This is a genomic window from Pricia antarctica (assembly GCF_900101815.1).
GTDB lineage: Bacteria > Bacteroidota > Bacteroidia > Flavobacteriales > Flavobacteriaceae > Pricia > Pricia antarctica.
The window spans coordinates 519,043-565,305 of record NZ_FNAO01000002.1; the positions used below are offsets into that span (position 1 = coordinate 519,043).

The 46,263-nt window shown below is 43.9% G+C and carries 42 protein-coding genes and 1 tRNA gene (1 of these 43 only partly in view); 31 read left to right on the forward strand and 12 right to left on the reverse strand.

Going from position 1 to position 46,263, the window contains the following annotated elements:
- Window positions 1–4,044 carry the 3' portion of a translocation/assembly module TamB domain-containing protein gene (locus BLT07_RS05000; protein ID WP_175455262.1) on the forward strand. Its footprint begins 1,092 nt before the window's first position, so 4,044 of the gene's 5,136 nt are visible here — the last part of the coding sequence; its start codon lies off the left edge, out of view; the stop codon is at window positions 4,042–4,044.
- Window positions 4,045–4,087: 43 nt separating this feature from the next.
- Window positions 4,088–6,409, forward strand: a complete 2,322-nt coding sequence (gene tamL / locus BLT07_RS05005) for a translocation and assembly module lipoprotein TamL (protein ID WP_217633292.1) — start codon at window positions 4,088–4,090, stop codon at window positions 6,407–6,409.
- A 50-nt stretch (window positions 6,410–6,459) separates the two neighbouring features.
- Here tamL and BLT07_RS05010 read toward each other — a convergent pair whose 3' ends face one another.
- A complete protein-coding gene (locus BLT07_RS05010; protein WP_091866376.1) occupies window positions 6,460–7,530 on the reverse strand; it encodes a phosphotransferase enzyme family protein in 1,071 nt (356 codons plus the stop codon).
- On the reverse strand, window positions 7,527–8,411 hold the full coding sequence (locus BLT07_RS05015; RefSeq protein WP_091866378.1) for a nucleotidyltransferase family protein: 885 nt from the start codon (window positions 8,409–8,411) through the stop codon (window positions 7,527–7,529). The genes BLT07_RS05010 and BLT07_RS05015 overlap by 4 nt, the downstream gene beginning before the upstream one ends.
- Before the next feature lie 148 nt (window positions 8,412–8,559).
- Between BLT07_RS05015 and BLT07_RS05020 the strand changes: the two genes are divergently transcribed.
- Window positions 8,560–9,720 carry an alpha/beta hydrolase family protein gene (locus tag BLT07_RS05020; RefSeq protein ID WP_091866380.1) on the forward strand — a complete coding sequence of 387 codons (1,161 nt, stop codon included), beginning with the start codon at window positions 8,560–8,562 and terminating at the stop codon, window positions 9,718–9,720.
- A gap of 11 nt (window positions 9,721–9,731) precedes the next feature.
- A complete protein-coding gene (locus BLT07_RS05025; protein ID WP_091866382.1) occupies window positions 9,732–10,058 on the forward strand; it encodes a TfoX/Sxy family protein in 327 nt (108 codons plus the stop codon).
- 4 nt (window positions 10,059–10,062) lie between these two features.
- Here BLT07_RS05025 and BLT07_RS05030 read toward each other — a convergent pair whose 3' ends face one another.
- The gene (locus BLT07_RS05030; RefSeq protein ID WP_091866384.1) at window positions 10,063–11,046 is read right to left on the reverse strand and encodes a GlxA family transcriptional regulator; all 984 of its coding nucleotides are present in this window, start codon (window positions 11,044–11,046) and stop codon (window positions 10,063–10,065) included.
- Between the two features lie 271 nt (window positions 11,047–11,317).
- On the opposite strand from BLT07_RS05030, the gene BLT07_RS05035 reads away from it, so the two are divergent.
- From BLT07_RS05035 to BLT07_RS05070, 8 genes are all read left to right on the forward strand, one after another.
- A complete protein-coding gene (locus BLT07_RS05035) occupies window positions 11,318–11,731 on the forward strand; it encodes a VOC family protein (RefSeq protein WP_091866386.1) in 414 nt (137 codons plus the stop codon).
- A gap of 126 nt (window positions 11,732–11,857) precedes the next feature.
- Entirely contained in the window at window positions 11,858–12,241 is a 384-nt protein-coding gene (locus BLT07_RS05040; protein ID WP_091866388.1) for a VOC family protein, read from the forward strand.
- A 124-nt stretch (window positions 12,242–12,365) separates the two neighbouring features.
- Window positions 12,366–12,671, forward strand: coding sequence for a glyoxalase (locus tag BLT07_RS05045; protein ID WP_245726454.1), 306 nt, complete (start codon window positions 12,366–12,368; stop codon window positions 12,669–12,671).
- A 41-nt stretch (window positions 12,672–12,712) separates the two neighbouring features.
- The gene (locus tag BLT07_RS05050) at window positions 12,713–13,294 is read left to right on the forward strand and encodes a YdeI/OmpD-associated family protein (protein ID WP_091866390.1); all 582 of its coding nucleotides are present in this window, start codon (window positions 12,713–12,715) and stop codon (window positions 13,292–13,294) included.
- A 139-nt stretch (window positions 13,295–13,433) separates the two neighbouring features.
- Window positions 13,434–13,925: a DinB family protein gene (locus BLT07_RS05055; protein WP_091866392.1), complete on the forward strand. Its 492-nt coding sequence runs from the start codon at window positions 13,434–13,436 to the stop codon at window positions 13,923–13,925.
- A 180-nt stretch (window positions 13,926–14,105) separates the two neighbouring features.
- Window positions 14,106–14,531, forward strand: a complete 426-nt coding sequence (locus BLT07_RS05060) for an SRPBCC family protein (RefSeq protein WP_091866517.1) — start codon at window positions 14,106–14,108, stop codon at window positions 14,529–14,531.
- Window positions 14,531–14,899, forward strand: a complete 369-nt coding sequence (locus BLT07_RS05065) for an iron chaperone (RefSeq protein ID WP_091866394.1) — start codon at window positions 14,531–14,533, stop codon at window positions 14,897–14,899. Before BLT07_RS05060 ends, BLT07_RS05065 begins: the two co-directional genes overlap by 1 nt.
- Window positions 14,900–15,149: 250 nt before the next feature.
- Window positions 15,150–15,971 (forward strand): universal stress protein, encoded by an 822-nt coding sequence (locus BLT07_RS05070; protein ID WP_091866396.1) that lies wholly within the window; start codon window positions 15,150–15,152, stop codon window positions 15,969–15,971.
- Window positions 15,972–15,987: 16 nt separating this feature from the next.
- On the opposite strand, the gene BLT07_RS05075 is transcribed toward BLT07_RS05070, so the two are convergent.
- The 3 genes from BLT07_RS05075 to BLT07_RS05085 all read right to left on the reverse strand — a co-directional run bounded on the left by BLT07_RS05075 (window position 15,988) and on the right by BLT07_RS05085 (window position 18,875).
- Window positions 15,988–16,857, reverse strand: coding sequence for a PIG-L deacetylase family protein (locus BLT07_RS05075; protein WP_091866398.1), 870 nt, complete (start codon window positions 16,855–16,857; stop codon window positions 15,988–15,990).
- A 29-nt stretch (window positions 16,858–16,886) separates the two neighbouring features.
- On the reverse strand, window positions 16,887–18,278 hold the full coding sequence (locus tag BLT07_RS05080) for a Gfo/Idh/MocA family protein (RefSeq protein ID WP_091866400.1): 1,392 nt from the start codon (window positions 18,276–18,278) through the stop codon (window positions 16,887–16,889).
- Window positions 18,279–18,551: 273 nt separating this feature from the next.
- Window positions 18,552–18,875, reverse strand: a complete 324-nt coding sequence (locus tag BLT07_RS05085) for a hypothetical protein (protein WP_091866402.1) — start codon at window positions 18,873–18,875, stop codon at window positions 18,552–18,554.
- A 631-nt stretch (window positions 18,876–19,506) separates the two neighbouring features.
- Between BLT07_RS05085 and BLT07_RS05090 the strand changes: the two genes are divergently transcribed.
- On the forward strand, window positions 19,507–20,061 hold the full coding sequence (locus tag BLT07_RS05090; RefSeq protein ID WP_091866404.1) for a nitroreductase family protein: 555 nt from the start codon (window positions 19,507–19,509) through the stop codon (window positions 20,059–20,061).
- Here BLT07_RS05090 and BLT07_RS05095 read toward each other — a convergent pair whose 3' ends face one another.
- The gene (locus BLT07_RS05095) at window positions 20,062–20,577 is read right to left on the reverse strand and encodes a DUF456 domain-containing protein (RefSeq protein WP_091866406.1); all 516 of its coding nucleotides are present in this window, start codon (window positions 20,575–20,577) and stop codon (window positions 20,062–20,064) included.
- A gap of 295 nt (window positions 20,578–20,872) precedes the next feature.
- On the opposite strand from BLT07_RS05095, the gene BLT07_RS05100 reads away from it, so the two are divergent.
- The 16 genes from BLT07_RS05100 to BLT07_RS05175 all read left to right on the forward strand — a co-directional run bounded on the left by BLT07_RS05100 (window position 20,873) and on the right by BLT07_RS05175 (window position 38,553).
- Window positions 20,873–21,235, forward strand: a complete 363-nt coding sequence (locus BLT07_RS05100; RefSeq protein ID WP_091866407.1) for a BlaI/MecI/CopY family transcriptional regulator — start codon at window positions 20,873–20,875, stop codon at window positions 21,233–21,235.
- Entirely contained in the window at window positions 21,232–23,352 is a 2,121-nt protein-coding gene (locus tag BLT07_RS05105; RefSeq protein ID WP_175455263.1) for a M56 family metallopeptidase, read from the forward strand. Before BLT07_RS05100 ends, BLT07_RS05105 begins: the two co-directional genes overlap by 4 nt.
- A gap of 11 nt (window positions 23,353–23,363) precedes the next feature.
- Window positions 23,364–25,625: a S41 family peptidase gene (locus BLT07_RS05110; protein ID WP_091866409.1), complete on the forward strand. Its 2,262-nt coding sequence runs from the start codon at window positions 23,364–23,366 to the stop codon at window positions 25,623–25,625.
- Between the two features lie 44 nt (window positions 25,626–25,669).
- Complete coding sequence (locus BLT07_RS05115) at window positions 25,670–26,824, forward strand: tetratricopeptide repeat protein (RefSeq protein ID WP_091866411.1); 1,155 nt, start codon at window positions 25,670–25,672, stop codon at window positions 26,822–26,824.
- An 85-nt stretch (window positions 26,825–26,909) separates the two neighbouring features.
- Window positions 26,910–27,380, forward strand: a complete 471-nt coding sequence (locus tag BLT07_RS05120) for a hypothetical protein (RefSeq protein ID WP_245726455.1) — start codon at window positions 26,910–26,912, stop codon at window positions 27,378–27,380.
- Window positions 27,381–27,558: 178 nt separating this feature from the next.
- A complete protein-coding gene (gene ruvC, locus BLT07_RS05125; RefSeq protein WP_091866413.1) occupies window positions 27,559–28,110 on the forward strand; it encodes a crossover junction endodeoxyribonuclease RuvC in 552 nt (183 codons plus the stop codon).
- A gap of 185 nt (window positions 28,111–28,295) precedes the next feature.
- Entirely contained in the window at window positions 28,296–30,695 is a 2,400-nt protein-coding gene (locus tag BLT07_RS05130) for a hybrid sensor histidine kinase/response regulator (protein WP_091866415.1), read from the forward strand.
- Between the two features lie 69 nt (window positions 30,696–30,764).
- Complete coding sequence (gene hemW, locus BLT07_RS05135; RefSeq protein ID WP_091866417.1) at window positions 30,765–31,901, forward strand: radical SAM family heme chaperone HemW; 1,137 nt, start codon at window positions 30,765–30,767, stop codon at window positions 31,899–31,901.
- A gap of 62 nt (window positions 31,902–31,963) precedes the next feature.
- Window positions 31,964–32,716 carry a cyclase family protein gene (locus tag BLT07_RS05140; RefSeq protein ID WP_091866419.1) on the forward strand — a complete coding sequence of 251 codons (753 nt, stop codon included), beginning with the start codon at window positions 31,964–31,966 and terminating at the stop codon, window positions 32,714–32,716.
- A complete protein-coding gene (locus tag BLT07_RS05145; RefSeq protein WP_091866421.1) occupies window positions 32,713–33,072 on the forward strand; it encodes a DUF4260 domain-containing protein in 360 nt (119 codons plus the stop codon). Before BLT07_RS05140 ends, BLT07_RS05145 begins: the two co-directional genes overlap by 4 nt.
- A complete protein-coding gene (locus BLT07_RS05150) occupies window positions 33,065–33,688 on the forward strand; it encodes a DUF4230 domain-containing protein (protein WP_091866423.1) in 624 nt (207 codons plus the stop codon). Before BLT07_RS05145 ends, BLT07_RS05150 begins: the two co-directional genes overlap by 8 nt.
- A gap of 124 nt (window positions 33,689–33,812) precedes the next feature.
- A complete protein-coding gene (locus tag BLT07_RS05155) occupies window positions 33,813–34,274 on the forward strand; it encodes a Dabb family protein (RefSeq protein ID WP_091866425.1) in 462 nt (153 codons plus the stop codon).
- Between the two features lie 194 nt (window positions 34,275–34,468).
- On the forward strand, window positions 34,469–34,831 hold the full coding sequence (locus tag BLT07_RS05160) for an MmcQ/YjbR family DNA-binding protein (RefSeq protein ID WP_091866427.1): 363 nt from the start codon (window positions 34,469–34,471) through the stop codon (window positions 34,829–34,831).
- An 81-nt stretch (window positions 34,832–34,912) separates the two neighbouring features.
- Entirely contained in the window at window positions 34,913–35,227 is a 315-nt protein-coding gene (locus BLT07_RS05165; protein WP_091866429.1) for a hypothetical protein, read from the forward strand.
- 281 nt (window positions 35,228–35,508) lie between these two features.
- The gene (locus BLT07_RS05170) at window positions 35,509–37,281 is read left to right on the forward strand and encodes a MutS-related protein (protein ID WP_091866431.1); all 1,773 of its coding nucleotides are present in this window, start codon (window positions 35,509–35,511) and stop codon (window positions 37,279–37,281) included.
- A gap of 270 nt (window positions 37,282–37,551) precedes the next feature.
- Window positions 37,552–38,553 carry a metal-dependent hydrolase gene (locus tag BLT07_RS05175; RefSeq protein WP_091866433.1) on the forward strand — a complete coding sequence of 334 codons (1,002 nt, stop codon included), beginning with the start codon at window positions 37,552–37,554 and terminating at the stop codon, window positions 38,551–38,553.
- Between the two features lie 82 nt (window positions 38,554–38,635).
- On the opposite strand, the gene BLT07_RS05180 is transcribed toward BLT07_RS05175, so the two are convergent.
- The 3 genes from BLT07_RS05180 to BLT07_RS05190 all read right to left on the reverse strand — a co-directional run bounded on the left by BLT07_RS05180 (window position 38,636) and on the right by BLT07_RS05190 (window position 42,058).
- Window positions 38,636–41,170: a M56 family metallopeptidase gene (locus BLT07_RS05180; protein WP_091866435.1), complete on the reverse strand. Its 2,535-nt coding sequence runs from the start codon at window positions 41,168–41,170 to the stop codon at window positions 38,636–38,638.
- 2 nt (window positions 41,171–41,172) lie between these two features.
- Window positions 41,173–41,538 carry a BlaI/MecI/CopY family transcriptional regulator gene (locus BLT07_RS05185; protein ID WP_091866437.1) on the reverse strand — a complete coding sequence of 122 codons (366 nt, stop codon included), beginning with the start codon at window positions 41,536–41,538 and terminating at the stop codon, window positions 41,173–41,175.
- A gap of 217 nt (window positions 41,539–41,755) precedes the next feature.
- Window positions 41,756–42,058, reverse strand: coding sequence for a hypothetical protein (locus BLT07_RS05190; protein ID WP_091866438.1), 303 nt, complete (start codon window positions 42,056–42,058; stop codon window positions 41,756–41,758).
- Window positions 42,059–42,365: 307 nt separating this feature from the next.
- Between BLT07_RS05190 and BLT07_RS05195 the strand changes: the two genes are divergently transcribed.
- Window positions 42,366–42,944: a PhnA domain-containing protein gene (locus BLT07_RS05195; RefSeq protein WP_091866440.1), complete on the forward strand. Its 579-nt coding sequence runs from the start codon at window positions 42,366–42,368 to the stop codon at window positions 42,942–42,944.
- Window positions 42,945–42,985: 41 nt separating this feature from the next.
- On the opposite strand, the gene BLT07_RS05200 is transcribed toward BLT07_RS05195, so the two are convergent.
- Entirely contained in the window at window positions 42,986–43,630 is a 645-nt protein-coding gene (locus BLT07_RS05200) for a hypothetical protein (RefSeq protein WP_091866442.1), read from the reverse strand.
- Between the two features lie 125 nt (window positions 43,631–43,755).
- Window positions 43,756–45,147: a dipeptidase gene (locus tag BLT07_RS05205; RefSeq protein WP_091866444.1), complete on the reverse strand. Its 1,392-nt coding sequence runs from the start codon at window positions 45,145–45,147 to the stop codon at window positions 43,756–43,758.
- A gap of 178 nt (window positions 45,148–45,325) precedes the next feature.
- On the opposite strand from BLT07_RS05205, the gene BLT07_RS05210 reads away from it, so the two are divergent.
- Window positions 45,326–45,407, forward strand: a tRNA-Leu gene (locus BLT07_RS05210).
- Window positions 45,408–46,263 lie beyond the last annotated feature (856 nt).

A 46,263-nucleotide genomic window follows, 5' to 3' on the forward strand; every position in this document is an offset into this window, starting at 1 on the left:
AGTCCCCAAGCCGGAAAGTTCAATCCCGATGCCGTGGCCATTTCCCATTTCACCTTTCAGGCCAGCGCAATCGAATATCGGCCAAAAGCCGCAAACCTAGAGCTGCGGCAACTAGCCTTTAACGAAAAGAGCGGATTCCAGTTAAAGGATTTCGCCTTCAGTGCCCGTCTTAAAGATGGCAGCGCGGCCATTTCGGGGCTAAAAATTCGAACGAAAAACAGTTCCGTTTCAGGAGATATGTCTTTGGAATATGCCTCCGTAGACGCACTGATCGAAACTCCTGAAAATGCCCAAATCGATATAAATATTCCCGACCTGAATCTGGCCCTGCAGGATGCCTATGTTTTTCAGCCCGACCTCGCCAACAACGAATACATCAAAAAAGTGGCCGAAAGACCCGTTACCGGTAATCTTGAGGCCAACGGTACTTTGGCCAGTATCCAAATACCGAATTTGAATATCGATTGGGGCGAAACCACCTCGCTAGTCGCAAAGGGGCAGGTGAACCATGTCACAGAACCCGAGTCTCTTTCCTTTGATTTCAATACCATTAGGGCTACTTCCGCAAGAAATGATGTGTTGCAATTTGTATCCGAAGATAGTTTGGGCATATCCATACCCGAAACGATTCTTGTGGATGCCTCCGCTAAGGGCTCCGTCGATGATATGGCTGCGGATGTCCTCCTGAAAATTCCCGAAGGTACCGTACAGCTTACCGGTAGCTATTCCAATCGACAGAGCATCGCTTTTGACGGCAATTTGAAAGTGGATAGTCTGCAGTTGGACAAAATCTTAAAAAACGAACAGCTGGGGGCAATAACCTTTACCATGGACGCCAAGGGTAGTGGCAGCAGCTCCAGCACGCTCAACGTCTCCTTAAAATCCGATTTCCAGCAACTTTCTTTCAAGGATTATGATTTTTCGAATCTCGCGTTAGAAGGGGATATCGTCGACGGCAAGGGCGATATCGACCTGAATTTTAAGGATGATAACCTGAACCTGAAGACGAACTTTCAAGTCGACCTTGATTCGTTGGACTCCAACATAAAACTCGATTTAAACCTGATCGGGGCCGATTTGCAGGCATTGGGGGTCACCCAAGAAAATATCAGGGCAGGGATGAAATTGAATGCCAATTTCAGCGGAAATGCCGAAGATTTTAGCATTGACGGCCTACTTTCCGAAGGTACCGTGGTCTACGAAAACAAACAGTACAAACTGGGCAACATCCATCTGAATGCTGCAATTAGCACAAAAAGTACCGAAGCCAGCATCGACAGCGATTTTCTCACAGGCGACCTGAAGTCCAACGCCACTCCCGATAAGATTACCGCCGCCCTGCAAAGGCAGTTCGAGGGGTATTTCTCCGATGCCGTTGTTTCCGATACCATTTCCGACGCCGTGCGATTACAAATGAATGCGCATTTTAGGACCCTCCCTATTTTAACGGATGTATTCCTCAAAGGCTTGGAACGTTTGGATACCTTAAATTTAAAAGCCGATTTTGACGCATCCACTAAAAAGCTGTCGGCCAGGCTCGACCTGCCTACCGTCACCTATGCCGGTTCATCCGTCGACAGCCTTGAGGTACTGCTCGACGGTAATGCTACCGATCTCGATTTTAGCGCGGGACTGGCGGCCTTGAAATCCGACCCCATAAATGTGAAACGCATACTTTTCAAGGGGGACCTAAAGAACAAGCAGATGCATTTGGACTTCAGTTCTTTTGACGACCAAGAACAACTGGTGCACCTGGCGGCGGAAATGGCCTTGAAAAAAGATACGGTCAACTTGAGCATTTCCCCCAAAAACCTAGTATTCAACAAAAAGCCATGGTCCGTTCCGGAAGATAATCAAATAGCTATAGGGGATAAGCTGTTGCATTTTAAAAACTTTATCCTTAGCCGTAACGACCAACGGCTTACCCTAAGCAATGCTATCGAGGGCGTAGAAAAAGAGCATATCGGTTTGCGTTTTGATAATTTTAAGTTGCAGACTATTTTAAGTCTATTGAATCCTGACGAAGCCTTGGCGGGGGGATTGGTAAAGGGGAACGTGGTGGTCGAAAATCCTTATGGTGCGACGGGCATCGTGGCCGATTTCAACATTGACGATCTCAAGGTCATGGAGAATGCCTTAGGAAATCTTTCGTTGAATGCTGCGTCAAAGGGTCAGGGAAGCTACGATTTTGACCTTGCCTTAAAAGACGGGGGCATCGATTTTGATCTTACGGGAGATTATGCCGCTGCCGAAGCCGGTGCAAAACTAGATTTGGATCTCATTTTGAACAAAGTGGAACTTGCGGCAATCGAAGGTCTTTCCCAAGGGGCGATCAAAGAGGCCAGCGGATATGTATCTGGAAACGTAAAAGTCAGCGGAACCACCGCCGAACCCAAATACCAAGGGCAGTTCGATTTCAATCAAGTGGCGTTCAACGCGGCTACCTTAAATAATGTATTCAAAATAGATAATGAAACGCTAAAAGTGGATAATTCCGGACTCTATCTTGACACCTTTAAGATTTCGGATGCCAACAACAACGCGTTTACTATCGGCGGTTCTATCCTGACCGAAGAATTGACCAATCCCGCTTTTGACCTTAGCCTGAAGGCCAAGGCTTTTCAGGTGTTGAACTCCACCGAAGAAGATAATGAACTGTTTTACGGCAAGGCCAGCTTCGATACCGATATGACGGTGGGGGGCAATCTTGACCTTCCTAAGGTAGAAGGAAAACTGCGCATACGAAAGGTCACCGACGTCACCTTCGTAGTGCCCGAAGAACAATTGGACGTGCAGGAAAGAGACGGTGTGGTTATCTTTGTCAACCGCGAAAATCCCGATGCCATACTCACCAAAAACGAAGAAGAAGAGGCCCCGGCATTTTTTAAGGGGATGAACGTCGATGCCATACTGGAAATCGCCAACGATGCTGTATTCAACGTGATTATCGACAAAAAGACCGGCGATAACCTGCAGGTTTCCGGTGAGGCGGCCTTGAACCTAAATATAGAGCCGAACGGAAGAATCGGTCTTTCCGGCCGGTACGAGGTGAACTCCGGCCACTACGAAACCAGTCTCTATAATTTAGTAAAACGTAAATTCGAGATAAAGCCCGGAAGCACCGTTACTTGGCGGGGTGAACCGATGGACGCGGCCTTGGATGTTACCGCCGTCTATGAGGTAGAAACCTCAGCGGCGCCTTTGATGACCACGGTAACTTCGGGAGAAGATCCTAATGTGGCCGGAAAATTTCGCCAGGTATTGCCCTTTTTGGTATACCTTAATGTAAAGGGCGAACTGTTGCAGCCCAAACTATCTTTCGGGATGGATATGCCCGAGGATGAGCAAGGTGCCCTGGGCGGCGCGGTATACGGTCGGGTACAGCAACTGAACGAACAAGAAAGCGAACTGAACAAGCAAGTATTTTCGCTTTTGGCGCTCAATAAGTTTTTTCCGGTCTCCGGAAGTGATGGTAGTGGCGGCGGTACCGCGGCAATTGCGAGGGACAATGTGAACAAGATGCTCTCGGGACAGTTGAACTCCTATTCCGATAAGGTTTTTGGCAATACCGGCATCGACCTCAATTTCGACCTCGACAGCTTTACCGATTATCAGGGCGATAGTCCCCAAGACCGTACCCAGCTCAATATCAACGCCCAGAAAAAACTGTTCGACGACCGCTTGATTGTCACCGCGGGCAGTGCGGTAGATGTCGAGGGCAGTTCGTCGCAGAGCCAAGGTTCGACCCCGCTCATCGGAAACGTTAGTCTAGAATATTTGCTGACCGAAAACGGGAGGTATCGATTAAGGGGCTTCCGAAAAAACGAGTATACCAATGTCATCGACGGGCAGTTGATCGTAACGGGCGCGGCCTTGATATTCAATCGGGAGTTCAATAAGTTCAGCGAGCTTTTTAATCCTCTGAAAGAGGAGGTTAAAGAGGAGGTGGAGGTTGATAAAGAGGATACCGATAAAAACGCGGATAGTGAGGATAATGATAAGAAAGACGATAGCGTCAAGAACGAGTCAAAAGAGAAGAAATAATACCTAATTGCAACCTATTTCAAAAAGAAAACGACGATTCCCATTGAATACTACATCCACATATAGATATATTTTTTTCTTACTATCCTTTTTAGTCACCTCCTCGTGCAGTATAAAAAAATATATTCCCGAAGGCGAAACCCTTTACACAGGGGCTGAAATAGAGACTACTTTAGAAGAGAATGCCAAGGATATCAAAATCGATGCATTGAACGCGGAGCTGAATACCCTTCTACGGCCCGAGCCCAATTCCAAAATTATAGGCATGCGGTTGGGGCTTTACTATCACTACAAGGCACAACGCGAAAAACCGGGCTTTATCAACAAATGGCTCAACAAGAAAATAGGGGAGGAGCCGGTCTATTTTTCGGAAGTCGATCCCCAGCGGGTCGAAGAACTGATCTTGAACCGTATGGACAATCGAGGATTTTTCTACGGCAAGGCCAATTCGGAAATCGACAGCACGAGAAAGTTTGCCGGTGTAAAATATACGGTCGATGTGCCCCAACCCTATACCCTCGAAAAATTCGAGTTGGAAAAAGATTCGCTGCCCATCTACGATGAGATACAGGATTTGCTATCGGAGACCAGAATTAAACCGGGCGACCGATTCGATTTGCAATTGATGAAATTCGAACGCGAACGTATCGATGTCGCGATGAAGCAACGGGGGTATTATAATTTCAATCCCGATTTTCTCATTTTCGAGGCCGATACCAACCGCTATGACAACAAAAAGTTCGACCTTTTTCTACGATTGAAAGAGGGTACGCCGAGCCGCTCGGTGATTCCGTATACTATCGATTCCATTACAGTGCATCCCAATTATAGTATTGGTAGCGACACCTTGACGCGGGTTTCCGATACCGTTAACGGCATCAACTTCGTACAGCGGGAAGAATTTTTCAAGCCCAAAAAACTCGAACCTTACATCCTCTTCGAAAAAGGGCAGAACTACAATTCGCAGACCGCCCGTTTGACCAGTAACCGTTTGTCGTCAATCGGCAGCTATAAATTTGTGAATACCCGCTTTAGCGAAAAGGATACCGTGGCGAACGAAAACGGTAATGGCCTACTCGATGCCGATATCTTTCTATCCCCATTGAACAAACGATCCCTGCGCGCCGAGCTGCAGGCGGTAAGTAAATCGAACGGATTTGCGGGGCCCGGTGTTGCGTTGACCTATAACAACCGCAATTTTTTTCGTGGCGGGGAGACCTTTAGCCTTAGTGGCAATTTTTCGTACGAGACCCAAATTTCGGCCGGAAGCAATTCCGGTCTGAGCAGTATCGCAGGCGGATTGAGGGCCGATTTGGTGATTCCCAGGCTGGTGCCCTTTTCCCCTAGCCGTTTTAAGTATTCCGTACCCAAGACCAAGATCAGTTTGGGCGGCGATATTTTGAAACGCAGTAAATTGTATACTCTTACCTCGGTGAATTCAACCTTTGGATACACATGGAACGCCAATAAATACGTTTACCACGAATTGAATCCCATTAATTTGACCTATGTAAACCTGGCGAATACTACCGCGGAATTCGATAGTATTTTGGCTAAAAATCCCTTTCTACGGCAAAGTTTCCAACAGCAGTTTATAGCTAGTCTTAACTACGGCTTTACCTATAACGAACTGGCCGATGAGGAGAAGTCGAATCCCTTCTTTTTTTCCACAAATCTCGACATTGCGGGTAATCTATTGAGCTTGGTGAGCGGCAACAAGAACACCGTTTTCGGATTGGAATACGCCCAATACGCCAAATTGGATGTCGATTTGCGCTACTATTTCAAATGGGGCAAGGAACAGGCCTTTATCACCCGGGTCTACGCCGGATGGGGCATTCCGTACGGCAACTCGTCGACCCTGCCCTTTGTGAAGCAATTTTTTTCAGGCGGACCTTACAGTGTTCGGGCATTTAAGATCCGATCTTTGGGGCCGGGCACTTTTTCTTCCGAAGGCGATGGAACCACCTCGTTCTTCGACCAATCGGGCAACCTGAAGTTGGAAGCGAACCTAGAATATCGCTTTCCGATTATTTCCTACCTGAAAGGAGCATTCTTCGCCGATGCCGGCAATGTGTGGCTGACCAATAAACTCGATATCTCTGATGACGAGCCGCAGGCCACGCAGGATTTCAACCAAGAACTATCCACCAAGGGACAGTTCGGGAAAGATTGGACGAAGCAATTGGGAATCGGGGTAGGCTTCGGACTGCGCGTTGACATTCAAAGTTTTGTCATCCGTTTGGATCTCGCCTCCCCGATTCAGATACCTTATCTGCCCGAGGGCGAAAGGATACGCACTCCATTTTTTGATGGGGGCAGCAATAATTTGGTGTTCAATTTTGCGATTGGGTATCCGTTTTGACGGTGGCGACTGGCAGGGCGTGGTCTTGTAGCGACCTTATTGTAGGTCTTTCAACCTAACTTGCCGCGCACCACTTCCTCCATATACTCCATCTCATCCAAAGTCTTCCGCGTAAAATCAAAAAGGCTCAAACATCGGTCAAGATTTTGATTTTCGTAGGCCACCTTGTAATAGATGTTGCCGTTGAGGTAATCGGTCAGGGCACGGATTCCATGTAGAAAGGGCATTAGAACCGCACCCCAGGGCATCGTCTCTGTCTCCTTTTTTGAGAACATCGATTTATTTACGGCTAAACCATCCACAAAAGCTTCAAAGAGCTCCTTTTCAAAAGTGATTTTGCTATGATCTTTTTCGTCTTCGGGAGCAGTATTGACTATGGTACGGACGGCATCCCCGAAATCGAACAGAAAGCGGCCGGTCATCAAAGTATCGAGATCGATTAGGCACAGGGCTTTGCCGGTCTCCCTGGAAAAAAGGATATTGTTGAGCTTGGTATCGTTATGGCAGATACGGACCGGTTGTGCCGAGGGATTTATTTTCTCCAAAACAGACAGAATTTCATGCGTAAAATCGATTGCCGATTTCGCAACTTCTTTTTTCTTGGTGGCAGCGGTGGTAAGAGCGGTTTCGAATTGCTGTTTTCTCAGTTCAAGGTCATGAAACCTGGGAATCGTATCCACGTAATTCTCGGCATCCTCATTTTCCAGAAGTAAATGGAACTTGCCGATGATGCGTCCCGCTTCAAAAGCGATTTTGGGGTCTGAGGTCGTATTGTGGGCCGTACTCTCGTCGATATAGGTCATCATCCGCCAATAGTCCGAGCTGTCGCTATGGAGTTCCAAATACTCCTTTCCGGCTTTGGTTTCGACCAAGTTGATTTTACTGTAATCGGGTGCCGTTAAATTCCTAAGGGCATGATTAATGTTATTCATCACCCCTGAGATATTCTTGAACACCTTATGGTTGACCCGCTGCAATATATAGCGGGGGGCACTGTCTTCGAACACCAAAAAGGTGTCGTTGATATAACCATCGGTCAGGGGGTTGAACGTATATTCTTTTTCCGCAACGGAAAAATAGGCCAAAATGGCGTTCAGGTCGCGGTCGGAATAGTTTTTCATTTCCAAAGCGGTGAATCATACTTGCCGGCTTCCGTTTTTTCCTGAAGGATGGCCACGGCATTTTCACGATCGCTCGAATAGGTAACGCCGAACCAATCGCCTTCGGAGGGTACTACCTTCACTTCGATTTCTCCCGCTTGCAGCATTTCTTGAATGGTCTTGGGGATGTAAAGCTCGCTTTTCATGCCCAACTCTTTATCGGCAAGGAAGGTTCGGAACTCGCTCTCTATTTTTTCGAAAATCGAGGGTTTGCAGATCCAAAAGTTCATGCTTACGTGCTCGTCGCCGGAGTAGGAGTTTCCTGAATCGAGATCCTTGACCTTGTCGCCGTCCGGTTCCAGTTTTAGGCGTTCGTCTACCGATAGAAGGTTGTCACCCTCTACTTGGCAAACGCCACGGGATACCGAGCCATGCGTTGAAAGCGTATCCCTCAACATATAGCCCACAAGGGCAAAGGTATTGTCATTGCGGTGCGCCCGAATAAAATCGGCGGCATTTTTGTAGGCGGACTGTCCATAGAAATCGTCGGCATTGATGACGGCAAAGGGGCCATCGATGACGTTTCGTGCCGTCCACACGGCGTGTGCGGTGCCCCATGGTTTTTGGCGTTCGCCCGAAAAAGAGGTTCCGTGGGGAAGGTCGGTCAGTTTTTGCACCAAGACATCCAATTTGATGTTGGCAGGTAACCTTTTGCGGAGGTGGTCGTCGAGAAATTTTTGGTTTTCTTCTTTGGTAATGACCACGATATGGTCAAAGCCATTATTTAGGGCGTCGCTGATACCGAATTCCATTAAGAATTCCCCTCTGGGACCCAAGTCATCGAATTGCTTCAATTTTCCATATCGGCTACCGCTTCCCGCGGCCATTAGAAGTAAGGTCATGTATTCCTATTTTTTTGGATGAGGCAAAAATAAGGTTTTGCGGGTAAAATTCTTCCCCCCGAGCGATTATTTGGTATTATCCCTATAAATTGGACGAACTACTGGAATTGATTTTATATTTTAGTTGTAAGTTATATCCGTTACCAAAATGCAAAAATCAATACAGCTACTGTTACTTCTGATTTCCCTTACCACCTTTGCCCAACAAGGTAGCAATATGCTATGTGTAGGCCGGTACTGGACCCCCGATGAAGCCAATTTGCAAATGAAAGCGTTTGCCGCACAATGGAACGATAGGGCTTCTTGGGAAACGAGGACGGAAAAAATACGGGCTGTAATGCGGGAGGGGATGCAATGGGATAAGATGCCCGATATCGCAGGAAACTTTAATCCCATCGTTCATAGCACCCGAGAAATGGACGGCTATATCGTTGAAAACATAGCCATCGAAAGTTTCCCCGGTTTCTACATTACCGGAAATTTATACCGGCCGACCGAGTCCAAGGGAAAACAGGCGGCCATCTTGAGTCCACATGGGCATCTGCAAGACAAACGTCTGCTCGAAGACGTACAGACCCGCTGTGCCGTTTTCGCAAGAATGGGTGCCGTGGTGTTCGCCTATGATATGGTAGGTAGGGGAGAAAGTCTACAGGTAACCCATACGATTCCTATTGCCATGTTTCTTCAGACCTACAACAGCAAAAGGGTGCTGGACTATCTGCTCTCACGCCCTGACGTCGATTCCGAAAGGGTCGGAATGACTGGAGGCTCCGGCGGGGCCACCCAGACCTTTATGTTGACCGCGCTCGACGATAGAATTACGGCATCCGCTCCGGCCGTACAGGTGTCCGCCCACTTTTTCGGCGGCTGTGTCTGTGAAAGCGGCATGCCCGTGCACAAATCCACCAATTTTCAGACCAACAATGTGGAAATTGCCGCCCTGGCCGCTCCGAGGCCTATGATATTGGTTTCCGATGGCGGTGACTGGACGCGAAACACGCCTAGAATCGAGTATCCATACATTCAAAGTGTGTATGCGCTTTACGACGCAGAGCACAAGGTCGAAAATGTGCACCTTCCGGCCGAGCGGCACGATTACCGGTATTCGAAGAGGGCGCCGGTCTATAATTTTTTTGCAGAATATCTACAGCTGAACGGCGGAGCCATACCTTATGAAGATGGCTATAAAGAGGATTTTGTTACGATATTACCGAAAAACGAACTTAAAGTTTTTAACGACGAACACCCGTTACCGGCCAATGCGTTACAGGGCGATGATGCCGTTATGGCCTATTTGAAGTTGGATTAAAAAATGGTATCATGGCGTACAGCGAAAGATTGGCCGAAAGAATTAGAAAAGCGTTAACCCATTTACCGATCAAGGAGAAAAAAATGTTTGGAAGCCTCGCCTTTATGGTTAACGGAAAAATGTGCCTGACCGCTGGTCCGGAAAGAATGATGTGCCGTATAGACCCAGATCTGCATGAACGGGAGGTCAAGAGGCACGGCTGCAATACCGTAATAATGGGAGGCCGGGAATACAAGGGTTACATACACATACAGGAAGAGAATTTAAAGTCCGAAAAGGATTTTGACCATTGGGTTCGCCTTGCGTTGGAGTTTAATGAAAAATTGACATCCAGCTGATTGGCTAAGCTATCGCCGCGACTTTTCCGTACTTGTTTAAATAATCCATGGGCGTCATGTCCGTAATCTTTCGGAACACGTCCCTGAAGGCTTTGGGGTCGGCATAACCCACTTCGTACATGACTTCGTTGACTGTCTTTCGACCTTTTTCGAGTTCTTTTTTTGCTGCTTCCACCTTTACCCTTTGGTGGTACTCGCCTATGGTATTGGCGGTCGCTTTTTTAAAGCGTCGCTCGAAAGTGCGTCGACTTACCGCCATTTCTTTGCAAAGTTCGTCTACCGTTATTCTATCGTTAAAATGCTGCTCAATATGCTCCTGCGCTTTTAAGACTGCTTTGTCCTTATGTGATTTTTGTCCGGAAAAAATCATGAAAGGCGACTGGCTGCTCCTGTCGATATCGATCATAAAGCCTTTGGCCGCAATTACTGCTGTATCCCTTCCTGCATATTTTTCAATGAGGTATAGGATGAGGTTGGTAAAGGAATAGGCACCGCCACTGGTGTAGATACCATCTGCTTCGGTCAGTATTTTATCGTCCTTCAGATCCGCTTTCGGATATTTTTTTCGGAATTCGTTCGCGAATTGCCAATGGGTGGAACAACATTTGCCGTCTAGAAGTCCCGTTTCCGCAAGAAAAAAGGAGGCTACACACAGGCTTACAATTTCCGCCCCTTCCTTATATTGGTCCACGATCCAAGGAAGAAATTCCGAATTGTTTTTGAGGTTTTCTTCAAAATTCCCATGGATGGCGGGTATGATGATAAGGTCGGTTTTATTTAGATTTGAAATAAGCTGATCAGGGTTTACAGTAAAAAATCCGTGGGACTGTTCAGTCTGTTTTTCGAGTCCCACCAAGTGGATATCGAACAGTGCTTCCTTTCCGGTCTGTTCGAAAAATTCATTGACCCATGAAAACATTTGGTGGGTGCCACCAATATTCACAACACTGGTATGGCCTTTGGGCACGAGAATGGATACATGTTTCATGCGAATTATTTTTTTGTCATTCCCGCACAGGGGTATCTTTTTAATTTAGCTAATATAATCAAAGCATCTGTCGCAATCAACCCGTGACATTGACGGAAACACCCCTTTGCAATACCAAATAACCGGTTTATCTTTGAGAAGGCCTTAAAAACGTGCCATTCTCGAATTCGATAAAAAAGGAACAACGTACCATGAAAAGTGGGAACTCAAGAAAAACGGCAAATGGCATCCGTTGTGTGAACGAAAAGCTGCGAAAATTTAAATCCATATTATGAAAACAGTTTGGTTAAACCTTCCCGTAAAAAACCTCAAAAAATCAAAGACCTTTTTTAAGGCCATCGGTTTCCGTGAAAACCCCATGCACGAAAAAGCAGAACATTTGGCCGGTTTCCTTATCGGGGAAAACAACTTTGTGATGATGCTCTTTCCCGAAGAAAGTTTTAGATCCTTTTCTGCAAACGAAATTGCCAACACCGCAAAGGGCACGGAAGTCCTAATAAATATTGATGCGCAAAGCAAAGCGGAAGTCGATGAAATGGCGGAAACCGTTCGAAAGGCAGGTGGCAAGGTATTTGCTGAACCCGGGGAAAGCCAAGGCTGGATGTACGCCTTCGGTTTCGAAGATCTTGACGGGCATCGTTGGAGCATGCTTTATATGGATATGGACAAGATGCCAAAAGCGTAAAGGACCTGCAAGGTGTTCCCCTCCACAGGTGGGCTCGTTGTAGGTCTGGCCGAGGGAAGACGGGACGAGCATTAAAATTCAACAGATTCCCGCCTTTGTGGGAATGACTTTTAAATAAGAATAATCATGAGAAATTCAAATGCATCAGTTTGGTTCGAAATCTATGTAGACGATATCGAGAGGGCCTCAAAATTTTATGAAACCGTTTTTGACGTGAAATTGGAAGAATTGCCCAATCCCGGTGATGACCCCACACAAATGAGAAGCTTCCCGGGCGACATGGAGAAATATGGGGCCAACGGCGCCCTGGTTAAAATGGAAGGCAAAAAAGCAGGCGGTAACGGCACGCTTATTTACTTTGGTACCGAAGATTGTACTACGGAAGAAAATCGAGTGGAAAAAGCCGGGGGTAAAATCTTTAAGCCAAAAATGTCCATCGGGGAGTTCGGGTTTATCTCCCTGTTTTATGATACCGAGGGCAATATGATCGGCGTACAGTCGATGAAATAATTTTTTATATTGTTGAACATATTGGTAAAAAATCATACGATGACAAAAATTGACCCAATAAATAGCCGTAAAGGATGTAGAAGCCAGTTCTAACTGGTATCAATAAGTATTTGGTTGCAGAAGTATGCACGGGGGAAAAGAATTCGATATCCTAGTCTCGAAGTATGATGAAGTTTTGATCTGTCTTCACAAATGGGGAGCACACGAGCATCCTACAATGAAAGATTCCGGTATTACTGCCGGTAATGGTCTGATTCTTTACTTTAGAACCGAAAATATGGGCAATATTAGACAAAATGTAGAAAAAATTAGCTGCTCCATCGAAGAAGACATCCACAATAATCCAAACTCCACGAAAAAGGAATTTTCACTTAGAGATCCGGACGGGTATTATTTGACCATAACTGAATTTCATAAGTATAAGGGGTAAAAGGGAATCGTACTACTAGTTCATTAAAAAGGAAGTATAACATGAAAAAAGATATTAGCGCTTTCTTTGAAGACCCCAGTAAATGGCAAAAGGAGTATACATTACTTCGAATGATAATTCTTGACTGTGGTTTGAAGGAAGAATTTAAATGGGGGAAACCCTGTTACACTTTTCAGGACAGCAATATTGTGCTTATTCACGGATTTAAGGACTATTGTGCATTGCTATTCCACAAAGGTGCCTTGCTAAAAGATACTGAAGATCTATTAATACAACAAACAAAAAATGTGCAGGCTGCACGGCAAATCCGATTTACGGGTGTCGAGGAAATCGAAAAAAGCAAAGACATTTTGAAGGCATACGTGTATGAGGCCACGGAGGCAGAAAAAGCAGGCTTGGAAGTTGAGATGAAAAACACTTCCGATTACGAGGTGCCGGAAGAATTTAAGAAGATCCTAAAGGAAAATAAGGATTTGAAAGTAGCCTTTCAAGAATTAACCTCGGGGCGGCAAAGGGGATACTTGCTGTATTTCTCCAACGCCAAACAATCGGATACCCGTAAACGTAGGATCGAGAAATACACACAGAAAATTCTCGATGGAAAGGGATTGAACGATTCGTGATTGTTGTCAGATGAAAACCCCGAACATGGCAATAGGAATCCTGGCCCCTAAACACTCCCGCCACCATCTGCTTCAGTTCGGGGCCTGATTTTTGAAAAACAATGCTTAAATTAGGGCTAGCATCCTAAAAATAGAGACTATGGACACATTACAACAATTAAAAGATGAGTTCACCTACGAGTACAATGTCACCAAAAATTTCTTCGACAAATATCCCGAAGGAGAAAACAACTATGCGCCGCATGAAAAAAGTATGAAGATGATTTCTTTGGTCACTCATATCGCGACTATTTTTGGATGGCCGGTTGTCATCTTGAATACCTCCGAACTGGATGTCACCGAAGCGCAAGCGGATAAAATCGAAAACAAAGCGCAGTTAAAATCGGTGTTGGATCAAGAATACAAGGCATCCTTATCGGCATTGGAACAGGCTTCGGAGTCGGACATCGAACCGAATTGGGCGCTCACTATGAACGGCCAGAAATTGATGGAATGGACAAAATACGGCGCCATTCGCCACGGACTCAACCAAATTAGCCATCACCGAGCCCAGTTGGGAGTGTACTATCGATTGTTGAATATTCCGGTACCTGCGAGTTATGGGCCCTCTGCCGATGACCAAGGCCTCTAAATGAACTCATTTAGACGTATTGTTTGGAACGGGGAATATCGGCTTTTGAGGTCAGATGAAGTCATTTTTTAACGGCATAGTAGGATTATGGTTTTCAAAAATGAGAAAATAGGGCCTCACAATGTGATATATGCAGGTAAAAGAATACGTCTAAACGACCTCACTGTAAACAAATTTCAAATGGATATAAAAAGTAAAATAATTACCGTAACAACGAGCGTCAAAGCTCCCGTAGAAAAAGTCTGGGAATTGTGGACAACTCCAGAACATATTAAAAACTGGAACAGGGCCAACGATGATTGGCATACGCCAAAAGCCGAAAATAATTTAAGAGCAGGGGGCAGGTTTGTTTCAAGAATGGAGGCCAAAGACGGTAGTATGGGCTTTGATTTCGGAGGAACTTATGATGAGATAAAAGCCAAGAAACTAATTTCATACACTTTGGATGATGGCAGAAAGGTCGAAGTCGTTTTTTTATCCGATGGAAATACGACCAAGATTACTGAAAATTTTGAGGCTGAAAGCACCAATCCCATAGAAATGCAGCAAGAGGGATGGCAAGCAATTTTGGACAATTTTAAAATATACGCAGAATCTAAAAGCTGATGAACGGCACCCCTACAACTATCGATTCGTATATTGCGGGCTTTCCGAAGGATGTTCAGACCGTTCTGAAAGAAATCAGAATGACCATTAAAAAAACGGCGCCCGAAGCGGAAGAAACCATCAGCTATGGCATGCCCGCTTTTAAGCTGAACGGCAAACCCCTCGTCTATTTGGCGGGCTACAAAAGCCATATCGGCTTTTACGCGACCCCTATGGGCCATGACAGATTTAAAAAAGAGCTATCTGGCTACAAACAAGGCAAAGGCTCGGTACAATTTCCTTTGGACGAACCTTTGCCGCTCGATTTGATAAGTAAAATCGTTGTTTTCCGGGTCGAGGAGAACTTGGCGAAAGATTCAAGAAAATAAATAGGATATTGTTTCTGGTTGACGAAATTGATCAGCTCATCACTTTTTGATTTCGATCCTACGAAAGGATGTATAAAAGATTTGAGCTTTCTAGGCACTAATTAATCTTTATTTACGTTGTCATTTCAAGTCGATATGCTAAGTGCTACGGGTTATCAATATTGACTTCTTTTGAATGCTGGATACGAATGAAGAAATAGCAAACAAAATTTTTCCATCTCCATAGCAATGTCAAATAAATAAGTTATTTATGAAAAAAATAATTGTCCCGGTCGATTTTTCCGAACAGTCCGAATTTGCTTTAGAAGCGGCGGCCCAACTTGCGGACAAGCACGGAGCTGAAATTTTTGCGCTACACATGCTTGAACTCTCAGATACGCTCACCAACTCAGATGATGCGTTACAACAACAACAGACCACTTTGTATTTAAAGGCCGCCGAGAAACGTTTTCACAACTTTTTGGACAAGCCCTATTTGAAGGGTATCCGATTGACACCTATCATAAAACATTTTAAGGTTTTTGATGAAATCAACGATGTGGCCCAAAAACATCAGGTCGATCTTGTCGTCATGGGCTCCCATGGTACGGACGGTCTGAACGAAATCTTTTTTGGGTCGAATGCCGAAAAGGTGGTACGGAATTCTGAGATTCCCGTTCTGGTCGTTAAAAATAGACAGCAGGACTTAAAAATGGAAAATATCGTTTTCGCTAGTGATTTTAAGGAAGAGAGTCTAGCGGCCTTCAGTAAGGCAAAGCATTTTGCCGATTCATTGTCCGCAAAATTGGACCTCGTCTACATCAACACGCCCGGCAACAGTTTTCTGAGCACGCAGGACGCTTACCATCGGATCAACCAATTTATTGCAAAGGTCAACGTTGGCCTTGAAGTCGAAATCTACTGTGATTATAGCGTGGAAGAAGGTATCATGAACTATAGTGCGGCGAACAATGCCGATGCGATAGCGATTTCGACCCATGGTAGAAAGGGGCTGACCCATTTTTTTATGGGAAGTATCGGGGAGGATGTAGCGAACCATTCTAATTTACCTGTGATTACCTTTAAGATCTAAATCCCGTCCTTGTCTCTCATTTCGAAAGCATAGGGAACAGCACTTTTATCTCTTCGTCGGAAGGTTGTTTTCCGTATTCGCAGACTTCGAAACCTTCGGCGTGCTTGACGGATGAAGCCTTGTCACCGTACCATTTTTTCAAACTTTCAATAGTCGCATCGTTCGGGGCATAGGTACGCCAATCGGTTAAGAATTGCAATCTATCCTTTTCGTCTTTGGGCACCTGGTTCAGCTTTCCGGACGTCCAGGGAAGCCATTCGAAGAATTGGGATTCATGTGCCGCCATGGCGTAAATTTTTTGGTCGAAGACTTCGTCGATATTAACTGCGATATCCGGCTCGAAGGGGCTAGGTTTTTGAAATCCATCCTCTGAATACAAAAAGACGGGATTTTTTTCAAGCGGCGGTACATCAGGTGCCACGTTGGGCACGATGACCATATAGGCTGCATCCTGAACCAAAATTCCGGTGTACCGATGGTCGGGGTGGTAGTCGTTCGGTCTCGGTGCGATAACGATATCAGCGTTCCATTTTCTGATTTCCCGAATGACTTTTAGGCGATTTTCCAAAGTAGGCATTAATTCGCCGTCATGGTTATCTAAAACGGTATATTCCACACCGAAACGTTTTCCAGCCTCTTTGGCTTCGGCAATCCTGATCTTGGCCAATTCGCCCCCACCTTTGTCCTGATGTCCTGCATCGCCATTGGTCAATGATACGAATTTAACATTGTGGCCCATTTTTGAAAATAATATGGCAGTACCACCAGCATCGTTGTCACAATCGTCGGGATGAGCCCCAAAAACGATAACATTGATTTTTTCCCCTTGGGAAAAACCCAAGGTCGTAAGGAGCGTAAGACAAAGAACAGGAAATAATCTTTTCATTTTCGGTTATTTAGGGTTTGAAAAGTTTCTCAAACAAGCTTCATGGCATCTGGATCCCAGTTAACGGGCTGTTTGCTATAATAACTATCGTTGGCCAAAAGTGCCGCGCCGGCGGCCCGTAGTCCAAATGTAGGGTCTTCGATGATTTTTCCCTTTCCCCGTATTGCCTGGAAGAAATTGTAAAAATGGTCGTAATGGCCGCCCTTGTAGTCATCGGGTGCCTCCCACTTCGTTTCTCCCGTGGTCAACGAAGAAGACCTTGGTTCCAAATTCTTGGCGGCATATTCTTCCCTGATTTTTTGTTGTGTGGTTTCAGTGTATGCAATCATCGAATATCCGCCAGGAACCATCCCCAATTTCGAACGTTTAAGGGTAACGGAGTTTTGACCGATTTCCATTTCGCCTTCGGTGCCGACCAGTTTGAATCCGCCGCCACCGCCGCTGCCAGCTATAAAATTGATACGGAAAGCTGCATTAAAGGCCGCATGCGTTTCGGTCTTTGGGTAGTCATATAAGGTAATGCTAACGTCAGGTACATCGCGGCCGTCCTTCCAATACCGCAGACCGCCTGTGGCCAATGCCCGATCGGGTCCGTTCGAACTGATAACGTAGTTCAATGTCGAAAAAGCATGTACAAAAAGGTCTCCAGCTACCCCTGTACCATAATCCCTATAATTCCGCCACCTGAAAAAGCGTTTGTTATCATAAGGTACTTTCGGAGCATTGCCCAAAAACGTATCGAAATCCACCGTTTCAGCACTCGCATCAGGTGGAATGGGGTATTGCCATGCCCCTTCGGCGGAGTAGCGGTCGTTGTAGAAATCGAGCATCACGATATCGCCGATGGCTCCTTCCGCATATAGTTGTTTCGCCTTTTCGTTGCCAAGCGAAGACATACCTTGGCTACCTATCTGACACAATTTTCCGCTATCTTTTTGAGCCTTTATAATATCTTGTCCCTCTTCGTACTTTTGCACCATCGGCTTTTCGCAATACACATGTTTGCCTGCCTTTAGCGCATCGATGACGATTTTTTTATGCCAATGGTCCGGGGTGGCTATAATGACGGCATCGATATCTTTCCGGTTCAACAGCTCGCGGTAGTCCCTTGTCGTAAAAAGTGCATCGCCCCAAAGTTCCTTACCGCGATCCAATCGCCCGGTGTACAAATCGCAGACGGCGACTAATTTGACCCCGTCGACCTGCAAGGCGGTCTGGGTATCGTGAATACCTTGGATGCCACAGCCGATCAGGGCAAGGTTGATCTGATCATTGGCCAAAAAGAGAGAGGGTTCATAAGATCTGTTAAGCCACAGCTTTTCTTTGTAGGAAGAAGCGAAGACCAGAGGTGCAGAGGTCAATGCGGCGGAACCTAAAGTTGCTTTTCTAAGGAAAGACCTTCTTGAGGAGTCTTTTTTCATGTTGTTTCGCTATAAAGGATGAATAATTGATGCCTTAAAAGTATAGTTTTTGTTTTTTACTGGCCTGAATCCATGACGGATTCATCTTCTTTGATGCGTAAGGTATAAAAAATCGATTGCAAATACTACAACGTATGATGCGACCAAGGTTCTTATTGTTGCACTTCGATGTGAATCGGGGAATCGTTTTGTGCCGGAAATTTAGAAACTGAGGATAGTATTCGGGGTATAAGTTTATGTCTCACGCAGCCGTTAATTTGCTTACCGGTTTGGCTATTTGCTTTTGTCCGTGTTTGCTCTTTCAGGCGCTTCTAGGCCTTCCTTGCTCTCTGTACCTTGACCGTATAAGGTATTTTCTTCATCTTTTAGGTTCTTAGTATTTGTATTGTTTGTGGCATCCCTTCCAGCTATGTCCAGGTCCTTGCCCGAGAAGTCGATATCTTTCTTTCTTTTCTCCAACAATCGGTCATCGCCGCCGTCCATACTTAGTCCCTTCTTTCCTAAGGCATCGATATCCTCTTTTGTGACTTCGGAGTTGTACTTTTCTGATGTCTCTTGTGTCTCTTGTGGCTTTTTATTTATGTTCTTTTTACTCATTTTTATAATATTTTAGGTTTATAATAAGTTATGGACATTTGGTAGAGGCCATGAGCTTTTAACGGATTTTTATTGATGCTAAAAAAAAGGATGACACTATACTGATAGAATTATCAGGTCACGAAAGATTTTTCCTTCTCATTTCCTAGGCAGATCCTCACTATGTTAATATGAGGACTTGGGTCAACCAATTTCCCACGGGCGCGATTCAGGGGTCTTGGTCGCTTGCGATTGCCGAAGCCACATCGCAATGCAGAATTTTTCGGAAGCGGCTTGGTTTTTTATTTGGAAATACTTTTTGTCCACTAGGGTCCGAACCCCCTATCGATTCCATGTACCGAAACCCACGTTTCGGCAATTTCGGCTAAGATTTTACGACCTGCCTTTATTTTTTTTGACAATCTAAAAGTACGTCTTCCGTTAGTCATTAGCCAACGCATTGTTTTTACCTTTGTCCTTTTAATAGCGTGTTCAAAAATACTGCTTATTCAAAACCAGTATTTTGAGAACTTTGGCGTCAGATTAAAAAGGTCCCCTATTTCGGTATGCGACCGATTTAATTTGTAGCTAGAACCTCAAACTCCTGATTTAAAGTGGGCATTGTTTTAAAACATGCTCTAAAACCCGAACTATGATTTTTGATTTGATAAAAAAAAGACGGGCCGTATTTCCCGCACAATACAATGATGCATCCATTGCCAAGTCCGATATTGAAAAAATTCTTGAAGCCGCAAATTGGGCCCCGACCCATAAAAAGACTGAACCCTGGCGCTTTAAGGTGATGGTGGGCGATGCGAAGGAGAAATTGGGACTCTTCCTATCCTATAAGTATATGGAAACCGAAGCGAGACCCAAACAGGTGAAGGTGAAAAAACTAATCGAAAACCCGAAAAAGGCGGGGGCCATAATCGCCATCTGTATGCAGCGGGATCCCCAAGAACGCATTCCGGATTGGGAAGAAGTCGCAGCTGTCGCTATGGCCGTGCAGAACATGTGGCTCTGCTGTACCGAAATGGGCATCGGATGTTATTGGAGCTCCCCGGGACTTGTAAAATATATGGATGAGTTTTTTGACTTAAACACGGGGGAGGTTTGTTTAGGGTTCTTTTATATGGGGCACTACGATGGGGAAATCGACGAGCAGACTCGTACGCCGATAGGGGAGAAGGTAGTTTGGATGGAGTAACTAGTCCAACAACGGAAACAATCCCGTCCGATGCTCCCACGCCTTCGCAATAAAAAGCCCTAAAAAGATCGCGGCAACCAGAAACTTCAAAAAGGTACCGGTCAAAAAACCCATAAACGATCCAAAGGCGGCCTTAAGTGCCGTTTTTTGGTCTGCTTTGTTGATGAGTTCGCCGACCAAGGCCCCGATAAAAGGCCAAATAATAATCCCGAAGATACCTAGCACTGGAAAAATTAAGGATACTAAAAGTCCGATGGTCGTGCCGACCATGCCCGCCCTACTGCCCCCGAATTTTTTTGTACCCATAGCCGGGATGATGTAATCGAGCGCAACAACTATTATAGCGACCGCTCCGGTAATACCCAAGAAAATCCAGTTCTGTGGAACTGCGCTCGTAAGTTGCAACAACAGAAGCCCCACCCAACTAATTGGCGGGCCGGGTAGCACGGGAAGAAAACTACCGAGTATACCGACAAGCATAAGAATGAAGCCGATAATAAGTAAAACGATATCCATATCACTTCATTTCTTGTTGGTCGAAGGTACGGTGAAATTGTTGTGGTGGTGGAAAAATAGGACATTCTAATTTTTTCCATGGAACTTGGGTACTTATTCTGACCACAAGGATACGGAAAAGCCTAAGCCAGACAGATACTGACGATACCTACAAAATTTTAACAACTAAATAGTTAGTTTAAACTAAAAAATTAGTTATATTTGCAAGGTTAAGAAGGTTTTGAAGAGATTTCTGCCTTGCTTTCGACCCTGCCAAGTAGGCGGCGCGAGGGAATGACAAAAACGATAATAAATTATGAAACAACTCACAAAAGCGGAAGAAGAGGTCATGCAGATTCTCTGGCAGCTCGAAAAAGCCAATGTGGCGGCTATGATCGAAGAGCTGCCCGAACCCAAACCGGCGTACAATACCGTGTCAACAATTGTGCGGATACTCGAAAGCAAGGGCTTCGTCGACCACGAACAAGAGGGTAGGGGGCACCTGTATTTTCCACTGGTCAAAAAGGGGGATTACAGTAACCAGAGTATCAACAAATTGGTCGACGGCTATTTTCAAGGCTCCTTTAAGAGCATGGTTTCCTTTTTTATGAAAAAGAACGATATGAGCCTTTCGGAGTTGGAATCGATTTTAAAGGATATAAAAAAGGATAAGCCATGATACAATACATCTTAGAATCCATCGCCTTCCAACTGGTGTTTCTCATCATCTACGATTTTTTCCTAAAACGGGAAACCTTCTTCCAATGGAACCGGGCGTACTTGATTGGCACCTACCTAATATCATTGTTTTTGCCATGGATAAAAATCGAGGCTTTTCAGACCGACGTTCCTGAACGATTTTATACATATCCGGAATACCTTTGGGGTGCAAACGATGCCGTAGTCGTCTCAGGCGCAGCAAGTTCAGGGTTTTCCATCTCTTGGGAACATGGCCTGCTGTTCGGTGGAATGCTGTTGGCCGCCTTGCTTTTCGGGTATAAAATGCTACAGCTGTACCGGTTGAGAAGAAAAGGGGAAATCAAATCTTTCAAGGATTTTACCCGGATTGTTGTTAGTAACAGCAACGTGGCCTTCTCATTTTTCAGGTCCATTTTTCTGGGTGACCGGATCGTAGAAAAGGAACATGAACATATTATTGAACACGAACTGGTACATATCCAACAAAGGCACACGTATGATCTTTTGTTCTTCGAACTGATGCGTATTTTTGGATGGTTCAATCCATTGGTTTATGTCTATCAAAACAGAATATCCGAACTGCACGAGTTCATCGCCGATGCACAGGTAGCGAAAACGGGCAAAGAAGAGCAATACGAATTGTTGCTGTCCCAGGCCTTTCAAACCCAGAATATATCATTCATCAATCAATTTTTTAACTCACCATTGATCAAAAAACGGATAGTCATGTTAACCAAAGAAAAATCACTCAATATCTGGAAAGTAAAGTATTTGGCCTTAGTGCCCATGTTGATCGGTATACTGTTCTATACCTCTTGTGACCGGGATGTTTCTGACGATGAAAGTGAACAACAGGAAACCATAACCGTCGGGGATATCGAAAATTTAAGCTTGGACGAGGAGAAGGAAGTATTTACCCGATTGACCGAGTTTTCGGTTCAACTGCAGAATTGGAAGTTGACCCTAAAGGACAAAAATTCCATAATCGAGTTCTCAAAACCTCTAAGGGAAGGTTCTACGATTTCCGGACCCAACGGGGTTCCGATTAAAGCCCGAATGAAAATCGAATCCAGTGTCCTACAAGATGATTTTAGTCTATTTGATAATCATCAGGACGTACTAAAGCTCTCCATCGGCGGGAAAAACTTTAATGCTAATGTAAAGGACAAGGATGTTCCTTTTTCGGTGGTCGAAGAAGTTCCGATATTCCCTGGTTGTGAAGGTGCCAGCAATACGCGGGCCTGTTTTCAGGAAAAGATGCAAAGTCATATCAGCAAAAATTTCAGGTATCCCGAAGAGGCTCAGAAACAGAGTATTCAAGGTAGGGTATCGATTATGTTCACTATTGATGAACAAGGTAATATTACGAATATCAGAAAACGGGGCCCCAGTCCATTATTGGAAGATGAAACTGTACGGATAATCGAGAAACTGCCCCAAATGAAGCCGGGAAAGCAAAGGGGCGTAGCGGTTAGGGTACCGTTTTCGATTCCCATTAATTTTAAGTTGCAGCAGGCTGGGTTTAATTCTTCTTCCAAAAACCAAGATGGAAATACAACAACGGAAAAACTCCACCTGAATTCAAATGGCCCTTATCCATTAGTCATTATCGATGGCGAAGAAACTTCAAAAACGGAGTTAGATGAGATGAATACCGAGAGAATTAAATCAGTAAACGTTTTAAAAAAGGAGGCTGCCCTGAAAAAATATGGTTTAAAAGCAAAAAACGGGGTTATCGAGATAATCACAAAGGAGGGGGCCGTAGGAGATAATTCTTTTCGAGGGAATTTGCAGCCCATACAAATCGCGGGGCACAATGCCCCAAAAGAAAAAGCTGATCATTCCAAGGCAGATCAGAATCGGATACAAGTTTCAGGATACACCTATGATATGGCCAAAAACATGGTCTACGGTAAAATTACAGATGGCTCAATGCCCTTGCCAGGGGTAAACATAGCGGTTCAGGGATCTAATTACGGTGTAATTTCCGATTTTGATGGGGCGTTTGCCATAAACGCCGAAAAAGGGGATGTTATCACTTTTCAATACATTGGGCTACCAACTGCAAAGTTGTCGGTTACAAACTCCAAATCATAAAAAGAACATAGATGAAGAATGCCTTCTTGCTTTTTATACTTGTTGTAAGCAGTTCCATTGTCAATGCGCAGGACGAGGAAAAGATAGCACACCTTAAAGCGTTCGCAAAAACATACGGTTATGTCAAGTATTTTCATCCGAGCGATGAGGCGGCAAACCTTGATTGGAATGCTTTTGCCATTTATGGTGCTGCACAAATCGAGAAATGTAATTCCGAAAAGGAAGTCCTCTTAACTTTGAAAGAACTTTTTGGCCCGATTGCCCCTTCCGCAGATTTTCAGATGGGAACAACGCCTTCGAAGTATGATTCTTCAAAAATAACTCCAAAAGATGCCAAGGATTACAAATTGACCTATTGGCAACATAAAGGGGTCAGCAGGGGAATGGCGGTTCAAGGCCGGCCGTATCTCAGTGTTCGGATCAATAGAACATCTACGACCGACAATTCCTCCCCGTTTGGAAATGTTATGACTTCTATCGACGCTGCGGAATATAAGGGGAAGGACATAAAATATTCGGGATCGGTCAAGCTGTGTGATGGCTCCGAAGGAACGGGACATCTTTGGTTTCGGGTGGATAATTCCGATGGCTCAAAGGGCTTTTTTGATAATTTGGGAAATTCCCCCATTACCAAAAATGAATGGATGGACTATGAAATTCAGGGCAATGTCGATTCTTTGGCGACCTCACTCGTGTTCGGCTGCTTTTTGAAAGGAAAAGGGAAGCTGCTTTTAGACGATGTTCATCTTTCCTATAAAGATGGCGGGGAATGGATAGACATCCCCATAGAAAACAGCGATTTCGAAAGCGAAGCACTGGACGATAAACATGGTCAATGGAGAACTAGGGGTTACGGATATTCCTTCGGCAGTGTTTTGGAAGATACGCATGAGGGAGAGAAATCTGCGGTAATCGACTATGTTGGGGCCACCATGGAAGAAAAGGGAAATCCGATTTTCGATTTCGAACCGAAATTTGGGGAATTGATCGAGAAGAATCTCGGGGGCACTATTTTTTGTCAAATTCCCTTGGTTTTGTATGCAGATGATGAACACACCTATCCACAATCAAAAAAAGCGGATCTGACGTTTTTGGAAAAACAGTTGGAAAGCGCTCCGTCAGACCCCGCACAACTCGCCTTCAGATTGGGAAATGTGATAAATACCTTCAATGTATTCCAACATTTCTATCCTTATTTTGATGTGGTCGATGTGGATTGGGATGCCGCTTTCGAAAAGGCACTTTCAAGATGTTTTACCGATAAAACGGCAAAGGACCATTTGATAACCCTTCAAAAATTTACAGCCGAACTCAAAGATGGCCATGTTTCAGTATCAGGGATGGACAGCGAAACCTTTGCGCCCCCAATTACGTGGGAATGGATTGAGGATAAACTCATCATTACCCATATTTTTGATGAAAAAAAAGGACTAAAGGTCGGCGATGAAGTTACGCGTATCGACAATCAATCCGCTGCGGACTATTTTAAGGAAATTGAGTCCAGAATTTCTGCGGGAACTCAGGGTTGGCTGGCCTATAGGGCAAAGGATGCCAGCTTGTTCGGCGCCAAAGACAGCAAACTCGTAATCACTTCCAAGGGTAAAAATAGGGAACTGATCAGGGACAAGGATTTTTATCGCGAAGTACGTTCACTGATTCCTAAAAGGGATAGCTATAAGGCAATAAACGACTATGTTTTTTACCTGAATTTGGATGCCGTTTCCATGGATGCCATCAACGAACTGATGCCTGAATTGGTAAACTATAAGTCCATTATTTGTGACATGCGAGGATATCCGAACAGCAATCATGAGTTTATTTCACACCTGTTAAAATCCAACGACACTACGGAAGCTTGGATGCAAGTGCCTAAAATTGTCTATCCCGACAGGGAAAAAATCGTCGGATTCGAAGGTTTCGAATGGAAGATGAGGGCCAAAAAACCCTATTTGGGCGACAAGCAGATTATTTTTATAACCGATGGCAGGGCGATAAGCTATGCCGAGAGTTTCATGGGCTATATCGAAGGCTATGATTTGGCTACCATCATCGGTCAACCGACGGCGGGAACGAATGGTAACGTAAATTCATTTGAACTGTCAGGCGGATACGCAATACGGTGGACGGGAATGAAAGTAGTAAAACATGATGGTTCACAGCAGCATGCCGTAGGTATACTGCCTGATATTTACATAGAGAAGACCATCGATGGGGTCATATCGGGAAAAGATGAATTCTTGGAAAAGGCCATTGAACTGACCGAGAAAAATTGAATCCTACGTTTACCGGATTTTAATACAAATACGCTCTAAAGATTTTGAGAAGCTTACTACTTATTTTTGTCGGCAGCATAATTTTTAGAATTGATGCCCAAGCTCCGCCTGACGCCAAAGGCTACTTGAAAATCGCCGACAGCCTCTACGCCACGGGCAACTACAACAAGGCGATAAATTATTACGCAGAAACAGGAGGTGAAAATTCAGGTCTTCAGATTGCCCGGGCCTATAACGCCATAGGCAATTTAGAGAAAGCCATTGTGCAGTATCAGAGTGTAATAGGGCAGCATCCCGATTGGCAGATTCCCCGTTTTGAATTGGGAAAATTACTGCTTAAGGCCAAGGCGTACGACGAAGCGCGGAAACTTTTTTCCCAATTGACCGCTTCTGGAAACGATAATCCTGAATACCACTACTATCTCGGCGAAACCTTTCAGGAGCTCGACCAACCCGCCAGTGCCCTGGTCGCCTATAAAAGCGCTATCGAATTGGATAGCAACCATTTGCGCAGTCTGTTCCAATTAGGCAAATACTTTACGATTAAACTAGAACGCGACCAAGCATTAAGGTACGTCGATGTGGGACTCCGATTCTATAAAAACGACGTTTCCCTGATCAATTTAAAAGCGCTGATATATTATAATGATAACCAATACAAAACCGCAATCCCATGGTTCGAACGCCTGCTTGAACTTGGCGAGAACAAGCCCTATGTCTACGAGAAACTGGGGTATTGCTACTATAAAAACTGGGAATTCGAAAAGGCCAAGGAAACCTATCGCATCCTGATCGGTATCGATGACCAAAATTCCGATACCTATTTTGGTATGGCTGAGACCCTATGGAAAAACAAACAGCTTGATAGCGCTGAAATCTACATCAACAAGGCCATGAACATTCAGCGACCTATCTTTGCCAAAGGCTATGGTTCGTTGGCCAGTTTTGCACGGGAGCGGAACAACTTGAAATCCGCTTTGGCCTATTATAAACTCGCGTATAAAGAAGCCCCTTCCGATGAGATGCTCTATTTCAACATCTGCACTGTGGCCGATCAACTGTTCAAAGACCCGAAAATGAAGTTGGGGTACTATGAAAATTTTATTAAAAAGTTTGGTGCGAATAGGCCCTATGCCTCAAAAACAGCAACCAAGCGGATTAAGGAATTGAAGGAGGAGATTCATTTTGCGAAGAATTAACTGGTCTCTCTGGCTCCGCTCTTTTCCTACATTCCTCCATGAATCCCACAAAAAAATCGTAATTTCCGCCTAACAATCCAAGGTAATGCGGAACCTTTCCATTTTATTTTTGCTATGCCTGCTGACCGCTTGTGACTGGTCTGCCAAACGGGAGAAAAGGACTCAAGAACTGGTCGACCAAGAAATACTGGCCATTGATTGGGAAGATGTGGACCAATACCCCCTTTTTGCCGATTGTGATGAACTGGACAGCAAATCCGATCAGAAAAAGTGCTTTATGGAAACCTTGCTGAGGCACTTTTCCAAGTCCTTGCAAAATTCGGATCTTGTTTTGGAAAAGGAAATTAAGGATACCATTTTTGTCAATTTCAGAATGGAAGATACTGGCGCGATTACCCTGATAAACATCAAAAACGATGAACAGCTAAGCCAACAAGTCCCCGATTTTCGTAACCAGATCGAAAAAAGCCTGAACAGCCTTCCGAAGATAGAACCTGCCTTGAAGCGTGGCATTCCCGTAAGTGCTAAATTTCGGATACCGATTGTTTTGCAGTAGGCCGCTGTTTTCATGGCGAGGAGCGTTGCGCCATGGTTGGTTTAAGGTTTAATACCTTTAGGCGTGATTGAACCTTGAATTTTATGCTTGCAAATGTCAAACCAATACCAACTAGGGCATGCTGCAAACCGAACTCCAAGATAAACTCATAAACCTATAAACCCATAAACTCCCTTTTTTGTCCAAAGAAAAAATCATATTAGGCATAGACCCCGGAACTACAATCATGGGTTTCGGGCTTATAAAAGTAGTCGATAAAAAAATGGCTTTCCTTCAAATGAACGAGCTGCTTCTGAGCAAGTATAAAGATCCGTACACTAAGCTGAAACTAATTTTTGAGCGTACCATCGATTTGATCGATCAGTACCATCCCGATGAAATTGCCATCGAGGCTCCGTTTTATGGCAAGAATGTACAATCAATGCTCAAGTTAGGTCGTGCGCAAGGTGTGGCCATGGCCGCAGGTCTTTCACGGCAAATTCCCATTACGGAATACCTTCCCAAAAAAATCAAGATGGCCATTACGGGCAATGGCAATGCGAGTAAGGAACAGGTCGCTAAAATGCTGCAAAGCACCTTGGGCCTAAAATCCCTTCCCAAAAATCTGGACAGTACCGACGGCCTTGCCGCAGCGGTCTGCCATTTCTACAACGAGGGTAGGGTCGAGGCCGGTAAAAGCTACACCGGTTGGGAGGCTTTCGTGAAGCAAAATCCGAAAAAAGTCAAGTGATTCAGTACCGTTAAATGATTTTATCGAATTAAATCGCGGGTAATCCGACAAATCGAATTAAAATCGCATTCCCTTCGTTTTAAAATAAAAGCCGTATTAAAACGTTCACGTTCCTAATACTATGGGTTTTTTATAGAATCATAACATACCGTTGTCCAAAAAAGCGGTAGGTAAACCTACTTTTTATGCGGCATATCAGACAGTATTCTTTCCACCTATTTTTCGTGCTAGCTTTTTTGCTATGTGGGTGCGGTTTACTTCAAGCACAGCTAGTCATCACCGAAAATCTTAAAAGCCCCATATCTCTTCGCTCAAAGGCCGAGTTATTTGTCGCGGGAACAAAATCCTATTCAATAGACCAAATAATCCGTCTTTCGGACCCTGATTCGTTTGAACCCCTGACCGATTTTGACGAAAATCTGGGTTTTTCGAAGGATAACTTTTGGATGCGTTTTCAACTGAAAAATCAAACTGAAAAAGAGGGGCATTATTATTTGGAAACCGCTCGCCCGATAACGGATATCGTTACGCTGTACATCAAGGATGGCCCCGAGAAAATAACATCCCAGAAAAGTGGGGATGCCATCCCATTCGGTCAAAAAAGTATTTTGCACCGAAAATCCGCTTTCCGGATAGATATAGGTGCAGGGCGGACTATTGAAGCTTATATCCATATAAAAAGCGATGGCGAAGTGGTAATGCTTCCCCTAAAATTAGTACCGGAAAAATTATTTTTATACGAAACCTACAAAGAGCAATTGTTCTACGGGTTTTTCTACGGCATTCTGGTTTTGGCCTGTATCATCTACCTCTTCTTTTATTTTGCGATGCGCGATACTGCTTTCGTGTATTATGGTCTTTATGTCTTGTTTATCGCCCTATTGCAGTTTTCTTTGGATGGGCTTTTCCATCAGTACATCCTTCCCGACGGGGGCTACTTTTCGAAAAGGGCCGTGCTTTTTGCCGCCTTGATATCCCTGTTCTTTTTCGTAAATTATGGCCGGAAGTTTTTGGATATTAAGAACCATGGCACCTATCTATTGGCCGCCTTTGAAATCATGTCGGGCATTACATTTATTGTTACTCTGGCGCTTTTGGCAGTACCGGGATTTTTAGCCTATTGCTATCCTTTGGCAAACCACATCGGGTTGGCCATTTTACTTTTGACCATAACTTCGATTGTCTTCTTACGAATAAAAAAAGTCGAGGTGGATAGGTTCTTTATGCTAGGTATCAGTTTCTTGATACTTGGTTTCGTAGTGTTCATCCTAAATAATCTCAACTTGTTGCCCAACTCTTTTATCACGGAGAACGGAGCCAAATTCGGTATCGGCCTTGAGATTATTTTTCTTTCACTTTCCATGGGCAACCGCATCCGAAATCTTCGGGAAAGCAATGAAAAAAACCAGCTTCTGGCCTTGCAACGGCTTGAGGATATGAACGATATGAAATCCTCTTTTATCTCGAACATAAGCCATGAACTACGAACGCCATTGAACCTGATCATGGGCGTAGCGGAAACCCTTCGGAAAGATAAAAGGGATAAAGACCTTCAAGAAAAGTGCCAACTGATATTGAACTCCTCGGAAACGCTTTTGGGCCACGTCGATGACATTATCGACTTTACGAGTATCGAAAAGGGGGAGCAGGAACTAGATGAAAATCCTTTTGACCTTCATAACACATTGAACAGGGTCGCACGAATCAACCAAAATAAGGCACAGCATAAAAATATCGATTTCACCTACACGCATGCCACAGGAATGCCCGAAAAAATCATCGGCGACCGAAGAAAATTGATTCAGGTGCTCAACAATCTTTTAGATAATGCGGTTAAGTTCACCTCGTCTGGCAAGGTAAGCTTTCATGTGGACCATCGCCTGAAAAAAGATGCTTCGGTAGGATTTGTTTTCTCTATTCAGGATACCGGTAGCGGTATATCCAAGGAAAAAATGAGCACCATCTATGAATCTTTTACAAAAAATTCTAGTGCGGATAAACGGGAGTTTTACGGACTGGGACTGGGACTCTATGTGGCCAAGAGTTATGTCGACCTTCAAAATGGAAATATCAACATACAAAATGCCGCTGATCAGGGTACGGTGTGCCGTGTAGAGCTGGAGTTTAAAATAGACGTAAGCCAAACTTCCGAACCAGAGGATATAAAAATCGGAGAAGTCGGTAAAACTAATTTTGATGGATGCCGTATCCTTCTGGTAGAGGATAATAAAATGAACCAAATGGTCGTCAAACTGGCGGTCAAACAGTGGCAAAACATTCATTTAGAAATAGCGAATCATGGCGGGGAAGCCATGGAAATGCTTAAACAGTGCACCTACGACATCATTCTAATGGATCTACAAATGCCCGTCATGGACGGTTTCGAGGCTACCGCCAATATTCGCTCCGGAAAAGCAGGGGAAGCCATAAAGAATATTCCAATTCTGGTCCTTACCGCCGACGCTACCGATGCCACCAAAAAGGAAGTTTTCAGGTTAGGGGCGAACGACTACATGACCAAGCCCGTAAAGGCCGACCTTCTTTGTAGCAAGATTAGAAAGAATCTTGTGCCCGTCGGCCGGTAGTCTTGTATTTGAAGGAATCAATAGGTCAACGAATGAATTGGTACTTTTACACCTTGAACCATAACGTTGATGTCCGGTATTTATATTCACATTCCTTTTTGCAAACAAGCCTGTCATTATTGCGACTTCCATTTTTCGACCGTGATGGGGAAAAAGGAGGCGATGGTTTCCGCATTGCAAAAAGAATTGGTTTTAAGAAGGGACGAGTTTAGCGATGAGGTTGTCGAAACCATCTATTTCGGAGGTGGCACTCCCAGTGTGCTTACTGTCGATGAAATACAATCTATAATAGAAACGGTCTACACCAATTTCGAAGTATCGGATAGTCCCGAGATTACCTTGGAAGCCAACCCCGATGACCTATCCTTGGAAAAAATAGAAACCTTGGCCGCTTCACCGTTAAATCGACTTAGCGTAGGTGTCCAGTCCTTTTTTGAGGCTGATTTAAAACTGATGAACCGTGCCCATAATGCCGAGGAAGCGGAGGGTTGCATCCGACTGGCCAAAAAATACTTCGACAATATTTCCATAGATCTTATTTACGGCATCCCCGATATGTCAAATGCGCGCTGGAAACAGAATATAGAAAAAGCTTTGTTCCTCGACATACCCCACATTTCCAGCTATGCCTTGACCGTGGAACCGAACACTGCCTTGGCCAATTTTATTAAAAAAGGTATCATAAAAAACGTCGATGATGAGGTCGCCCAGGCCCATTTCCACATCCTCTCTGAAACTTTGGAAGCTGCCGGATTTAAAAGTTACGAGATATCCAATTTCGGTCAACCGGGCTATTTTTCCCGAAACAATACGGCCTACTGGCAGCAGAAAAAATACATCGGTATCGGGCCATCCGCACATTCGTTTGATGGTTTGCGGCGAGGCTGGAACATCAATAATAATCCCAAATATCTGAAAGCCATCGAAAGCGGCGAACTTCCCATGGAAACGGAAATCCTCTCGACCACGGACAAATACAATGAATACGTCATGACGGGGTTACGAACGATCTGGGGCGTTTCTTTGGATAGGATTTCATCCGAATATGGAACAAAGTATAGGGAGTATCTACTCAAACAGGCCAAAAAGCACAGGGAGGGACAACTGTTATATTTGGATGGAGACCTCCTTTTGACCACCAAAAAAGGACAATTTCTAGCGGATGGAATTGCATCGGATCTTTTTATGCTAAATTTGGGTCAGTAATTGCGAGCCATGCTGGCCTACGGCCGCATGGCTCGCAATGACGATTTTAAACAACTTTTGCAATGATAGCTAATGTAGAACACAACGACCAGACCTACCAAATCGACCTCCTTAGCCCTTTGGACATCTCCATTCCCCTACGCGGCGATGCACAAAATGTGAATGCTTGGGGTTTGGCACCGCCTAAAATAACACCACACATCGATGGTGATTTTGTAGGAAAGGTATCCGTAGGTGCCCCCATCAATTTTAACGATATTGCATTCAATCCGCATGCGCACGGAACCCATACGGAATGTGTCGGACACATCACGGAGGAATTCCATTCCATCAACCAAAATCTAGATCACTTTTTCTCTTTGGCGGAACTGATTTCCGTAACACCGGAACTTCAAAACGACGATTGGGTCTTCTCAAAACATATTTTAGAGCTGGCATTACAAGACAAGAAACCGACCGCATTGGTACTTCGCAGTATGCCCAATGACCGAACAAAACTATCACGGCAGTATTCCGGCACGAATCCGCCCTATCTTTTAGAGGATGCGGTGCAATTTTTGGTCGACATTGGGGTCGAACACCTACTTATCGACCTGCCGTCGGTGGATAAAGAAAACGATGGCGGTCAATTACTTGCCCACAAGGCCTTTTGGGATTTTGATGGCCAGCTTCGCAAACAAGCGACCATCACCGAACTGATCTATGTGCCAAATGGTGTCGTAGACGGCCGCTATTTTTTGAATTTGCAGGTCGCGCCCTTCGAAAACGATGCCAGCCCGAGCCGGCCGGTTTTGTATAAAATTTTGGAGAAATGAATCTCTTGCTAAAAATGGAGGAAATTCTGATGTTCGCTCTGGGCATCCACCTTTTCGGTCTTTTGAATTACCAATGGTGGTGGTTTTTAGTGCTTATATTGGCGCCGGATATCGGTATGATAGGTTACTTATTCGGAAACCGGGCCGGTGCCGCCCTATACAATATCTTTCATCACAAGGCGGTGGCCATTGCCCTATACCTTTTAGGAAGTTATCTTTCATTACCTTTATGCCAATTGGCCGGGATCATCTTATTTTCGCATTCCGCCATGGACCGTATTTTCGGTTACGGACTGAAATACGACAAAGGATTCAAGTTTACGCATTTGGGGGAAATAGGGAATACAAATGGATAGCATTTTCGATACATTTTTAGGGCTGGCGCTTGGTGCGATCGTGACCTACTGGGTCTATACTTTTTTTCGCATGAAGAAAAGGAAGGAAATCACGAACCATCAGTCCACTGTACTTTTAGAAAAAATCCGGAGCGTCTGTAAGCTCGTATCCGTGGAGGGGGAGTTTGCCGAAATCTACAAGTACGAGAACATCAGGGAATATTTTATGAGTTTGGTGGGCAGTAAGAAAAAGGCCTTGTTGATTATCAATGCCAAGGTGCAGATCGGGTATGACCTCAAGAAAGTGGAATTGACGGCCGATAACGAGAGCAAAAAAATTATTATGCGGAAGTTTCCAAAGCCAGAGATTTTGTCCATCGAACCTGATATCCAGTTTTATGACATTCGAAGCGGCATGTTCAATTTCTTTTCGTCGGATGACCTTACTTTGCTGAACAAGGAAGCTAAACAGCACATCCGCGAAAAAGTGCCCGGTAGCGGCCTGATGGAAACTGCTGGAAGGGAAGCCTTACAGGCCGTTCTCCTAATAGAAAAAATCGTAGAAACCATCGGTTGGAAACTGGATTACTCAGCTTTGGAGGTCACGGAGAAACAGAAGGAGCAGCTGGAGAAATAATTAGGAGCGGGCATTTCCAAGAGCTGCTGGAAATTTGAAACTGGTATATTGACGCACATCAATGACCTGCCGTCACAATTCCTAAATGGCTGAGCCAGCTTTTACAACTACAAAACTAAAATTTATGAGAACTATTGGCACTACATTATTATTTTTGGTCTTTGCTTTAACGGCCTATGGCCAAACAGAAACCGATTCCCGTCGGAATTCATCCAGAGCGGAGCCGAAGGGCGGGAATCACAAAAATGAAAAATTATCTATGAAAGAATTCGATCCTCATTTTGCACATACCGTATTTTTCTGGTTAAAAAACCCCGACAGTCAAGAAGACCGGATGGCCTTCGAGACATCGCTTAAAAAGTTCTTGAGCAAATCTGCCTACGCGAAGACCACGTTCATCGGTAAACCCCCAAAGGCGAGCCGAAATGTTGTCGATGGATCGTTCACCTATTCGTTAATCCTAAGTTTTGAATCTGCCGAAGCACAACAGCACTATCAAGACGAACCGCCACACAAGGTCTTCATTGAAGAATCGGAGAAATTGTGGGAGAAGGTGATAGTGTACGATTCCCAGAGCGTGAATTGACCACGTTTTGCGAGGAGCGATAAATAAGTTGAAACTACTCTTGGAGTCTACGTGATGCTGAAAACTGTCGAGCGTGCGTACAGTTGATCATGACGTTGCAATCTGTTAAAGCCCACTAGAAAGTTCAACTGATTGCCGCGCCAGCTCGCAGCTTACCGGTTAGGTTTGGCTCGCAATGACGAATCCAAGGAACAATGAACATAGAAGAATTCAGAAACTACTGCATCACTAAAAAAGGCGTGACCGAAGAACTGCCCTTCGGCCCCGATACATTGGTTTTCAAGGTTATGAGCAAGATATTTGCCCTGTGCGCCTTAGAAAGACTTCCGTCGCAGGTAAACCTAAAATGTGATCCCGAGCGATCCGTCGAGCTCCGGGAAGAACATGACGGTTTTATCATTCCCGGGTATCACATGAGCAAAACCCATTGGAACACGCTTTATCTGGATAATCTTCCGCCTAAACTGATAATTGAACTGGTCGATCTTTCGTATGATTTAGTAGTTGCCAAACTTACCCAAAAGGCAAAAACGGAATTGAATGCGCTTCGCCTATGACATGAAAAAAATCAGCTCGAACCGATTATTGATCATTTAAACGAATGTTTCGAAGGAAAGCCATGGTACGGCATTTCGGTAATGGAAAAATTAGATGCAGTTCCTTGGGAAATTGTCAACGATACGAAAAAGGATATAAAGTCCATTGCTGTGTTGATACAGTATATGATTAATTGGCGGATTATCGTTCTAATAAAATGGATGGGAAATGTGGCGTACGATGTTAAAATCGATGGCCCGAATGATTGGAGCAGTGTTTATATCAATGGTAAAAAGGAGTGGGATGAATTAACGATGCGCCTACAGCAGACCCATAAAGACTTTCTCGAAATTTTATCCGACGCTACTGAGGAGTTATTGAAAAAAAAGTGCCTGGCAAGAAGTATACTTTTGTAAATATATTGCCCAGTATCGCATAGCATGATATCGATCACCTAAGACAAATTGCGATGCTCAGTGCAATGCAATGAAGCTGAAACGAAAGACCTATATTTGGCGTTCTTAGAGTATGTTTGAAAACCCTGCTTCCTGAAAACCAGTATTTCGAGAACCATGGCGTCAAATTAAATCAGTCCTGTCCCTCGATATGCGACCGATTTAATTCATAGCCAAGACCTCAAAATACTGATTATCAGTTAGCATTGTTTTAAGCGTACGCTTAAAACAAGAAACGCCGCATGCAAGATCTGACTTCCTTTTATACCAATGAAATCAAGAAATACGGGGCGGAACTATCCCGGATAAAAAAGATACTTTTTGCCTCGAGCATGATCCGTCTGGCGGTTTTCTGTGTTGCGGGCCTCGGCATTTATTTGGTCTTCGGTAATACCAAATGGGTACTGGCAATCATACTGCTGGCCATCGTTCTTTTTCTTTTTCTAGTTTCTAGACATTCCGACCTGCAATATAAGCGGGATAGGCTAAAGGCGCTTATACAGATCAACGAAACCGAAATCAAGGTTCTGCGGCGCGATTTTCACGATTTGCCGGAAGGGGATGTATTTAAAGACCCGCTACATTATTTCAGTCAGGATATCGACCTCTTCGGAAGGGGTTCATTTTACCAATACGCCAACCGTACGGCTCTGCAACAGGGCAGTGATACCTTTGCGGGATTGCTTAAGGAAAATTCCATTGCCAACATTCCGGAAAAACAGGAAGCTATCAAAGAACTCGCCCAAATTCCGGAATGGCGACACGATTTTGCTGCTAATGCATCCTTGGTCAAGGCAGAAAAGCCTTATCGCGCCATCATCGAATGGATGAAGAACTACAATCCGTTCGTTCCTAGCTCGATGAGGTATGTGCCGTTAATCTTCTCGGTGTTTTCGGGTGTACTGATCGCGACCTATTCTCTTGGAGGAATTTCTGGCTGGTTGCTGACTATCTGGTTTTTCTTAGGATTGGGAATTACTGGTCAATTCTTCAAAAAAATCAATGTGCTTTCTTCAGACGCCTCAAAAATATCGGACACTTTTCAACAATACCAAAAATTGATTGTTGCCTTGGAAAATATCAATTTCGAATCCGATTTGCTCAAGAAAAAAAAGAATGCCATTCTCCGGGAAGTCGAAAAGACTTCTAAAATTTTAAAGCAATTTTTAAAACTGTTATATGCACTAGATCAAGGCAGGAATCTTTTAATGGGACCGTTGGTCAACGGATTTTTTTTATGGGATTTGCAACTGGCTTATAAAATTGAAAAATGGGTAAAACATCACGGAAACTCGGTCGAGGAATGGTTCGACACAATAGCCTTTTTCGATGCATATAACAGTCTTGGCAACTTCGCTTTTAATCATCCAAAGTATTCCTATCCTGTTTTATCCAAGGGGGAAATTGTGCTGAAGTCCGAGGGGGCCGGCCATCCCCTTTTACATCCTGAAAAAAGCGTCCTGAACGATTTCCAAATCGGAAAGGAGCAGTTTTTTATCATTACGGGCGCCAACATGGCGGGAAAAAGCACCTTTTTGCGCACCGTATCTTTACAGATCATGATGGCCAATGTGGGGCTTCCGGTCTATGCCTCATCAGTCGAATATTCTCCCATAAAACTGATAACCAGTATGCGTACGACCGATTCACTGACCGATGACGAGTCCTACTTCTTTTCCGAACTGAAACGCTTGAAGTTCATTGTCGATGAAATACAAATGGATCGGTATTTTATTGTGTTGGACGAAATACTGAAAGGCACGAACAGCACCGACAAAGCAAAGGGAAGTCGAAAATTCGTCGAGCGTTTGGTCAGATCGAAATCCACGGGAATCATCGCCACACATGACCTTAGCCTGTGCGAGGTCGCCAAAGAACTCCCCCAAATAGAAAATCATTATTTTGACGCCGAGATTATCGACAACGAGCTGCATTTTGATTACAAGTTCAAAGAGGGCATTTGCCAGAATATGAATGCGTCGTTTTTGCTTAGAAAAATGGAAATTGTTGATTAGTGGAAAATGGAAAATGGAAAATGGAAAGTGGAAAGTGGAAAGTGGAAAAGAAAAAGAGGCTCAAGCTTCGGTTCTGCCTATCCGGTAGGATGGTCTGCCTTATGGAAGTTTCAAGTTTCAATGCAAGTCCGCGCTGTGATTTAAGATACAAGTAATGTCATAAAAACTTTGAACCCAACTACAAAGTAGTTTTGAAAACCTGCCCTGAACCGGGCCGAAAGATTGAATTTTTTGATCTTGACATTGAAACTCGCCCTTTACCTTTTATAAATGGATTCATTAACTCAAATCGTATTAGGTGCCTCCGTCGGGGAGGCCGTTCTTGGTAAAAAGGTAGGAAACAAAGCCATGCTTTACGGGGCAATTGCAGGTACGATTCCCGATCTCGACGTGCTGACAAGATACTTCGTCGATACCGTAACGGCTACCGAATGGCATCGGGGTTTCAGCCATTCTATCTTTTTTGCGGTGCTGTTCTCCCCGATTTTCGGATGGTTGATCTACAGGATTGAACGCAAAAGCCGGGCTACCTTTATGGATTGGAGTTGGCTGATGTTCTGGGGATTGTTTACGCATCCTATTTTGGATTCTTGTACCACATGGGGCACACAGCTGTTCTGGCCGTTCGAACTGCGTTTAGCCTTTAAGAACATTTTTGTGATCGACCCCTTGTACACCCTCCCCTTTCTGGTGTTCCTTATTTTGGCGATGCGGCAACAACGACTATCCCCAAAACGCAAAAAATATAACCAAATGGGTCTTATTATAAGCTGTAGTTATTTATTGGTTACCCTACTTCTAAAAGGGGTTGCCCATAGGAAATTTGTGGATAGTTTAGACGCCAAAGGTATTGACTACAAGGCCATCGATACGCGTCCGACACCTCTTAATACGATGTTATGGACGGCCAATATCGATGTCGGGGATGCCTATCTCATTGGTAATTATTCATTTTTTGATTCCAAGGCAATTAATTTCAACGAATATCCAAAAAACCGGCAACTTCTAGGGGCTCTTAAGCAAGAGGCTAAACTAAAAAGACTTGCCAAAATAGCGGAAGATTGGTATACGATTACCCAGAAAGAGGGCACTCTTTTTTTTAACGACCTCCGTTTCGGATTGATCAGCCTTGATCCTAAGGAAACCCGTTTCACTTTCAGCTATAAATTGATCGAAACCGAAGACGGACTACAAGTTCAGGAGACCGAAAAATTCAATCGAGATGCCAAAAAACTGTTATCGGCCCTTTGGGAACGGATGTGGGGGAATTAAATGGAGTTTGAAAAACAGCATCTATTTCTCTGTGAATCTCCTCACCTTTCCTGCGGAATAGCCTAAGGACATGGTAGATACCTTAGTCCTTCGAAACTTCCAGCACTGGTCTGCCCTCTGTTCCCTTTCTTAGGTTTACACGGCTAAAGGTATTTTCTTCGAATAGCGTTTCAGCTTCTTCGCACCCAATTTCCTTTCCGTCGAATATGATTTTGACATTGTCTTTTTTGAGTTCTTTGAGCAGTTCAAGAGGTGATTTTGGAGCAGGAGGATTAGGTGGAGTAGGGGGTTGAAAGCTTGTTTCGTTCAATTTTATAATACTGTTCCCATTAGGTATTTTGGTGATGGTCATACTTGTAATCATACCATTCCGCTCCATCTTCTTCATTTTCGCATATGTAATTTCCTTTCCCTCCAAATAGACTTCAGCTTCTTTTTCTGAATTTAAAAGCCAGAATGGTGTTGTTATTAGAGGGCGTTCTTCAGCAATAATTTCTTGATTCTCGATAATTTCTTTAATTACTTCCTCCTTATTTTCGACTTCTTCAACAGTTCGAATAGTTGAATGATTTTTATTCGGATAAGGCTTTTTCTTCCCATTACGGTCTACCGACAGATTTATGTTGCGACCCAAGTCGTCGTACGGATCTTGATTAACAATGATTTCTTCGATAATTTTTTCGGCATATACTTCATCATTGGGTTCTAGCGGACTCGGGGGCATCGGTGGTTCGGGTGGCTCCGGAAAATCTGGGAAAGGTTCTGCTTGGGCTCGCTGGTCTTCGGTCATGATGCTATGCAGGTATTCAAAGCGGTCAACATCCGATCTTTTGATGTGGATATTTCCAGTATTGGCCAGCATCTTGTTGTATGTTTTTGCCAATCCATTATATTCGCCGACTTGTTTTTTGGTAGCACCTTCCTGATTTGATGATTTTGGGTCGGGGCATTCGGGAAAGGGTTGTGCGTCAGTCTTTTGTTCGTTGGTCATTTTGCCATAGATAGTTTCCAAACTTTTCAAATCCCCGGAAGGAATGACCCGCTTTTCTTTGGGTAGTGCGTTATATTTTTTTGCCAAAGCGTTGTATTTGAAAATTTGTTCTTTTGTCGCACCTTTTTGAGAAGAAGCGAGAAAAGGAACTTGCCCTTCTACAACATCGATTTGGGCAACCCCGTATTCCTTTAGAATATTTTCAACCTTAGCAATTACATCCTTGGGCGCACTGTTATCGGGTATAATCTCTGCACGGACTACTTTTTTTCTCTCCTCTTTTGAAAGTTGGCTGTTCATTTTTGACAAAAAGGATACAAGATTTGTAATTTCAACCAACTCATCATGGATTAGCAATTGGCTCTTTTTGTTGATATAAACAGTAATTATTTCATCATTTTGAGCGTTTTTTTCAACTTCTTCGTGGGTATATAGATGTAGTTGATAGGGTTGAGGATATTTTTCGTTACGGGCGTTTTTAGACACAAAGCTCAAGAAGTAATCGGTAAAATCAGATGGCTTATAATTGCTCAAGACTGAATTATCTGCGGGTTTGCCATGAATCCATATCGCAAACTCACCCTTATTTTTCCATTGTTCAAAGTCGGACGCGCTTGGCCCTTTTTGGGTAATCTTAGGTGTATCCTTGTTTTTGTCGATTTGCTGAACCAATTTTTGTTCGTGACTCGGAACCTTTTGTAGTGGTTGCTGCCTTTCAATAATTTTTGTTCCACTAAAACTATATAACAAAAGGCTAAACAAGGGCAGAAGTAATAGGTTCCTGATTAAAATCGACTTCTTTGAGGTTTGTGTTTTCATGACGGTAAAACGTTTTTTGATTGATGAATAGGATGAATAATTGATGGCATTGGCCATCGACGGCTGATTGCTTTTATAGTTTGCTGATGAGGCAAAAGTTAATAGGATATTTTGATAGTCGGCTGTAGCGGAACCCTGGTGGATAACTGCCGCGTCCGCCAAAAATTCGTGATTGAGTTTTATCGATTTTTTGACCCAATGAATTAACGGATTGAACCAGAATACAATCTGTAGCAGCTCCACGAACAAAACATCCAAACTGTGTTTTTGTCGGGCATGGGTGGCTTCGTGTACCAAGACATCCTTTGGAATTTCATTGCACTCGAATTGTTGGCGGTTCAGAAAGATGTAGTTCAAAAAGGTATGCGGAACAACGGCATCCTTCAGTAATACATTGATTATCGAATCGATTTTTAATTTTTGATTATTTCGAATATTGAGGGCGATTATCTGGAGATTGAAAAAGAACTTCAACGAGAAGAGCAAAACGCCCAATCCGTATAGCATCCAAAGTGCAAGAGTCCAATTATGGATTCCGGTTTTATTGACTTCTTGCTCAGTAGTATTTTCACGAATGGCCATTGCGGTTTCGGTAGAAATCATATCCACAGGAGCAATCATTGTAGTGGTCGGGATTACTTCAACATACTCGGTAAAGGTAATTGACGGTATAACCATAGCTAACACCAACGCAACTAGCAGATAGTAACGCTTAAAGGTATGCATGCACTCTTTCTCCAAAAGCAATTTGTAGAACATCAGAAAGATGGCCAAACAAGCACTCGATTTAAGAAGGAAAACTATCATGGCTATCGCTTTTTAATTTCGTCGTCGATCAATTTTTTCAGATCTTCAAGCTCAGACTTACTAAGGTCGGTAGCTTGAGTAAAGAAAGATGCGAATTGCCCGGGACTGTCGTTAAAAAAGTTCTTTATCAGCGAATTGACCTGTTTTGAAAAATAGGCTTTCTTCTTTACCAAGGGATAATACTTTCTGGAACGCCCCTGACTGGTATAGGCTACAAAACCTTTGTCAGCCATCCGCTTTAAGAGGGTGGCCAATGTGGTGGTTGCCGGTTTAGGTTCGGGGTAGACTTCAAGCAAGTCCTTCAGGAAGGCTTTTTTTTGCTTCCACAGAATATTCATTAACTCTTCTTCCGATTTTGATAATTGCATTTTTCAGCTTTTTTATAACATTGCTCTACAAACATAGAATAAAAATTTTAATTCTACAAATGTAGAGTAATAAATTATTTTTTAAAGTGGAAAAGGGTAAGACTTAGAAAGGACAGATTTACCAATGCAAAAGAAATGGCTTGTCAATAGAACTCGTAATTCAATTACTTTAGAAGTGTACTAATAGGGAGAAGTGTACTAATAGGGTATAATAGTACTAATAGAGTGGATATTTGTTCAAGTCGTAGAAGGTGACAATGATCCAAACCAGCAAAGCCGCGAACATAAGCGATAGGATAAAGTAGAACAACGATTTGCGATTTTCGGCCTTAGCCTCTCGTTGTATGCGAAGTTTTATACGTTCCATTTTTGGAACGGAAACCTTCGGAAAGACGTATTCAGTCTCAACGTCGATTTCTGCGTCGTGCATAGGATCTCTGTTGTCGCCTTTGAACTTTTTCCGCCGGGAAATTTTGTTCTGCGCGATTCGGTTGACCATGTCGAAAATATGCCCGCTCATTGGAAAAGGAGTTTAAGAAAAGTTACGAAATAAAGTAGGAATCGCAAAATTTGTGTTTGCCAAATGTTTGTTTAAGATGAAATTACGCACAAGGCAATCGTGGATTTTGTGATAGTTCTAAACAAAAAATCACTGTATAGAGCTAGCTACGAAATTATTTCTTAGTGATGGGTTGCCGCAATTGATGCATTGGATTATGCGAGAAGTTTGGCTTAGCTGAACACTAATTTGCTTTCTCTTTTTATTGAAGTGATACCTTCGCGCCGAGAAAATAGTATATGTTTGCATCTTACGAAAAAGTGGGTAAATGGGTATTTTAGAAGAATTAAAAGAACGGAGTGGTGCGGTCTGCGAACTTTGCCGCTCGACCGATAATTTAAGTGTATATGAGGTGCCACCCGTTTCGAAGGGAGGAATTGACCAATCCGTTTTGATCTGCACTACCTGTATCGCGCAAATCGACGATCCAGATACCGTTGACCCCAATCATTGGCGTTGTCTGAACGACAGTATGTGGAGCGAACATGATGCCGTAAAGGTAGTGGCTTGGCGTATGCTATCGCGTTTGAAGCACGAAGGTTGGCCCAAGGATCTACTGGATATGATGTATCTGGAAGACGCAACCCTACAATGGGCCAAAGCCACCGGCGAAGGTCTCGACGAAAGCGAAAAAATCATTCATAGAGATGTTAACGGAGTGATTTTGGAAGTGGGGGACAACGTGGTTTTGATAAAAGACCTCAAAGTCAAAGGTTCGAGCATGGTCGCCAAACAAGGCACTGCCGTACGCCGGATTTCCCTAGACCCCGAAAACGCCGAGTATATTGAAGGGAAGGTCGAGGGACAGCAGATTGTAATTATCACAAAATATGTAAAGAAGACTTAAGTCGATTAGGTGTGCCACCGAGCCGAAATTCGAAATTTTTGTTACGACCCAATCGCAGATTTCTGGATGACACTCGGAGTAGGATCATTCTCTTTAATTCTGGTTTTGCACTTTTTTTCGATATCGAAGACGTTTTCGATTCCTGTTAGATAAATGACATCGGGCACAAATTGATTACTAGAATTTTTTCTGCTTTGCATTTTTCCCGTTCTCAATTCGAATTCCAGGTTGCCAGAGGTGCCTTTACTATCAATTTTTATGTTGCCTGTAAATTGTTCCCAATCCGTAATAGCGGTTTTTCCATTTCTGAATTGGATAAATCTTGTGGGCGTTCCTGCAAAATAACCTCCTTTTTGTACCATAATAACAATACCATATATAAAAACTGAAATACCTATGACTGTAAATAAGCCGATAATAAGGCTTGGTGCGACCAAATCGCCCCAATCTTCTATCGATGCGGTTTTGGAAACGCCGTTCGATGTAAAGTGTACTTCCTTTCCGCTGAACAGGGGTACTAGCATAACAATCCAAAAAACGCTGACGATAAGGTTCCAAAAAGTAGCAAAGGCCAAAAGTCCGACAGCTTTCTTTTTGGGGTAATTTCGTTTGCTTTTGATTACGAAATCCGTTCTTTCGGTATCTATTAGTTGTTTGAGTTCTGTGGGGATAGAAAAATGGTGCATTGGTGCTTAGCGATTACCGGATTCATGTTTTTCCGTCGATAGATAACGAAAAAATGAGATGAAAAGTATTCGTTATCGTCTGAAAAATATAATCTCACTAGATTCCAGACGGACAGGTTTAAAATCTATATCCCTTTCATTTCCGTAAAAAATTTATAAAAATACGGTATGGTCTCAATGCCTTTCAAATAGTTCCATACGCCAAAATGTTCGTTGGGGGAGTGGATGGCGTCGCTATCCAATCCGAAGCCCATCAAAATGGTTTTGCTACCGAGTTCTTTTTCGAATAGGGAAACGATGGGAATACTGCCCCCGCTGCGTTGTGGCACCGGTTTTTTGCCGAAAGTAGTCTCGTATGCTTTTGAAGCCGCTTGAAAGGCAAAAGTGTCAATGGGCGTGACATAGCCTTGGCCTCCGTGATGCGGTGTGACTTTTACGGTAACGCCATCGGGAGCAATGCTTTCGAAATGAGTCTTGAAAAGTTGGGTGATTTCCTTCCAATCTTGATGGGGAACCAGCCGCATGGATATTTTGGCATACGCTTTACTGGGGATGACCGTTTTTGCGCCTTCTCCGGTATAGCCGCCCCAAATTCCGTTGACGTCGAGGGTAGGGCGAATGGAATTGCGTTCGTTTGTGGTATACCCATTTTCGCCGTAGACGGATGCAATATTCAGTGCTTTTTTATAGCCTTCTAAATTAAAGGGAGCTTTCGCCATTTCGGCGCGTTCGGCTTTGGAAAGCTCTTCGACCTTTTCGTAAAATCCGGGAATGGTGATATGATTGTTTCCGTCATGAAGGGAAGCGATCATTTTTGCTAATATATTGATGGGGTTGGCGACCGCACCACCATAGAGTCCGGAATGCAGATCGCGATTCGGGCCGGTCACTTCGACCTCGACGTAGCTAAGGCCACGCAATCCGGTGGTAATAGAGGGTACATCGTTGGCGATCATTCCCGTATCGGAAATCAGAATGATGTCATTGGCCAGTTTTTCGCGATTCTTCGCAACAAATAGGGAAAGGTTGCTGCTGCCGACTTCCTCTTCGCCCTCGATCATAAATTTAACATTGCAGGGCAGTTGATCGGTCTTGACCATAAATTCCAAGGCCTTCACGTGCATATACATCTGGCCCTTATCGTCACAGGCACCGCGAGCAAATATGGCGCCCTCGGGGTGTTGTTCGGTTACCTCGATGACAGGTTTGAAAGGGTTGGAATTCCACAAGTCCATCGGATCCGGCGGCTGTACGTCGTAGTGGCCGTAAACTAGTATCGTAGGTAATTTAGGGTCTATTAATTTTTCACCATAAACTATTGGATATCCATCTGTTTCGCAAATTTCTACGGTGTCACATCCCGCATTGTCAAGAGCAGTTTTCACTGCATAGGCGGTATCAAGCACATCCTGTGAAAAGGCGGAGTCGGCACTCACCGAGGGAATTTTAAGCAGTTCGATAAGTTCGTCGAGAAAGCGTTGCTTGTTTTCCGTAATATATTTTTGGATGTTTTGCATCAAAATCGGTTTTGGGTTTGTGGGAATTTTGTGTCGTAAAATTAAAAATACGAAAATAAGCACTTTTTAGCGTCTTGAAATTTAGAGATTTCAATTTTTGCCTTATATTTGCACTCCGAAATTAAATCTTGAGCTATATTTTAGTCACGAGTTTTCAAGTGGATTTTTTTTCAAGTATGCAGGCGTGATGGAATTGGTAGACATGCTAGACTTAGGATCTAGTGCCGCAAGGTGTGAGAGTTCGAGTCTCTCCGCCTGTACAAAGGGAAAGCCGACTTTTAGGAGTCGGCTTTTTTTGTTTAGGTAAAACAATGTTAAAACAAATGAGGGTTTTACTTTAATTGAGAAAGTCAACCTTTTGGCATAACTTATAAGTATTTGGAATCGTTTGAGATAATATTTGATTTATTCATACTCTAGGGGTCCCTGATTCGAGCTAACGGGACCACTAGTAAGATCAGCAGTAGCGAAATTTTGTAGTTGTTTTGTTGGTTTGGCAGAGTGCTTTTTAATTCGATTAGCGGTAATTTTGCTAATATTTATTGAAGAGCCTAATAGTAATACTGTAGTTTTTTGTTCAGAAAAGTACCTTCTGCCCCATCTTTGGAAGAAAACTTATTGCTAAGATTCAAGAAAAAACTTCTGTTTGTTTTGTCACATCGTTCCTCTTCCTCTCCACCCCCTTTGCTTCTTTATTGAACATCAAGCTTTCGAACTGCTTGTGCTCCTTCTATGCTATGTCGAAGATGGATTTTAGAACCTAGGCCAGTAGAAGGATAACTTTTGCAAAGGCCGTGGCCGTTTTCATCGGGTGTATGATCCGAACATCGATGGCCAAAAGTGTAACATCCAAGGGGAAACAGAACGGGCCGTTATGAAATTCGATTCGGACGGCAGTATCTATAAGGAATTCTGGGAAATCAGTTCCAATGGACAATGGAGGCCGCTGTGCCGGAGGGCGGGGAAAAGGTATTTGGATTAAAGACGCTCCGATACGGATTCAGGATATTTTTATGGAAACCGTTGTGCGTAATCTTCCTACCAGAAAAACCAGTTGAGTTTTTGAGCTAACGTGCGTACCTTTAGGCTACGCTCCTTGTCAAGGCCGGTTTTAGC

Bases quoted from the DNA above. Each gene is read 5' to 3' on its own strand.
- BLT07_RS05205 (WP_091866444.1), bottom strand. From the start codon at position 45,147: ATGCAAAACATCCAAAAATATATTACGGAAAACAAGCAACGCTTTCTC.
- BLT07_RS05050 (WP_091866390.1), top strand. From the start codon at position 12,713: ATGAAAAAAGATATTAGCGCTTTCTTTGAAGACCCCAGTAAATGGCAA.
- BLT07_RS05025 (WP_091866382.1), top strand. From the start codon at position 9,732: ATGGCGTACAGCGAAAGATTGGCCGAAAGAATTAGAAAAGCGTTAACC.
- BLT07_RS05030 (WP_091866384.1), bottom strand. From the start codon at position 11,046: ATGAAACATGTATCCATTCTCGTGCCCAAAGGCCATACCAGTGTTGTG.
- BLT07_RS05105 (WP_175455263.1), top strand. From the start codon at position 21,232: ATGATACAATACATCTTAGAATCCATCGCCTTCCAACTGGTGTTTCTC.
- BLT07_RS05015 (WP_091866378.1), bottom strand. From the start codon at position 8,411: ATGACCTTACTTCTAATGGCCGCGGGAAGCGGTAGCCGATATGGAAAA.
- BLT07_RS05035 (WP_091866386.1), top strand. From the start codon at position 11,318: ATGAAAACAGTTTGGTTAAACCTTCCCGTAAAAAACCTCAAAAAATCA.
- BLT07_RS05090 (WP_091866404.1), top strand. From the start codon at position 19,507: ATGATTTTTGATTTGATAAAAAAAAGACGGGCCGTATTTCCCGCACAA.
- BLT07_RS05060 (WP_091866517.1), top strand. From the start codon at position 14,106: ATGGATATAAAAAGTAAAATAATTACCGTAACAACGAGCGTCAAAGCT.
- BLT07_RS05130 (WP_091866415.1), top strand. From the start codon at position 28,296: ATGCGGCATATCAGACAGTATTCTTTCCACCTATTTTTCGTGCTAGCT.
- BLT07_RS05155 (WP_091866425.1), top strand. From the start codon at position 33,813: ATGAGAACTATTGGCACTACATTATTATTTTTGGTCTTTGCTTTAACG.
- BLT07_RS05145 (WP_091866421.1), top strand. From the start codon at position 32,713: ATGAATCTCTTGCTAAAAATGGAGGAAATTCTGATGTTCGCTCTGGGC.
- BLT07_RS05165 (WP_091866429.1), top strand. From the start codon at position 34,913: ATGGAAAAATTAGATGCAGTTCCTTGGGAAATTGTCAACGATACGAAA.
- BLT07_RS05150 (WP_091866423.1), top strand. From the start codon at position 33,065: ATGGATAGCATTTTCGATACATTTTTAGGGCTGGCGCTTGGTGCGATC.
- BLT07_RS05055 (WP_091866392.1), top strand. From the start codon at position 13,434: ATGGACACATTACAACAATTAAAAGATGAGTTCACCTACGAGTACAAT.
- BLT07_RS05185 (WP_091866437.1), bottom strand. From the start codon at position 41,538: ATGCAATTATCAAAATCGGAAGAAGAGTTAATGAATATTCTGTGGAAG.
- BLT07_RS05095 (WP_091866406.1), bottom strand. From the start codon at position 20,577: ATGGATATCGTTTTACTTATTATCGGCTTCATTCTTATGCTTGTCGGT.
- BLT07_RS05085 (WP_091866402.1), bottom strand. From the start codon at position 18,875: ATGAGTAAAAAGAACATAAATAAAAAGCCACAAGAGACACAAGAGACA.
- BLT07_RS05160 (WP_091866427.1), top strand. From the start codon at position 34,469: ATGAACATAGAAGAATTCAGAAACTACTGCATCACTAAAAAAGGCGTG.
- BLT07_RS05065 (WP_091866394.1), top strand. From the start codon at position 14,531: ATGAACGGCACCCCTACAACTATCGATTCGTATATTGCGGGCTTTCCG.
- BLT07_RS05080 (WP_091866400.1), bottom strand. From the start codon at position 18,278: ATGAAAAAAGACTCCTCAAGAAGGTCTTTCCTTAGAAAAGCAACTTTA.
- hemW (WP_091866417.1), top strand. From the start codon at position 30,765: ATGTCCGGTATTTATATTCACATTCCTTTTTGCAAACAAGCCTGTCAT.
- BLT07_RS05045 (WP_245726454.1), top strand. From the start codon at position 12,366: ATGCACGGGGGAAAAGAATTCGATATCCTAGTCTCGAAGTATGATGAA.
- BLT07_RS05070 (WP_091866396.1), top strand. From the start codon at position 15,150: ATGAAAAAAATAATTGTCCCGGTCGATTTTTCCGAACAGTCCGAATTT.
- BLT07_RS05010 (WP_091866376.1), bottom strand. From the start codon at position 7,530: ATGAAAAACTATTCCGACCGCGACCTGAACGCCATTTTGGCCTATTTT.
- BLT07_RS05175 (WP_091866433.1), top strand. From the start codon at position 37,552: ATGGATTCATTAACTCAAATCGTATTAGGTGCCTCCGTCGGGGAGGCC.
- BLT07_RS05140 (WP_091866419.1), top strand. From the start codon at position 31,964: ATGATAGCTAATGTAGAACACAACGACCAGACCTACCAAATCGACCTC.
- BLT07_RS05100 (WP_091866407.1), top strand. From the start codon at position 20,873: ATGAAACAACTCACAAAAGCGGAAGAAGAGGTCATGCAGATTCTCTGG.
- BLT07_RS05020 (WP_091866380.1), top strand. From the start codon at position 8,560: ATGCAAAAATCAATACAGCTACTGTTACTTCTGATTTCCCTTACCACC.
- BLT07_RS05170 (WP_091866431.1), top strand. From the start codon at position 35,509: ATGCAAGATCTGACTTCCTTTTATACCAATGAAATCAAGAAATACGGG.
- BLT07_RS05200 (WP_091866442.1), bottom strand. From the start codon at position 43,630: ATGCACCATTTTTCTATCCCCACAGAACTCAAACAACTAATAGATACC.
- BLT07_RS05040 (WP_091866388.1), top strand. From the start codon at position 11,858: ATGAGAAATTCAAATGCATCAGTTTGGTTCGAAATCTATGTAGACGAT.
- BLT07_RS05120 (WP_245726455.1), top strand. From the start codon at position 26,910: ATGCGGAACCTTTCCATTTTATTTTTGCTATGCCTGCTGACCGCTTGT.
- BLT07_RS05180 (WP_091866435.1), bottom strand. From the start codon at position 41,170: ATGATAGTTTTCCTTCTTAAATCGAGTGCTTGTTTGGCCATCTTTCTG.
- BLT07_RS05110 (WP_091866409.1), top strand. From the start codon at position 23,364: ATGAAGAATGCCTTCTTGCTTTTTATACTTGTTGTAAGCAGTTCCATT.
- BLT07_RS05195 (WP_091866440.1), top strand. From the start codon at position 42,366: ATGGGTATTTTAGAAGAATTAAAAGAACGGAGTGGTGCGGTCTGCGAA.
- BLT07_RS05190 (WP_091866438.1), bottom strand. From the start codon at position 42,058: ATGAGCGGGCATATTTTCGACATGGTCAACCGAATCGCGCAGAACAAA.
- BLT07_RS05075 (WP_091866398.1), bottom strand. From the start codon at position 16,857: ATGAAAAGATTATTTCCTGTTCTTTGTCTTACGCTCCTTACGACCTTG.